Source organism: Piscinibacter sp. HJYY11, assembly GCF_016735515.1.
GTDB lineage: Bacteria > Pseudomonadota > Gammaproteobacteria > Burkholderiales > Burkholderiaceae_C > Rhizobacter.
Genome location: NZ_JAERQZ010000001.1, coordinates 2,325,806 through 2,381,113, shown reverse-complemented (window position 1 = coordinate 2,381,113; position 55,308 = coordinate 2,325,806). Strand labels below are relative to the sequence as shown.

Annotated in this window: 53 protein-coding genes and 2 tRNA genes (2 of these 55 only partly in view); 33 read left to right on the top strand and 22 right to left on the bottom strand. The window is 68.5% G+C overall.

Features of this window, described 5'->3' with window-relative positions; translation table 11 throughout:
• The 3 genes in view from murA to hisD are tightly spaced (at most 5 nt apart) and all read left to right on the top strand, a layout consistent with a single transcriptional unit that may run on beyond the window.
• Window positions 1–1,151: the 3' portion of a UDP-N-acetylglucosamine 1-carboxyvinyltransferase gene (gene murA, locus JI745_RS10880; protein WP_201806124.1), read on the top strand. Its footprint begins 109 nt before the window's first position; the window shows 1,151 of its 1,260 coding nt (coding positions 110–1,260); the start codon falls outside the window, past its left edge; its stop codon occupies window positions 1,149–1,151.
• Window positions 1,148–1,786: an ATP phosphoribosyltransferase gene (hisG, locus tag JI745_RS10875; protein WP_201806123.1), complete on the top strand. Its 639-nt coding sequence runs from the start codon at window positions 1,148–1,150 to the stop codon at window positions 1,784–1,786. The genes murA and hisG overlap by 4 nt, the downstream gene beginning before the upstream one ends.
• Before the next feature lie 5 nt (window positions 1,787–1,791).
• On the top strand, window positions 1,792–3,150 hold the full coding sequence (hisD, locus tag JI745_RS10870; RefSeq protein ID WP_201806122.1) for a histidinol dehydrogenase: 1,359 nt from the start codon (window positions 1,792–1,794) through the stop codon (window positions 3,148–3,150).
• Here the strand turns inward: hisD and JI745_RS10865 are convergent, their stop codons facing one another.
• Both JI745_RS10865 and JI745_RS10860 read right to left on the bottom strand, forming a co-directional pair.
• A complete protein-coding gene (locus JI745_RS10865; protein ID WP_201806121.1) occupies window positions 3,151–3,339 on the bottom strand; it encodes a hypothetical protein in 189 nt (62 codons plus the stop codon). It abuts the gene before it with no gap.
• Window positions 3,336–3,620 carry a hypothetical protein gene (locus tag JI745_RS10860; protein WP_201806120.1) on the bottom strand — a complete coding sequence of 95 codons (285 nt, stop codon included), beginning with the start codon at window positions 3,618–3,620 and terminating at the stop codon, window positions 3,336–3,338. Before JI745_RS10860 ends, JI745_RS10865 begins: the two co-directional genes overlap by 4 nt.
• A gap of 76 nt (window positions 3,621–3,696) precedes the next feature.
• Here JI745_RS10860 and hisC point away from each other — a divergent pair, with 76 nt between their 5' ends.
• The 8 genes from hisC (at window position 3,697) to JI745_RS10820 (ending at window position 9,021) form a co-directional block, all read left to right on the top strand.
• The gene (gene hisC, locus JI745_RS10855; protein WP_201806119.1) at window positions 3,697–4,779 is read left to right on the top strand and encodes a histidinol-phosphate transaminase; all 1,083 of its coding nucleotides are present in this window, start codon (window positions 3,697–3,699) and stop codon (window positions 4,777–4,779) included.
• On the top strand, window positions 4,776–5,369 hold the full coding sequence (gene hisB, locus JI745_RS10850) for an imidazoleglycerol-phosphate dehydratase HisB (protein ID WP_201806117.1): 594 nt from the start codon (window positions 4,776–4,778) through the stop codon (window positions 5,367–5,369). The genes hisC and hisB overlap by 4 nt, the downstream gene beginning before the upstream one ends.
• A 2-nt stretch (window positions 5,370–5,371) precedes the next feature.
• Entirely contained in the window at window positions 5,372–6,019 is a 648-nt protein-coding gene (gene hisH / locus JI745_RS10845) for an imidazole glycerol phosphate synthase subunit HisH (protein WP_201806115.1), read from the top strand.
• Between the two features lie 78 nt (window positions 6,020–6,097).
• Complete coding sequence (gene hisA / locus JI745_RS10840) at window positions 6,098–6,844, top strand: 1-(5-phosphoribosyl)-5-[(5-phosphoribosylamino)methylideneamino]imidazole-4-carboxamide isomerase (protein WP_201806113.1); 747 nt, start codon at window positions 6,098–6,100, stop codon at window positions 6,842–6,844.
• Window positions 6,845–6,856: 12 nt separating this feature from the next.
• Window positions 6,857–7,618, top strand: a complete 762-nt coding sequence (gene hisF, locus JI745_RS10835; RefSeq protein ID WP_201806111.1) for an imidazole glycerol phosphate synthase subunit HisF — start codon at window positions 6,857–6,859, stop codon at window positions 7,616–7,618.
• Window positions 7,615–8,187, top strand: a complete 573-nt coding sequence (gene rsmD, locus JI745_RS10830) for a 16S rRNA (guanine(966)-N(2))-methyltransferase RsmD (protein ID WP_201806109.1) — start codon at window positions 7,615–7,617, stop codon at window positions 8,185–8,187. Before hisF ends, rsmD begins: the two co-directional genes overlap by 4 nt.
• A gap of 43 nt (window positions 8,188–8,230) precedes the next feature.
• Window positions 8,231–8,731, top strand: coding sequence for a pantetheine-phosphate adenylyltransferase (coaD, locus tag JI745_RS10825; RefSeq protein WP_201806104.1), 501 nt, complete (start codon window positions 8,231–8,233; stop codon window positions 8,729–8,731).
• Between the two features lie 32 nt (window positions 8,732–8,763).
• Window positions 8,764–9,021 (top strand): YfhL family 4Fe-4S dicluster ferredoxin, encoded by a 258-nt coding sequence (locus tag JI745_RS10820; protein ID WP_201806102.1) that lies wholly within the window; start codon window positions 8,764–8,766, stop codon window positions 9,019–9,021.
• On the opposite strand, the gene JI745_RS10815 is transcribed toward JI745_RS10820, so the two are convergent.
• The 8 genes from JI745_RS10815 to JI745_RS10780 all read right to left on the bottom strand — a co-directional run bounded on the left by JI745_RS10815 (window position 9,018) and on the right by JI745_RS10780 (window position 15,265).
• Window positions 9,018–9,386: a hypothetical protein gene (locus tag JI745_RS10815; RefSeq protein WP_201806100.1), complete on the bottom strand. Its 369-nt coding sequence runs from the start codon at window positions 9,384–9,386 to the stop codon at window positions 9,018–9,020. The two genes, JI745_RS10820 and JI745_RS10815, sit on opposite strands and share 4 nt — an antisense overlap.
• Window positions 9,383–10,015 (bottom strand): aminoacyl-tRNA hydrolase, encoded by a 633-nt coding sequence (gene pth / locus JI745_RS10810; protein WP_201806098.1) that lies wholly within the window; start codon window positions 10,013–10,015, stop codon window positions 9,383–9,385. Before pth ends, JI745_RS10815 begins: the two co-directional genes overlap by 4 nt.
• A 119-nt stretch (window positions 10,016–10,134) precedes the next feature.
• Window positions 10,135–10,779 carry a 50S ribosomal protein L25/general stress protein Ctc gene (locus tag JI745_RS10805; RefSeq protein ID WP_201806096.1) on the bottom strand — a complete coding sequence of 215 codons (645 nt, stop codon included), beginning with the start codon at window positions 10,777–10,779 and terminating at the stop codon, window positions 10,135–10,137.
• Window positions 10,780–10,881: 102 nt separating this feature from the next.
• Window positions 10,882–11,865 (bottom strand): ribose-phosphate pyrophosphokinase, encoded by a 984-nt coding sequence (locus JI745_RS10800; RefSeq protein ID WP_201806095.1) that lies wholly within the window; start codon window positions 11,863–11,865, stop codon window positions 10,882–10,884.
• A 91-nt stretch (window positions 11,866–11,956) separates the two neighbouring features.
• Window positions 11,957–12,033 (bottom strand) — tRNA-Gln (locus JI745_RS10795).
• 30 nt (window positions 12,034–12,063) lie between these two features.
• Window positions 12,064–12,951 (bottom strand): 4-(cytidine 5'-diphospho)-2-C-methyl-D-erythritol kinase, encoded by an 888-nt coding sequence (gene ispE, locus JI745_RS10790; protein WP_201806093.1) that lies wholly within the window; start codon window positions 12,949–12,951, stop codon window positions 12,064–12,066.
• 2 nt (window positions 12,952–12,953) lie between these two features.
• The gene (locus tag JI745_RS10785) at window positions 12,954–13,478 is read right to left on the bottom strand and encodes an outer membrane lipoprotein LolB (RefSeq protein WP_310738579.1); all 525 of its coding nucleotides are present in this window, start codon (window positions 13,476–13,478) and stop codon (window positions 12,954–12,956) included.
• Entirely contained in the window at window positions 13,475–15,265 is a 1,791-nt protein-coding gene (locus tag JI745_RS10780; RefSeq protein ID WP_201806091.1) for a tetratricopeptide repeat protein, read from the bottom strand. The genes JI745_RS10785 and JI745_RS10780 overlap by 4 nt, the downstream gene beginning before the upstream one ends.
• Before the next feature lie 99 nt (window positions 15,266–15,364).
• Between JI745_RS10780 and mutM the strand changes: the two genes are divergently transcribed.
• The 3 genes from mutM (at window position 15,365) to mutY (ending at window position 19,348) form a co-directional block, all read left to right on the top strand.
• Window positions 15,365–16,180: a bifunctional DNA-formamidopyrimidine glycosylase/DNA-(apurinic or apyrimidinic site) lyase gene (gene mutM / locus JI745_RS10775; protein ID WP_201806089.1), complete on the top strand. Its 816-nt coding sequence runs from the start codon at window positions 15,365–15,367 to the stop codon at window positions 16,178–16,180.
• A gap of 130 nt (window positions 16,181–16,310) precedes the next feature.
• Window positions 16,311–18,287: a dynamin family protein gene (locus JI745_RS10770; protein ID WP_201806088.1), complete on the top strand. Its 1,977-nt coding sequence runs from the start codon at window positions 16,311–16,313 to the stop codon at window positions 18,285–18,287.
• Window positions 18,284–19,348 carry an A/G-specific adenine glycosylase gene (mutY, locus tag JI745_RS10765; protein WP_201806086.1) on the top strand — a complete coding sequence of 355 codons (1,065 nt, stop codon included), beginning with the start codon at window positions 18,284–18,286 and terminating at the stop codon, window positions 19,346–19,348. Before JI745_RS10770 ends, mutY begins: the two co-directional genes overlap by 4 nt.
• Here mutY and JI745_RS10760 read toward each other — a convergent pair.
• Genes JI745_RS10760 through JI745_RS10745 form a run of 4 tightly spaced genes read right to left on the bottom strand, consistent with a single transcriptional unit; the run spans window position 19,341 to window position 23,490 of the window.
• The gene (locus JI745_RS10760) at window positions 19,341–19,964 is read right to left on the bottom strand and encodes an LON peptidase substrate-binding domain-containing protein (RefSeq protein ID WP_201806084.1); all 624 of its coding nucleotides are present in this window, start codon (window positions 19,962–19,964) and stop codon (window positions 19,341–19,343) included. The two genes, mutY and JI745_RS10760, sit on opposite strands and share 8 nt — an antisense overlap.
• A complete protein-coding gene (gene rapZ / locus JI745_RS10755) occupies window positions 19,951–20,910 on the bottom strand; it encodes an RNase adapter RapZ (protein ID WP_236674960.1) in 960 nt (319 codons plus the stop codon). The genes JI745_RS10760 and rapZ overlap by 14 nt, the downstream gene beginning before the upstream one ends.
• The gene (gene recN / locus JI745_RS10750; RefSeq protein ID WP_201806082.1) at window positions 20,907–22,613 is read right to left on the bottom strand and encodes a DNA repair protein RecN; all 1,707 of its coding nucleotides are present in this window, start codon (window positions 22,611–22,613) and stop codon (window positions 20,907–20,909) included. Before recN ends, rapZ begins: the two co-directional genes overlap by 4 nt.
• Window position 22,614: 1 nt before the next feature.
• Window positions 22,615–23,490 carry an NAD kinase gene (locus JI745_RS10745; protein ID WP_201806080.1) on the bottom strand — a complete coding sequence of 292 codons (876 nt, stop codon included), beginning with the start codon at window positions 23,488–23,490 and terminating at the stop codon, window positions 22,615–22,617.
• A gap of 80 nt (window positions 23,491–23,570) precedes the next feature.
• Between JI745_RS10745 and hrcA the strand changes: the two genes are divergently transcribed.
• Complete coding sequence (hrcA, locus tag JI745_RS10740; RefSeq protein WP_201806079.1) at window positions 23,571–24,590, top strand: heat-inducible transcriptional repressor HrcA; 1,020 nt, start codon at window positions 23,571–23,573, stop codon at window positions 24,588–24,590.
• Between the two features lie 11 nt (window positions 24,591–24,601).
• On the opposite strand, the gene JI745_RS10735 is transcribed toward hrcA, so the two are convergent.
• From JI745_RS10735 to JI745_RS10715, 5 genes are all read right to left on the bottom strand, one after another.
• Window positions 24,602–25,462 (bottom strand): sugar phosphate isomerase/epimerase, encoded by an 861-nt coding sequence (locus JI745_RS10735; protein ID WP_201806078.1) that lies wholly within the window; start codon window positions 25,460–25,462, stop codon window positions 24,602–24,604.
• A 2-nt stretch (window positions 25,463–25,464) separates the two neighbouring features.
• Entirely contained in the window at window positions 25,465–26,658 is a 1,194-nt protein-coding gene (locus JI745_RS10730; protein WP_201806076.1) for a dihydrodipicolinate synthase family protein, read from the bottom strand.
• Window positions 26,659–26,671: 13 nt separating this feature from the next.
• Window positions 26,672–27,835: a Gfo/Idh/MocA family protein gene (locus JI745_RS10725; protein ID WP_201806074.1), complete on the bottom strand. Its 1,164-nt coding sequence runs from the start codon at window positions 27,833–27,835 to the stop codon at window positions 26,672–26,674.
• A gap of 31 nt (window positions 27,836–27,866) precedes the next feature.
• On the bottom strand, window positions 27,867–28,847 hold the full coding sequence (locus JI745_RS10720; protein ID WP_201806072.1) for a tripartite tricarboxylate transporter substrate binding protein: 981 nt from the start codon (window positions 28,845–28,847) through the stop codon (window positions 27,867–27,869).
• Between the two features lie 101 nt (window positions 28,848–28,948).
• Window positions 28,949–29,647, bottom strand: a complete 699-nt coding sequence (locus JI745_RS10715; protein WP_201806070.1) for a TetR/AcrR family transcriptional regulator — start codon at window positions 29,645–29,647, stop codon at window positions 28,949–28,951.
• Between the two features lie 107 nt (window positions 29,648–29,754).
• On the opposite strand from JI745_RS10715, the gene JI745_RS10710 reads away from it, so the two are divergent.
• Window positions 29,755–29,831: transfer RNA gene (locus JI745_RS10710), tRNA-Ile, on the top strand.
• A 22-nt stretch (window positions 29,832–29,853) separates the two neighbouring features.
• Here the strand turns inward: JI745_RS10710 and sctR are convergent.
• Both sctR and sctQ read right to left on the bottom strand, forming a co-directional pair.
• Window positions 29,854–30,513, bottom strand: a complete 660-nt coding sequence (sctR, locus tag JI745_RS10705) for a type III secretion system export apparatus subunit SctR (protein WP_201806068.1) — start codon at window positions 30,511–30,513, stop codon at window positions 29,854–29,856.
• Between the two features lie 12 nt (window positions 30,514–30,525).
• A complete protein-coding gene (gene sctQ, locus JI745_RS10700; RefSeq protein ID WP_201806065.1) occupies window positions 30,526–31,641 on the bottom strand; it encodes a type III secretion system cytoplasmic ring protein SctQ in 1,116 nt (371 codons plus the stop codon).
• A gap of 301 nt (window positions 31,642–31,942) precedes the next feature.
• On the opposite strand from sctQ, the gene sctV reads away from it, so the two are divergent.
• From sctV to JI745_RS10630, 14 genes are all read left to right on the top strand, one after another.
• Window positions 31,943–34,015: a type III secretion system export apparatus subunit SctV gene (sctV, locus tag JI745_RS10695; RefSeq protein WP_201806062.1), complete on the top strand. Its 2,073-nt coding sequence runs from the start codon at window positions 31,943–31,945 to the stop codon at window positions 34,013–34,015.
• Between the two features lie 14 nt (window positions 34,016–34,029).
• A complete protein-coding gene (gene sctS, locus JI745_RS10690) occupies window positions 34,030–34,296 on the top strand; it encodes a type III secretion system export apparatus subunit SctS (protein WP_201806057.1) in 267 nt (88 codons plus the stop codon).
• A gap of 8 nt (window positions 34,297–34,304) precedes the next feature.
• Window positions 34,305–36,011, top strand: coding sequence for a type III secretion system outer membrane ring subunit SctC (gene sctC / locus JI745_RS10685; RefSeq protein WP_201806053.1), 1,707 nt, complete (start codon window positions 34,305–34,307; stop codon window positions 36,009–36,011).
• Between the two features lies 1 nt (window position 36,012).
• Window positions 36,013–37,170 carry an FHA domain-containing protein gene (locus tag JI745_RS10680; protein ID WP_201806049.1) on the top strand — a complete coding sequence of 386 codons (1,158 nt, stop codon included), beginning with the start codon at window positions 36,013–36,015 and terminating at the stop codon, window positions 37,168–37,170.
• Between the two features lie 149 nt (window positions 37,171–37,319).
• Window positions 37,320–37,526 (top strand): hypothetical protein, encoded by a 207-nt coding sequence (locus tag JI745_RS10675; RefSeq protein WP_201806047.1) that lies wholly within the window; start codon window positions 37,320–37,322, stop codon window positions 37,524–37,526.
• Between the two features lie 80 nt (window positions 37,527–37,606).
• The gene (locus tag JI745_RS10670) at window positions 37,607–38,017 is read left to right on the top strand and encodes a hypothetical protein (RefSeq protein WP_201806045.1); all 411 of its coding nucleotides are present in this window, start codon (window positions 37,607–37,609) and stop codon (window positions 38,015–38,017) included.
• 7 nt (window positions 38,018–38,024) lie between these two features.
• The gene (gene sctJ, locus JI745_RS10665; RefSeq protein ID WP_201806043.1) at window positions 38,025–38,801 is read left to right on the top strand and encodes a type III secretion system inner membrane ring lipoprotein SctJ; all 777 of its coding nucleotides are present in this window, start codon (window positions 38,025–38,027) and stop codon (window positions 38,799–38,801) included.
• A 27-nt stretch (window positions 38,802–38,828) separates the two neighbouring features.
• A complete protein-coding gene (locus JI745_RS10660) occupies window positions 38,829–39,518 on the top strand; it encodes a type III secretion system protein (RefSeq protein ID WP_201806041.1) in 690 nt (229 codons plus the stop codon).
• Window positions 39,500–40,129 (top strand): type III secretion system stator protein SctL, encoded by a 630-nt coding sequence (sctL, locus tag JI745_RS10655; RefSeq protein WP_201806039.1) that lies wholly within the window; start codon window positions 39,500–39,502, stop codon window positions 40,127–40,129. Before JI745_RS10660 ends, sctL begins: the two co-directional genes overlap by 19 nt.
• On the top strand, window positions 40,129–41,499 hold the full coding sequence (locus JI745_RS10650) for a FliI/YscN family ATPase (RefSeq protein ID WP_310738574.1): 1,371 nt from the start codon (window positions 40,129–40,131) through the stop codon (window positions 41,497–41,499). The genes sctL and JI745_RS10650 overlap by 1 nt, the downstream gene beginning before the upstream one ends.
• Window positions 41,496–41,984 (top strand): serine kinase, encoded by a 489-nt coding sequence (locus JI745_RS10645; protein ID WP_201806036.1) that lies wholly within the window; start codon window positions 41,496–41,498, stop codon window positions 41,982–41,984. The genes JI745_RS10650 and JI745_RS10645 overlap by 4 nt, the downstream gene beginning before the upstream one ends.
• Before the next feature lie 12 nt (window positions 41,985–41,996).
• Window positions 41,997–42,776 carry a type III secretion system export apparatus subunit SctT gene (sctT, locus tag JI745_RS10640; protein WP_201806034.1) on the top strand — a complete coding sequence of 260 codons (780 nt, stop codon included), beginning with the start codon at window positions 41,997–41,999 and terminating at the stop codon, window positions 42,774–42,776.
• Between the two features lie 10 nt (window positions 42,777–42,786).
• Entirely contained in the window at window positions 42,787–43,821 is a 1,035-nt protein-coding gene (locus tag JI745_RS10635) for an EscU/YscU/HrcU family type III secretion system export apparatus switch protein (RefSeq protein WP_201806032.1), read from the top strand.
• A 25-nt stretch (window positions 43,822–43,846) separates the two neighbouring features.
• Window positions 43,847–50,752: a cell envelope integrity protein TolA gene (locus tag JI745_RS10630; RefSeq protein ID WP_201806030.1), complete on the top strand. Its 6,906-nt coding sequence runs from the start codon at window positions 43,847–43,849 to the stop codon at window positions 50,750–50,752.
• A 68-nt stretch (window positions 50,753–50,820) separates the two neighbouring features.
• Here JI745_RS10630 and JI745_RS10625 read toward each other — a convergent pair whose 3' ends face one another.
• On the bottom strand, window positions 50,821–51,924 hold the full coding sequence (locus tag JI745_RS10625; RefSeq protein WP_201806028.1) for a porin: 1,104 nt from the start codon (window positions 51,922–51,924) through the stop codon (window positions 50,821–50,823).
• Window positions 51,925–52,191: 267 nt separating this feature from the next.
• Here JI745_RS10625 and JI745_RS10620 point away from each other — a divergent pair, with 267 nt between their 5' ends.
• The 3 genes from JI745_RS10620 to JI745_RS10610 all read left to right on the top strand — a co-directional run.
• Window positions 52,192–52,881 (top strand): response regulator transcription factor, encoded by a 690-nt coding sequence (locus JI745_RS10620; protein ID WP_201812482.1) that lies wholly within the window; start codon window positions 52,192–52,194, stop codon window positions 52,879–52,881.
• A complete protein-coding gene (locus tag JI745_RS10615) occupies window positions 52,878–54,236 on the top strand; it encodes a HAMP domain-containing sensor histidine kinase (RefSeq protein WP_310738570.1) in 1,359 nt (452 codons plus the stop codon). The genes JI745_RS10620 and JI745_RS10615 overlap by 4 nt, the downstream gene beginning before the upstream one ends.
• 133 nt (window positions 54,237–54,369) lie before the next feature.
• Window positions 54,370–55,308, top strand: the 5' portion of a protein-coding gene (locus tag JI745_RS10610; protein ID WP_201806025.1) for an ABC transporter substrate-binding protein. It continues 99 nt past the right edge of the window; only the first 939 of its 1,038 coding nucleotides appear in the window; its start codon is at window positions 54,370–54,372; its stop codon lies off the right edge, out of view.

Below are 55,308 nucleotides of genomic sequence, written 5' to 3'. Positions count from 1 at the left end.
AGCCGGTGACGCTCACCAACGTGCCGCGCCTGCAGGACGTGAACACCACGCTCAAGCTGCTGCGCATGATGGGCGTGCAGGCCGAGCGCAGCGAGTCGCAGCCCGACACGGTGTCGATCAACGCCTCCAACGTGACCTCGCGCGAAGCGACCTACGACCTGGTGAAGACGATGCGCGCGTCGATCCTCGTGCTGGGCCCGCTGCTGGCGCGCTTCGGTGAGGCCAAGGTGTCGCTGCCCGGCGGCTGCGCGATCGGCTCGCGCCCGGTCGACCAGCACATCAAGGGCATGCAGGCGATGGGTGCCGAGATCACCGTCGAGCACGGCTACATCCACGCCAGGACCAAGCGGCTGAAGGGTGCCCGCATCACGACCGACATGGTCACCGTCACCGGCACCGAGAACCTGATGATGGCCGCCGTGCTGGCCGAGGGCGAGACAGTGCTGGAGAACGCGGCGCAGGAGCCCGAGATTCCGGATCTCGCCGAGATGCTCATCAAGATGGGCGCGAAGATCGAAGGTCACGGCACCAGCAAGATCCGCATCCAGGGCGTGGAGCGCCTGGGGGGCGTGAACCACCGCATCGTGCCCGACCGCATCGAGGCCGGCACCTTCCTCTGCGCCGTGGCTGCGGCCGGTGGCGACGTGACGCTGCGCCGCTCGCGTGCCGACCACCTCGATGCCGTGATCGACAAGCTGCGTGACGCCGGCGCGACCATCGAATCGGGCGCCGACTGGATCCGCGTCAAGAACGACAAGCGCCTGCGCGCGGTAGGCTTCCGCACGAGCGAATACCCGGCCTTCCCGACGGACATGCAGGCGCAGTTCATGGCGCTCGACTGCATCGCCGAGGGCACGGCCCGGATCACCGAGACCATCTTCGAGAACCGCTACATGCACGTGAACGAACTCGTGCGCCTGGGCGCGAAGATCGAGGTCGACGGCCACACGGCCATCGTGCAGGGCGTGCCGCAGCTGTCTGGCGCAACGGTGATGGCCACGGACCTGCGCGCCTCGGCCAGCCTCGTGATCGCCGGCCTCGTGGCCGATGGCGAAACCACCGTCGACCGCATCTACCACCTGGACCGCGGCTACGACCAGATGGAAACCAAGCTGCGCGGCATCGGCGCCGACATCCAGAGAATCAAATGATCACGCTCGCACTGTCCAAGGGACGCATCTTCGAAGAGACCCTGCCGCTGCTGAAGGCCGCGGGCATCGAGGTGCTCGAAGACCCGGAGAAGTCGCGCAAGCTCATCATCGGCACCACCCAGCCCGAGGTGCGCGTGGTGCTGGTGCGTGCCACCGACGTGCCGACCTACGTGCAGTACGGCGGTGCCGACCTCGGCGTGGCCGGCAAGGACGTGCTGCTCGAGCATGGCGGCCAGGGCCTGTACCAGCCGCTCGACCTCAAGATCGCCAAGTGCCGCATGAGCGTCGCCACGCGCGACGACTTCGACTACGAAGCCGCGGTGAAGCAGGGCTCGCGCATCCGCGTCGCGACCAAGTACACCAGCTGCGCGCGCGATTTCTTCGCCGACAAGGGCGTGCACGTCGACGTGATCAAGCTCTACGGCTCGATGGAGCTTGCGCCGCTCACGGGCCTGGCGGATGCCATCGTCGACCTCGTGTCCACCGGCAGCACGCTGAAGGCCAACCACCTTGTCGAGGTCGAGGAGATCATGAAGATCTCGGCCCGCCTGGTGGTCAACCAGGCCGCGCTCAAGACCAAGCGCGAGCCCCTCCGCCAGATCCTCGACGCGATCGCGTCGGCCATTCCCGAGTAACGACCATGAGCGTCAACGTCCGCCAGCTCGCCACGACCGCCGCCGATTTCGAAGCCGAATTCCAGCGCGTGCTGCACTGGTCGGCCGAGACCGACCATGCGATCGAGGAGCGGGTGGCGGCGATCCTGCAAGACGTGCAAAAGCGCGGTGACGCGGCGGTGCTCGAGTACACGCAGCGCTTCGATGGGCTGGCCGCAGACGCGGTGAAGGCGCTCGAGATTCCCCGTGCCGAGCTGGAGGCTGCGCTGGCCGCCATCACGCCGAAACAGCGCGAGGCCCTGCAGGCCGCCGCTGAGCGCGTGCGCGACTACCACCAGCGCCAGCTCGACGCCTGTGGCCGCTCCTGGAGCTACCGCGACGCCGACGGCACGCTGCTCGGCCAGAAGGTCACGCCGCTCGACCGTGTGGGCATCTACGTGCCGGGCGGCAAGGCGGCCTATCCGTCCAGCATCCTGATGAACGCGATCCCCGCCAAGGTGGCCGGGGTCGGCGAAATCATCATGGTGGTGCCGACGCCGGTGAAGGGCAGCATCGCGACCGGCGGCACCGGTGCAGCAGGAGGCAAGGGCGAGCGCAACACCCTGGTGCTGGCCGCAGCCGCCGTGGCGGGTGTCGACCGTGTGTTCACCATCGGCGGTGCGCAGGCCGTGGGCGCGCTGGCCTACGGCACCGCCACCATCCCCGCCGTCGACAAGATCACCGGCCCCGGCAACGCCTATGTCGCGAGTGCCAAGCGCCGTGTGTTCGGCAAGGTGGGCATCGACATGATCGCCGGCCCGAGCGAGATCCTGGTGCTGGCCGACGGAACAACGCCGCCCGACTGGGTGGCGATGGATCTCTTCAGCCAGGCCGAGCACGACGAGCTGGCGCAAAGCATCCTGTTGTGCCCCGACGCCAGCTACATCGCCAAGGTCAAGGCCGAGATCGAACGCCTGCTGCCCGGCATGCCGCGTCGCGACGTGATCCGTGCTTCGCTCGAAGGCCGAGGTGCGCTCATCCACACGCGCTCGATGGAAGAGGCTTGCGCGATCAGCAACCGCATCGCGCCCGAGCACCTGGAGATCAGCTCCAGCGAGCCCGCGCGCTGGGAGCCGCTGCTGAAGCACGCCGGCGCCATCTTCATGGGCGCCTTCACGAGCGAAAGCCTGGGCGACTACTGCGCCGGGCCGAACCACGTGCTGCCGACCTCGGGCACGGCACGTTTCTCCTCGCCGCTGGGTGTCTACGACTTCCAGAAACGCAGCAGCCTCATCGAGGTGAGCGAGGCGGGCGCGCAGAAGCTCGGGGTGATCGCCGCTGAACTGGCCTATGGCGAAGGCCTGCAGGCCCACGCGCAAGCCGCCGAAATGCGGCTCAAGCGCTGACTACTTCTTGGGCAAGGCTTGCTGCATCGTGACCAGCGCGCGCAAGGTTCCCTTCAGCTCGGCGAGTTCACGCTGCTGCTCGAGCAGGATGCGCTGCATGCCTTCGAGCACCTTGTCTTGCTGGGCGACCTTCTCGCGCAGCGCGGACACGCCGGACAAGCGGTCGACGATTTCCGCGACCAGGCTCATGTCGAGGACCCTGCCTTGATCGAGTCGATCTCCGCGAAGAAGGCCTTCGCGCGCCGCTGGCCGGCGTCGAGGGTGGCGAGGGTGGCATCGAGGTCGTCCTTGGCCTTGCGGGTGGCGACGTCGAGCAGCTCCAGCTCGGCCACCGACTCGACGCCCGCGCGGTACAGGTCGATCGAGGCACGGACCTCGGCCGACACGTTGGTGCCGCGCAGCTTGGCCTGCTTTTCGAGGAACTCGCGTTGGGCGGGTTGCAAGTGCACGTGGGTCGGGATGGTGGCCACCAGAGGCTCCGTCAGACGAGACGGGCAATATCTTATGTAATGGGCGCTGAATTCAAGGCGTCCTCCTGACAAGACCATGTCATCCAAGCTCGAATCCGTCATCGCGCGCTTCATCCGGCAGGACGTCCAGTCCATGCACGGCTACGCCATCCAGCCGAGTGCCGGCATGGTCAAGCTCGATGCGATGGAAAACCCGTTCCGCCTGCCGCCGGCCTTGCGGCAGGCGCTGGGCGAGCGGCTGGCCGAGGTGGCGATCAACCGTTATCCCGGGTCGCGTATAGACGACCTGCGCGGCGCATTGGCGAAGCATGTGGGTCTTCCCGAAGGCTTCGGCCTCATCCTCGGCAACGGCTCCGACGAGCTGATCAGCCTCTTGGCGATGGCCTGCGACGTGCCGGGCGCCAGCATCGTCGCACCGCTGCCCGGCTTCGTGATGTACGAGATGTCGGCCAAGCTGCAGGGCCTGCGCTTCGTCGGCGTGCCGCTGCGGGCCGATTTCGAGCTCGACGAGGTTGCGATGCTCGCCGCGATGCAGGAGCACCAGCCGGCGCTCGTCTACATCGCCTACCCCAACAACCCGACCGCCAATCTGTTCGATGACGCCGTCATCGAGCGCATCGTCGAGGCGGCACCGGGCCTGGTGGTGATCGACGAGGCTTACCAGCCTTTCGCCTCGCGCAGCTACATCGACCGCGTGACGAAGCACGAAAACGTGCTCGTGATGCGCACGCTCAGCAAGTTCGGCCTCGCCGGCATCCGTCTGGGCTACATGCTCGGCCCGAAGGCGCTGATCGAGCAGGTCGACAAGGTGCGCCCGCCGTACAACGTGAGCGTGCTCAATGCCGAGGCGGCACTCTTCGCGCTGGAACACGACGACGAGTTCGCCCGTCAGGCAAGCATCTTGCGCAGCGAGCGCTCACGGTTGATCGCCGCGCTGGCGGCGATGCCCGGTGTGACGCCCTACCCGAGCGAAGCCAACATGATCCTCACCCGCGTTTCCGACGCCGCCGCGCTCTTTGCCGCCATGAAGGCACGCAAGGTGCTGGTGAAGAACGTCTCCAGGATGCACCCCCTGCTCGACAGCTGCCTGCGTCTGACGGTCGGCACGCCCGAGGAAAATGACCAGATGATCGACGCGATGAAAGCGAACCTGACATGACCTCCCGCACCGCGGACGTCACCCGCAACACCAACGAGACCAAGATCCGTGTGGCCCTCAACCTGGACGGCACCGGCGTCGCCAAGCTGGTCACCGGCATCGGCTTCTTCGACCACATGCTCGACCAGGTCGCCCGCCATGGGCTGATCGACCTCGACATCGACTGCCAGGGCGACCTGCACATCGACGGCCACCACACGGTGGAAGACGTGGGCATCACGCTCGGCCAGGCGGTGGCCAAGGCAGTGGGCGACAAGAAGGGCCTGCGCCGCTACGGCCACGCCTACGTGCCGCTCGACGAGGCGCTGTCGCGGGTGGTGGTCGACTTCTCGGGCCGCCCGGGGCTGCACATGCGCGTGAACTTCAAGAGCGGCATGATCGGCGCCTTCGACACCCAGCTCGCCTACGAGTTCTTCCAGGGGTTCTCCAACCACGCCGGCGTGACCCTGCACATCGACAACCTCGAGGGCGACAACGCCCACCACCAGTGCGAGACGATCTTCAAGGCATTTGCACGCGCCTTGCGGATGGCCCTGGAAATCGATCCACGCGCGGCTGGCGTTATCCCGTCGACGAAGGGTAGTCTTTGAACATGAAACGCACGGTGGTGGTCGTTGACCACGGCAGCGGCAACCTGCGATCGGTCTCGCAGGCGGTGATCCATGCGGCGCAGGGCTCGGGCGTCGACGTGTTGGTAAGCGCACGCGCCGACGACATCCGCGCGGCGGAGCGTGTGGTCCTCCCAGGCCAGGGCGCCATCCACGACTGCATGCGCGGCCTGAAGGACGCCGGTCTCACCGAGGCAGTGCTCGAAGCGGCGGCCAGCAAGCCGCTGATGGGCGTGTGCGTGGGCATGCAGATGCTGCTCGATCGCAGCGAAGAGGGCCCGTGCGACGGTCTCGGCCTGATCGCTGGCGAAGTGCTCCGCTTCCAGCTGCAAGGCCAGCTGCAGCTCGATGGCAGCCGCTACAAGGTGCCTCAGATGGGCTGGAACGAAGTGATCCAGGCCCAGCCGCACCCGATGTGGGCCGGCGTCCCCGACCGGGCCTACTTCTACTTCCTGCACAGCTACTACGCCCGCCCGTCGGACCCGCGCCACAGCGCCGGCGAGACCGAGTACGGGCTGCGCTTTACCAGCGCCGTGGCACGCGATAACATTTTCGCCACCCAGTTCCACCCTGAGAAAAGCGCTGAGCACGGTCTCGCGCTGTACCGCAACTTCCTTCACTGGAACCCCTGATCCGCTGCTGAAGCGTCATCTGCGATACACCCTCCGGGCACCCCTCCTCCCCTTCCTCCACCACTACTGCCTTCGGCCATGTTGCTGATACCTGCGATTGACCTGAAAGACGGCCAATGTGTGCGCCTGAAACAGGGCGACATGGCTGCATCCACCACCTTCGGTGAAGACCCGGCTGCGATGGCGCGGCGATGGGTCGATGCCGGGGCGCGGCGACTGCACCTTGTCGACCTGAATGGCGCCTTTGCCGGCAAGCCGGTCAATGAGCCGGCGATCAAGGCGATCCTGGCAGAGGTGGGCGATGAGATCCCGGTGCAGCTGGGCGGTGGCATCCGCGACCTCGACACCATCGAGCGCTACCTCGACGATGGCCTGAGCTTCATCATCATCGGCACCGCCGCGGTGAAGAGCCCCGGCTTCCTGAAGGACGCCTGCAGCGCCTTCGGCGGCCACATCATCGTGGGCCTCGACGCGAAGGACGGCAAGGTCGCGACCGACGGCTGGAGCAAGCTCACCGGTCACGAAGTCATCGACCTCGCGAAGAAGTTCGAGGACTACGGCGTCGAAGGCGTGATCTACACCGACATCGGCCGCGACGGCATGCTCTCGGGCATCAACATCGACGCGACCGTGAAGCTCGCGCAGGCGCTGTCGATCCCCGTGATTGCGTCGGGCGGCCTCTCCAACATTGCCGACATCGAGAAGCTCTGTGCCGTCGAAGGCGAGGGCGTCGAAGGTGTCATCTGCGGCCGCGCCATCTACACCGGCGCGCTCGACTTCGCCGCGGCTCAGAAGCGCGCCGACGAACTCAACGGGGCCGACTGAGCCTTCTTCTCCATGCTGGCCAAGCGCATCATTCCCTGCCTCGACGTCACCGGAGGCCGGGTCGTCAAGGGTGTCAACTTCGTCGAGCTGCGCGATGCCGGTGACCCGGTCGAGATCGCCGCCCGCTACAACGAGCAGGGCGCCGACGAACTCACCTTCCTCGACATCACCGCCACCAGCGACGACCGCGACCTGATCCTGCACATGATCGAGGCGGTGGCCTCGCAGGTCTTCATCCCGCTCACGGTGGGTGGCGGCGTGCGCACCGTCGACGACGTGCGGCGCCTGCTCAACGCCGGAGCCGACAAGGTCAGCTTCAACTCGGCGGCCGTGGCCAACCCGCAGGTCATCCGCGATGCCTCCGACAAGTACGGCGCGCAGTGCATCGTCGTCGCGATCGACGCCAAGGGCCGTGACGACGGCTCGGGCTGGGATGTCTACACCCACGGCGGCCGCAAGAACACCGGCCTCGACGCGGTGGAGTGGGCGAAGAAGATGGTGGCGAACGGCGCGGGCGAGATCCTGCTGACCAGCATGGACCGCGACGGCACCAAGATCGGCTTCAACCTGCCGCTGACCCGTGCGGTGAGCGATGCGGTGGAGGTGCCGGTGATTGCTTCGGGTGGCGTCGGCAACCTGGAGCACCTGGTCGAAGGTGTGCAGCAGGGCCATGCCGATGCCGTGCTGGCGGCGAGCATCTTCCACTACGGCCAGCACACGGTCGGCGAAGCCAAGGCGCTGATGGCACGGCGCGGGATCCCGGTTCGCCTGTGAAGCCTGCCAAGGCACCTCACGAGGTGCGGATCATCGGGGGGCAGTGGAAGCGCAGCAAGTTGCCGGTGGCCGATGCGCCCGGGCTGCGGCCCACACCGGATCGCGTCCGCGAAACCCTTTTCAATTGGCTCGGCCAGGACCTCCAAGGCTGGCGCTGCCTCGATGCCTACGCCGGCAGTGGCGCCTTGGGTTTCGAGGCTGCCTCACGCGGGGCCGAGGCTGTCGTGCTGATCGAGCGCGAAGCGCGCCTGGCGCATGGATTGCGCGCCGTGCAGCAGCGCCTCAAGGCCGAAACCGTGCGCATCGAAGTGGCCGACGCCCTGGCCTGGATGGCGCGTTGTTCGCCGGACAGCTTCGAACTCGTCTTCATTGACCCGCCGTTCGACGCCAACGTCTTCGAGCCCGCCCTGAAGGCGGCCGCCCGCCTGGTGGTGCCCGACGGCTTCATCTACCTCGAAGCCGACCGCGCCTTCGACGGACCCCTCCTGGGCCCTGGCCTGCGCTTGCACCGCCATGGCAAGGCCGGCGCCGTGCACTACCACCTGATACAGCGCGGCATGCCCGGCTAAACTGACCGCACCCATCGCGCCACGTGCCACGGAAGGAAGCGCCTTGACCTCCGCCACCCGCCTCACCGCCGTCTACCCCGGGACCTTCGACCCCATGACCCTGGGCCACGAAGACCTGATGCACCGCGCCAGCACGCTCTTCGAGCGCCTGATCCTGGCCGTGGCGGCCGGCCACCACAAGAAGACGATGTTCTCGCTCGAAGAGCGGCTGGAAATCGCCACCGAACTCGCCGTCAAGCACCCGAACGTCGAGGTCATCGCCTTCGACGGCCTCTTGAGCGACTTCGTCACCCACCACGGCGGCAAGGTGGTGGTGCGCGGCCTGCGCGCCGTCAGCGACTTCGAATACGAATTCCAGATGGCCGGCATGAACCGCCACCTGATGCCCAAGGTGGAAACCGTGTTCCTGACGCCCAGCGATCAGTTCCAGTTCGTGTCGGGCACCTTCGTGCGCGAGATTGCCACCTTGAAGGGTGATGTCTCCAAGTTCGTGTCACCCTCGGTGCTCAAGCGGCTGAAGGCGCGTGTCAGCGCCAAGGCCTGAGTTCCGCTCGTTGTCCCCAAGCAGTACCCGCCATGGCGCTCCTCATCACCGACGATTGCATCAACTGCGACGTGTGCGAGCCCGAGTGCCCGAACCAGGCCATCTCGCTCGGCCCGGTGATCTACCAGATCGATCCCAAGCGCTGCACCGAGTGTGTGGGCCACTTCGACGAGCCGCAGTGCGTGCAGGTGTGCCCCGTCGCCTGCATTCCGGTGGACCCGAACCACATCGAGTCCAAGGAATCGCTGTGGGACAAATACCGGCGCCTGCAGGCCGCCAGCACGTCTTAAGCGCGCGCCCCTGGCGCCTTCGGCGAGCGCTTCTTCTTCGGCGCGCCGGTTTTCTTCGCGGGCTCGACCTGGGCCACACGGGCGTAGCCGATGCGGCCATCGATCTTGCCGGCCCCCGCGCGCGGCTGCGACTCGCGCACGAGGCGGTCTTGCTGCAGCGAGTCGCCGAGCGCCCGGTCGCGCTCGGCCACCTCGATCGCTTCCCGGCGCTGCTGTGCGCTGCGCTCGTCCTTCACCTCGACCGCACGGCCCTCGGCACAGGGTGCCTGCGAGTAGCTCCGGCCGTCGGCGCCGCAACGATAGACCGCTTGGGCGTGCGCCGAAACGCAGGTGATTGAGGCGAGCAAGAGCAGAACGGTTTTCATGGCTTCGGGGGCGCTGGCGGCAGTCCTTCGGGGCGCGGCGGCTTGGGCCGGGGCGGCTTGGCGTTGATCTTCATCGTGGCACGCTCCATCTCGCCGGCGAGGATCAGGTCGAGTGCCGGCAGCGTCTTGGCGATGCAGTCCTGGATCGCGTCGCGTGCTTCGGGCTTGGGCTTGCGCAACACATAGTCCACCACCTCGGCCTTCACGCCCGGGTGACCGATGCCCAGGCGCAGTCGCCAGTAGTCGGGGGTGCCGAGCTGTGCATGGATGTCCCGCAACCCGTTGTGACCGGCATGGCCGCCACCACGCTTGAATTTCATCTGGCCGGGCAGCAGGTCGAGCTCGTCGTGTGCCACCAGGATCTCGTCTGGCGCAATCTTGAAGAAGCGCGCCAGCGCCGCCACCGATTTGCCCGACAGGTTCATGTAGGTCTGCGGCTGCAGCAGCCACAGCGGGCCTTGGTCACCCGGCCGGTTCACACGCGCGACGAGGCCGAAGTAGCTGCGCTCGGGCTGCAGAGTGACCTTGAGCTCGCGCGCCACCGCATCGATCCACCAGAACCCGGCGTTGTGGTTGGTGGCTTCGTATTCCGTGCCCGGGTTGCCCAGGCCTACCAGCAGTCGAATCATGATGAGGCGGATTATCCAGAGCGGGCCGCAAGACGCGATCCCGCATGAGGCTGTCGTCCAAAAGGAGGGACGAAAAAAAGCCCCGCTTGGCGGGGCTTTCCAGGCCTTCGTGGGAAGGCTTACTTCTTGTTCTGCTTTTCGCTCTTCTTGGCCTTCGGCGCGGGGGCGGCGGCCACGGTCGGTGCGGCCGGCGCAGCTTCTTCTTCCTCTGCGATGACCGAGGTCGAGACGATCACCGGGTTCGGCTTGCCTTGCGTCACGACGGTGATGCCGGCGGGCAGCTTCAGGTCGCTGACGTGCAGGGACTGGCCCTTGGCCAGTTCGCCCAGGTCGATGGTGATGTACTCAGGCAGGGCCGAAGCCAGGCACTGAACGCGCAGTTCGGTCACGACGTGGTTGACCAGGCACTTGTCGGTCTTCACGGCCGGCGAGTTTTCCTCGTTCACGAAGTGCAGCGGGATCTTCTTGGTGATCTTGGTGGTGCTGTCGACGCGTTGAAAGTCGACGTGCAGCACGATCTGGCGGAAGGGGTGCAGCTGGTAGTCGCGCAGCAGCACCTGCTGGGTCTTGCCGGCCAGTTCCATCTCGAGGATGGTCGAGTGGAAGGCTTCCTTCTTCAGCGCGTGGAAGAGGGCGTTGTGATCGAGTTCGATCATCGTGGGCGTTCCGGCCCCGTAAACAATGCCGGGCACCTTGTCGGCGTTGCGCAGGCGGCGGCTCGCTCCGGTCCCCTGCTTGGTGCGCTCGAAAGCGACGAATTTCATGATGACTCCAATGATGGATGAGTGCCCGCGACCAGGCTCCTCGGGGTAGACGGGCCGAAGCCCGCGGCTAAGAAGGGTTCCGCAAGGAACCCGCTCTCGTTCTTAAAAGTTGTTGTTTTGCTCTGCGAACAGCGAGGTGACCGATTCACCGTCCGAAATGCGGCGGATCGTCTCGGCGAACAGGAACGCGACCGACAGCTGGCGCACCTTGTCGCACTTCTTGCCGTCGTTGCTGAGCGGGATGGTGTTGGTGATCACGACCTCGTCGAGCTGCGAGGACTTGATGCGCTCGATCGCCGGGCCGGAGAACACGGCGTGCGTGCAGTACGCATAGACGTTCTTCGCGCCGCGCTCCTTCAGCACGTCGGCCGCCTTCACGAGCGTGCCGGCGGTGTCGATCATGTCGTCCATGATCACGCAGTTGCGGCCTTCGATCTCGCCGATCACGTGCATCACTTCCGACACGTTGGCCTTCGGGCGGCGCTTGTCGATGATGGCCAGCTCGCAGCCGAGCTGCTTGGCCAGGGCCCGGGCGCGAACCACGCCGCCCACGTCGGGCGACACGACCACGAGGTCGCGGTAGCGCTTGTTCTGCACGTCCGACAGCAGCACCGGCGAGGCGTAGATGTTGTCGACGGGGATGTTGAAGAAGCCCTGGATCTGGTCGGCGTGCAGGTCCATCGTCAACAGGCGCTCGACGCCCACGGCCTCGAGCATGTTGGCCACGACCTTGGCGCTGATGGGCACGCGGGTGGAGCGGGGGCGGCGGTCCTGGCGGGCGTAGCCGAAGTAGGGGATCACCGCCGTCACGCGCCGGGCCGAGGCGCGCTTGAGCGCGTCGACCATGATGCACAGCTCCATCAGGTTTTCATTCGTCGGCGCGCAGGTGGGCTGGACGATGAAGATGTCGCGTGCGCGGACGTTCTGCTGGATCTCGACGTCGACTTCGCCGTCGGAGAAGCGGCCGACGCGGGCCTTGCCGAGTTCGATGCCGAGGTTGCTGGCGATCTCCTGCGCAAGGGCAGGATTCGCATTCCCGGTGAACAGCACGGTATTGAAAAGCACGTTCCCTCCGTCGAGGCTCATTGGGTCGTCGCCATTGTCAACGGCGCCCTTGCACATCAGCCCCGGCGTGCCGCCAGGTCATCACCCGCGGCACCGGGAATCACAAAAGATTTGGCAGGGGAGGAAGGATTCGAACCCTCGGATGTCGGAATCAAAATCCGATGCCTTAACCAACTTGGCGACTCCCCTACACCGGTCGACTGCTTGCGCAGCCCACCTTCAACTTGTCTCAGTTGGTGCCCATCCCTTCAAGGGATGCTGCCCCAGACTGCGGCACATCCGCCCCACCCAGCCCGGCGGAAGATCCGCCGGAAGCGTCGCCTTGGGTGCAACGTCTGTACCTGCCCTTGCAAACACCGCGCTGCCTGAGCCCGTCATGCGGCTGTTGCCGAAGCGGGCCTTGAGCAGGGAAGCAGCTTGCGCCACTTCTGGGCAATGGTGCTCGGCGGGAGGCTGCAGGTCGTTGTGCCCAAAGCCGTCCTGCAAGGCATCTATGCCGGCCCTCACAAGGAAGCCCGCGACTATAGCAGCTTCGGTATCCCGGGCCAACAGGGGGCTCGTGAAAATGGCGCGGGTTTCGATGCTGGCGGCGGGTTTCACGACCGCCAGCCATTGCCGCGGCAGGGCGAGCGGCGTGAGCTGCTCGCCGATGCCTTCGACCCAGGCGTTGTCGCCACCCAGGAAGAAGGGCACGTCGGCGCCCAGTGTCAGGCCGAGCTCGAGCAGGCGCTGCAGCGGCCAGTGCAGGCCCCAGAGGCGGTTGAGGGCGAGCAGGGTGCTTGCGGCGTCGGAGCTGCCGCCGCCCATGCCGGCGCCCCAGGGCACCTGCTTGTCGATGGAGATGTCGGCGCCGAAAGGCGTCCCCGAGGCGGCCTGCAGCGCCCGGGCCGCCTTGAGGCACAGGTCTTCGGCGGGCAGGGCTGCGCCCAGATCATGGCGGGCGAGCCGGCCGTCGCTGCGGCGCTCGAAGTGCAGCGTGTCGGCCCAGTCGATGAGCATGAACACCGACTGCAGCAGGTGATAGCCATCGGGCCGTCGGCCGATGACGTGCAGGAAGAGATTGATCTTGGCCGGCGCTGCGACCTCGTACAGGGCGGTCAGGGGCATGGTCAGGACGGGTCGACGCGGGCGCGCACCAGCACGGCCGGGGGCTGTGCCCGTCGCGCGGCGACCCAGCCTTCGCCGAAGCGTGCAAGGTCGATGTGCCAGCCCAGCTGTTCGAAGCCGCCGTCGATGCTGCGGCTGGCGGCACCCGGCCAGGGCCGGCCGCGCAACCAGTCGAAGAGGGCGGCGACCGGCAAACGCTCGCCCAGCATCTCTTGCGTCAACGTGTCGAGGTCGGGATAGGCCGTCTCGCCTTGCGAGGTGGCCAGCCAGGCACGGTGCCCCGCCCAGCGGGCCTGGGCGAGCACGGTGCCAAGCGGCGTCGAAAGGTTGAGCTGGCCGGCTTCGGGCGTGCCCTTGAGTTCGAAGTTGCCGCTTTCACTGCGGGCCGGGGCGGTGGGCGTGGCGTCCACGCGCACCGACAGCTTGCCCGACAGCGTCGCCGAGCCGGCCGGCGCCTGCTGGCCCACCGAGGCGCAGCCCCCCAGCAGCGTGCCTGCCAGCACGCAGGCCCACGCGCGGTGTCTCACAGGTCCACCCGCAGCCGGGCCAGGGTTTCCTGCAGCACCTCGTTGGCCTGGTCGCGGTTGCGCGACTCGCGCAGCACGCGACGGGCTTCCTCGCGCTGGCCGCTCATCCAGAGCACTTCGCCCAGGTGCGCGCCGATCTCGACGTCGGGCCGCGACTTGTAGGCCTGCTGCAGCAGGCGCAGCGCTTCCTCGCGGTTGCCGAGCCGGTACTCGACCCAGCCCAGGCTGTCGGTGATGAAAGGCTCGCCGGGCGCCAGGTCGAGCGCCTTCTTGATGAGGTCGCGCGCCTCGGGCAGGCGCAGATTGCGCTCGGCCAGCGAATAGCCCAGCGCGTTGTACGCGTGATGGTGGGTCGGCTTGAGCTGGATGACCTTGCGCAGCAGCCGCTCCATCTCGTCGACACGGTTGAGCTTCTCGAGCATCAGCGACTGCTCGTAGAGCAGGTCGGGGTCGTCCGGGAATTTCTGGTTCGCCACGGCGAGCACCTTGTTGGTCTCGTCCCATTGCTTGACTTCGCGCAGCAGCTGCGCCTCGGCGAGCAGCTTGGCGCGGAGGTCCTCGGGGCTCTTCTCGGGCACGTTGCGGATGAGATCGCGCGCTTCCTTCACCTTGCCCTGCTTGGCGAGCAGCGTCGCGCGGTGCGACTGCACCTCGAGCGCCTGCTGCGCGTCGGTCACCTTGGCGAGCCAGGCTTCTGCAGCGGCGTAGTCGCGTTGCTGCTCGGCCGCGCGTGACAGCAACAGGTAGGCCTGCGTCAGGCCGCGGTCGGGCGACGAGACGGCGAGATCGTCCTCGTCGTCCTGCACCACCTGCACCGGAGGCGCGGGCGGTAGCGCCTCGGTCCGTTGCACGAATTGCTGCAGCGCTGCCGTGGCCTCGCGCGGGTGCTTGAGTTCGAGGTGCAGCGCTCCCAGCATGAGCCAGGCGCCGGGCGGCGCGTTGTCGGACTTCGTGACGGCTTCGAGCTGCGGCAAGGCATCGGCATAGCGCTGGCCGCCGTTGAGCACGCGCGCATACATCAAGCGGATGCCGTTGCTCGCCGGCTTGGCCTGCAGGTGCGATTGCACGAGGCTTTCAGCCGACGGCAGCTTGCTCATGAGCTCGAGTGCCAGCAGCGCCGGCAACTCCGAGGCCGGGTCCTGGGCGTGGGCCGTCTTGGCGAGCTCGTGGGCGCGAGCGATGTCCCCGGCGGCGAGTACTGCGCCTCCGAGCGTCACCTGCGACGCAGTGCGGGTTTCGGGGCTGTTGAGCGATGGCTGCAGCAGCTGCTCGAGCCGCTTGGCCACCTGCACCTTGTCGGCCTCTCGGTCGAAGAAGCGTGGCAGCGCGAGGATCAGGCCCGAGCGCTCGTTCGCCGGTGTCAGCCGGAGCGTGGTGCGAAGCGGCTCGAGGGCTTCATTGGGCCGGTTCAGATGAAGGAACAGCTGCAGCTGGTAGCGGGCGGCGTCCAGCGACTCGGGCAGGGCGGTGCGCCAGTACTGGGTCGACTGCAAAGCCAGGTCATAGGCCCGCTGGTGCAGGGCCAGGTCGGTCGCGCGGCGGAAGAGCGTCTCGTTGCGCGAGCGGCGCGCTGCGTCGAGCAGCAACTTCTGCCCTTCCAGCACCTGCCCCGAGCGCAGCTCCAGTTCGCCCCGCAGCAGCTGGTAGAACAGCGTGCCGTCGAGCGCCGAGTTGTTGACCGACTGCTCGGCCGGTGTCGGCGTGTCCTGTGCATGGGCGCCATGCGCCATCAGGAGCGCACACGCCAGGGCCAGGCCGGCGCGCGGAAACGAGGGAGAAAACGGCATGCAGGGCTCCTTGGTCTCGAACGATTCTAGGGTGGCGCGGTGCGGGCAAAGGGGGATTTGTCGCCTCATCCGACCCGTTCCGCTCGCGATAATTCCCGGATGCCAGAGCTTCCCGAGGTCGAGGTCACGCGCCAGAGTTTTGCCCACCGCATTTCGGGCGCCCGCGTCACCGCGGTGCGTCTCGGCAAACCGTTGCGCTGGCCGCTGGGCTGTGAGCCCGACGCCCTGGTCGGCCAGACGGTGGGCGATGCGAGCCGGCGTGGCAAATACCTCTGGCTGCCGCTCAGCGCCGGCGGGCTGCTGATGCACCTGGGCATGTCGGGCTCGCTGGCGTTCCAGGACCAGGCGCCGCCTCATGGCACGCACGATCATTTCGACCTCACGACGACGCGCGGCCTGCTGCGCCTCACCGACCCCCGCCGCTTCGGCGCGGTGGTGTGGTCGCCCGGGCTCGACACCGGCATGGCCCGGCAACTGCTCTCCACCCTCGGCGTCGAGCCTTTCGATGCCGCCTTCAACGGCGCCTACCTGCACGCTGCGTTGAAGCGCCGCCGTGTGGCAGTGAAGCTTGCGCTGCTGGCCGGCGACATCGTCGTCGGCGCCGGCAACATCTACGCCTGCGAAGCGCTCTTCCACGCCGGCATCGACCCGCGCACGCGCAGCGACACCCTCAGCCGCCCGCGCGCCGAGCGGCTCGCCGTCGCCGTGCGCGAGACCCTGGCTCGCGCGCTGGCGCTGGGCGGCTCCACGTTGCGCGACTTCCGCGATGCCCATGGCATGGCCGGGGAGTTTCAATTGCAAGCGCAGGTGTACGGCCGCGAAGGCCTGCCTTGCCTTGTGTGCGGCACGCCGATCCGCCGCCTCGTGCAGGGCCAGCGCTCCACCTTCTTCTGCCCGCATTGCCAGCGCCGGTGACGTCGAGGCAAGCGCCAAAAACCTCACAACTCGTCACCACCCGGGGCAACGAGTTGTTTCCGCTGCGCTGCGTCAAAAGGTCTCTGCGCTACCATGGCCCACGCTCTTTTGCGGGCACGCGACCACCCCCATGGCGACCTCCTTCGCAAGCAGTCTTGACGAACTCTCCCAGTGGCGTGCGGTGCTGGGGGCGAGGCTGGATGAGTACAGCCGTTTCCTCACCGAACAAGACGTTGCCGACCCGTCCGCCCAGGAGTCCCTGGAAGCCCTGCGCCGCCGCCTGTCGGGCGAAAAGCTGGTGGTGGCCTTCGTCGCCGAGTTCTCGCGCGGCAAGTCCGAGCTGATCAACGCGATCTTCTTTTCAGACACCGGCCGCCGCGTGCTGCCGGCCACCCCCGGCCGCACCACGATGTGCCCGGTCGAACTGGGCTTCGAGCTTGGCGAGGAGCCGGCGCTTGCGCTGTTGCCCATCAGCACCCGACTCGAAGGCCTGTCGCTCGGCGAGCTGCGCGGCCAGCCCAAGATGTGGACGCACCTGCCGCTCGACGTGAGCTCGCCCGACAAGCTGTCGGACGCGCTGCAGGAAGTGATGCGCACGCAGTGGGTGAGCGTCGACGACGCCCGGGCGCTCGGCTTCTGGGACGACGAGCACCCCGAAGACAACCCGCCGACCGACGACCAGGGCCGCGCCGAAGTGCCGGCCTGGCGCCACGCGATCATCAACTACCCGCACCCGCTGCTGAAGCAGGGCCTGGTGGTGCTCGACACGCCGGGCCTCAACGCCATCGGCGCGGAGCCCGAACTCACGCTGAGCCTGCTGCCGTCGGCGCATGCGATGGTGTTCATCCTCGGGGCCGACACCGGCGTCACCAAGTCCGACATGGCGATCTGGCGCGACCACCTCGGCTCGCCCTCGACCACGAGCTTCGTGGTGCTCAACAAGATCGACGCGCTGATCGACCCGCTGGCCACGCCCGAGCAGGTGCGCGAGCAGATCGAGTCGCAGCGCCAGGCCACGGCGCGCACGCTCGACATGGGCGCCGACCGTGTCTTCCCGCTGTCCGCCCGCCAGGCGCTCGCCTCGCGCATCGAGAAGAATCCGCAAGGCCTCGCCGAAAGCCGGCTGCCGGCACTCGAAGCCGCCCTTGGCGCGCAGCTCCTGCCGCAGCGCCGCGACATCCTGCAAGACCTGGTGATCGATGCCATCGCGCGCATGGAGTCCCAGGTCAACCGGCAGCTTGCCGACCGTCGCCGCCAGCTCGCCGAGCAGATGCTCGAGCTGCGTGGCCTGCGTGGCAAGAGCAGCGCCAAGACCCGGCTGATGATCGAGCGTGTCGACGCCGAGACGGCCGAGTTCGAGCAGTGCACGTCCAAGCTGCAGGCCATGCGCATGGTCCACAGCCGCATGCTGAAGAACGCGCTCGTCGACCTGACGAGCGACCGCCTGCGCGAAGAGGTCAACGAAATGCAGAAGGCGATGAACGCCTCGCTGCTGAACCTTGGCGCGAAGAAGGCCTTCCTCGCCTTGTGCGGCCGGCTGCGCGAGCTGCTCGAAGCCTCGCAAGTGCGCGCCGGCGAGATCCGGGAAATGCTCAACGCCTCGTTCGGCAAGCTCAACGCCGAGTTCGGCTTCAGCCTCTCGGTCAACAAGGCGCCCGACTTCGAGCGATTCATCAAGGAGCTGTCGCTCATCCAGCGCAGCTACGTGCAATACCTCGGGCTGACCCAGGCGCTGCGGCTGTCGCAGCCCAAGTTCATGGAGCAGTTCCGCCGCATGCTCGTGTCCAAGCTGCGGGTGGTGTTCGAGAACGCCAGCAGCGAGCTGGAGCTGTGGAACAAGATGGCCTCGTCGCAGGTCGACTCGCAACTGCGCGAGCGTCGCCGTGGTTTCCGCCGCCGCCGCGAGGCACTCGAGCGCATCCAGGCCGCATCGGGCGACCTCGAGCAGCGCATCGCCGAGCTCGAGGCGCAAGACGAGCAACTGCACCAGTTGCAGACGCGCTGCCACGAGATGGCCGGCCGCGTGAAGGAGCAGGCCCGCGCCGACGGTGCCCCGGCCGAAGCGCAGAACAGCGAAGCCGGCATGCTCTACGCCGCACAGGCTTGAGCAAGACGCCGAAGCAGGATCGTTTCGCCACTCCCCTGATCGCGTGGCAAGCCACGCACGGCCGGCACGACCTGCCCTGGCAGCGCACCACCGACCCGTACCGTGTGTGGCTGTCCGAGATCATGTTGCAGCAGACGCAGGTGAGCACCGTGCTCGCCTACTACGAGCGTTTCCTGCAGCGCTTTCCCGATGTGAAGGCGCTTGCCGCCGCGTCGCAGGACGACGTGCTTGCACTGTGGAGCGGCCTCGGCTACTACAGCCGCGCGCGCAACCTGCATGCGTGCGCGAAGGCGGTCGTCGCCGAGCACGGTGGTGAGTTTCCGAAGACGGCCGAGGTGCTGCAGACGCTGCCCGGCATCGGCCGCTCCACCGCCGCGGCGATTGCCTCCTTCTGCTTCGGCGAGCGTGTCGCCATCCTCGATGGCAACGTCAAGCGGGTGCTGACGCGCTTCCTCGCCTTCGACAAGGACCTCGCCGTGCCGCGCCACGAGCGCGAGCTTTGGAGTGCCGCGACCGAGTTGCTGCCGCACGCCGACATGCCGGCCTACACGCAGGGAATCATGGACCTGGGCGCGACGGTGTGCCTCGCGCGCTCACCGCAGTGCCTGCTTTGCCCCGTCCAAGCTGAATGCGCTGCTCGCCAGACGGGCACGCAAGACAGGTTCCCGATCAAGACGCGCAAGCTCAAGCGCAGCAAGCGCGAGAACGCGTGGCTGTGGCTCAGCAAGGGCGACGACCTCTGGTTGTGCCAGCGGCCCGAGACCGGCGTGTGGGCCGGCCTGTGGAGCCTGCCGGAGTTCGCATCGCCCGAAGAGTTGGCCGCGCTGGCGGAGACCTGGCCGGGAACGGCGACGGCCTTGCCCAGCTTCACGCATGTGCTCACCCACCTGGACTGGACGCTGCATCCCTTGCACGTGGCCCTGTCACCTCGCGTGACCCAGAAGGCACTCGCGTCGATCACCGCGCTGCTGCCGGCAGGCGGCTGGTACGGCCTCGACGAAGCGCTGGCGATGGGCCTGCCCGCGCCGCTGCGCAAGCTGCTGAAGACCGGCGTTACTTGACGACGCCCTTGGTGCGCAGGAACTCGTTGACGAGCTGAAGGCGCACCAGCGGGTCGGGCAGCTCCATCAGCTTCTGCTTGGCCGCCACCGAGATCGGCAGGATCTCGCACCAGCGGTTGGCGATCCAGCCCGCGCTCTCGAACTTGAAGGGCTTGAGGAACGGCTCGGTGCCTTGCTGCTTGAGCGTGGCGATCGCGTTCGCCAGGCCACGCACGCTTTCCAGATAGGCCCCGACCGGCGCGATGTTCTCGTCGTCGTCGTCGATCGCCTGCGCCTGCGCCAGCCACAGGCCGTCGGGCTGCTGCTCGCGCGACTGCACCTTGAAGCGGTGCAATCCGCGGCAACGCACCTGCAGGATGCCGTGCTGCGTGCTGTCCACATCGAGCAGCTCGGCGGAGGTGCCGATCTCTTCGAGTTCCACCGGCTCGCCGGCCTTGCGCACCTCGCTGCCCTTGCGCAGGGCGACCACGCCGAAGGGCTTGTTTTCGCGCAGGCTGGCGCTCACCAGATCCAGGTACCGGGCCTCGAACACCTTCAGGCTCAACAGCCCACCAGGGAAGAGAACGGCTTGTAGCGGGAAGAGGGGTAAGGGGAAGAGCGCTTCAGTCTCTTGCATCAAGCTCTCGATGGCGAATGAGCGCAATGCCGCGGCTGGCAAAGCGCCTCGCAAGGGTTTCGACCAGGTAGACCGAGCGGTGCTGCCCGCCGGTGCAACCGATGGCGACGGTGAGGTAGCTGCGCTGGTCGTTCTCGAAGGCCGGCAGCCAGCGTGAGATGAAGGCCTCGATCTGCGACAGCATCTCCAGCGCTTCGGGTTGGGCTTCCAGGTAGGCGACGACGTCGCGGTCGCGGCCGGTCTGCGCGCGCAGCTCGCGCACGTAGTAGGGGTTCGGCAGCACGCGCACGTCGAACACGAAATCGGCATCGAGCGGCACGCCGTGCTTGAAGGCGAACGACTCGAAGACGAGCGTGAGCGCACGACCCTGCGCTTTCACCAGGTCGCGGATCCACACGCGCAGCTGCGCGGGTCGAAGCTGGCTGGTGTCGAGCACGGTCGACACTTCGCGCAGGTCGGCGAGCAGCTCGCGCTCCATCTCGATCGCGTCGTAGAGCGCGCGGTGGCTGACGGTGTGCTCGTCGTCACGCCGACGGGCCGGGGCGCTGGGGGTCAGCTCCTGGCTCAAGGGGTGCGGGCGGCGCGTCTCGGAGAAGCGGCGCACCAGCGCGTCGGTGCTCGCGTCGAGGAACAGCGAGCGCACGGTCACGCCTTCCTGGCGCAACTCGTGGATCAGCGGCAGAAGGTGCGGCAAAGAGCCGGCACTGCGCACGTCGACCGCGATGGCCACGCGGCGCTGCTGGCGCTCGTGCTCCAGCCGCAGGAATTCACGCAGCAGCTCGGGCGGCAGGTTGTCGACGCAGAAGAAGCCAGCGTCTTCCAGCGCATGCAGCGCGACCGACTTGCCCGAGCCCGAGATGCCGGTCACGAGCACGATCTCGTGCGGCACGGCCGGCGGGGCCACGGTCGGCGTGACGGTCGGTAGCGGGTCGGGCAGGGTGCTCATGAACGTTTGCGGTGGCTGCCGCGGCCGGCCGATTCGGCGGCCACCGAGAGCAACTCCTGCGCATGGGCAAGCGTGGTGCCCGTCTGGCGCTCGCCGCCCAGCATGCGGGCGATCTCCGCCACGCGGGCCTCGCCGCTGACGGGCTGCACGTCACTGCGGGTGCTGCCGTCGCGCAGGGCCTTGCTGACAACGAAGTGGTGATCCGCACACGCCGCCACTTGCGGCAGGTGGGTCACGGCCATCACCTGGCGGTCGCGGCCGAGCTGCTTCATCAGGCGTCCGACCGTGTCGGCCACCGCACCGCCCACGCCTGCGTCGACCTCGTCGAAGATCAGCGTGCCGGCCGCTTCTCTTGTGTCATTTGCCCCCTGGGCCAGTTGGCTGGTGGTGACGGCGATGGCGAGTGCGATGCGCGAGAGTTCGCCACCGGAGGCCACCTTGCCGAGCGGGCGCGGTGTGCTGCCGGCATGCCCTGCCACCAGGAACTCGGCCGACTCCACGCCGAAGGCCTGGCGTTCGTCCTGTGCGTTCAGCTGCACCTCGAAGCGGCCACCGGCCATGCCGAGCTGCTGCATGGCCTGCGTGATGGCGCTGGCGAGCTTGGGCGCGGCGGTCTTGCGCTGGACCGTCACCCGCTTGGCCTCTGCGTCGTAGGCGGTGGAGGCCTCCTTCAAGGCACGCTCCAGGTCTTCCAGATCGGCCGCGGCATCGAGCGCACGCAGCTCGCCCTTCCATTGATCGAGCAGCGCCGGCAGCTCCGCCGGCGGGCGGCGGTAGCGCTTGGCAAGGCTCATCCAGGCCGAGAGGCGCTCATCCAGTTCGCGCAAGCGCTCGGGGTCCATCTCGGCGTGGCCGAGGTAGCTGGTGAGCGTGTGCGCGGCATCCTGCAATTGCGTCTGTGCGCTTTGCAGCACCTCGGCCACGTCGGCCAGGCGGCGGTCGTAGTCGGCCACGTCCTGCAGCGCGTCGACGGCGCGGCCCGTCAGGCCATCGGCGTTGACCTCGGCCTCGCTCACCGCGTCGAGCGCGGCCTGCGCGGCGTCCATCAGCGATTGAGCATTCGACAGGCGCTTGTGGTCGGCTTCCAGCTCGTCCCACTCGTCGGCGCCGGGCGCGAGCTTGTCGACCTCGCCGACCTGCCAGGCGAGGCGCTCGCGCTCGCGCTCCAGGTCGGCTTGCTGGGTGCGTGCCTTGGCGAGCGTATCGCCGGCCGCTTTCCACCGTTGGTAGGTGGCGACGAGCGCCGACGTGTCGACCCCGGCATAGGCATCGAGCAGGCCACGCACCGAGGCGGCGCGCGTGAGGCTCTGCCACGCGTGCTGGCCGTGGATGTCGACCAGGTGGTCGGCCGCCTCACGCAGCTGCGCCACCGTGGCCGGGCTGCCGTTGACCCATGCGCGGCTCTTCCCTTGCGCATCGATGACGCGGCGCAGCAGCAAGGTGTCGGCCACTTCGAAGCCGGCTTCGTCGAGCCAGCCCGCGAGGCTGGCGGGCGAGTCGAACTCGGCGCTGATCTCGGCCCGGGCCGCGCCCTCGCGCACCACGCCAGCATCACCTCGGCTGCCGAGCGCCAGCTGCAGCGCGTCGATCAGGATCGACTTGCCGGCCCCAGTCTCGCCGGTCAGCACCGAAAAACCACCCGCCAGTTCCACCTCCAGCGAGGTGACGATCACGAAATCTCGCAGCGACAGTCGGCGCAGCATTTCAATTCACCCCGGCGTTCCAGTGCAGTTTGCGACGCAGGGTCGCGTAGTAACTCCAGCCCCGCGGATGCAGGAAGCGCACCTGGTGCTTCGATCGCCGCACCACGATGCGGTCACCCGGCATCAGGCTCGCGAGGCTTTGCATGTCGAAGTTGACACTGGCATCACGCCCGTTCACCACTTCGATCAGGATGTCTTGCGTGTCGGGCAACACGATGGGCCGGTTCGACAGGTCGTGCGGCGCGATCGGCACCAGGAGCCAGCCGCCGATGCCCGGGTGCAGGATGGGCCCGCCCGCCGACAGCGCATACGCCGTCGAGCCGGTGGGTGAGGCGACGATCACGCCGTCGGCCCGCAGGTTGGCCACGAACTCCGTGCCCACGTCGACCTTCACTTCCAGCATGCCGGCGGTGGCACTGCGGCTCACCACCACGTCGTTCATCGCGAAGCCGTCGAAGATGCGCTGCTCGTCGCGCACCACGCTGCCTTCGAGCATGGTGCGGCGCTCTTCTTCATAGTCGCCGGCGATGATGGGGGCGAGCGCTTCGGCGTAGTGGCCGACCGGGATGTCGGTGATGAAGCCGAGCCGCCCCTGGTTGATGCCCACCATCGGCAGGTCGAACCTGGCGAGCTGGCGGGCGATGCCCAGCATGGTGCCGTCGCCGCCGACCACGATGGCCATGTCGCACTGCTTGCCGAGTTCGGCCGGGTTGAGCGCGTTGAAATCGGTGATGCCGGTGTTGAGCGCGGTCTCGCGCTCCAGCGACACCTCGAGCCCCTGGCGGGCCAGGAAATGCGCGATCTCTTCGAGCACCCCACGGATGCCACGGGCCTGGTACTTGCCCACGAGAGCAGCATGTCGAAAGCGGGACGGCATGCGAAGGATTACACCACGGCCGTCGGCAAATGAGATGTCAGCGTGGGTGTCAGCGGGCCCGCGACCTACAATGAAAAACCATGTTGGACGAGCGAGCCAGAACCCTCCTGAAAGCGCTGGTCGAGCGCTACATCGCCGACGGGCAGCCCGTCGGCTCGCGCACGCTTTCCAAGGCCTCGGGGCTCGACCTGTCGCCGGCCACCATCCGCAACGTGATGGCCGACTTGGAAGAGCTGGGCCTGATCGCCAGTCCGCACACCAGCGCCGGCCGCATCCCCACCGCCCGCGGCTACCGGCTGTTCGTCGACACCATGCTGACGGCGCAGCCCATCGACCTGAGCGCCGCCAGCGCCCCGCTCGAAACCCAGCTCCAGCCCGACCAGCCGCAGCGCGTGATCGCCAATGCGGCGCAGATGCTCAGCAGCCTCTCGAGCTTCGTCGGCGTGATCACCGCGCCACGCAAGGCCAGCGTGTTCCACCACATCGAGTTCCTGCGTCTCTCCGAACGCCGGGTGCTGGTGATCCTGGTGGCACCCGATGGCGACGTGCAGAACCGCGTCATCATGACCGCGCACGACTACACGCAGAGCGAGCTGATCGAGGCCAGCAACTACCTCACGCAGCAATACGCCGGTCTCACCATCGAAGAGGTGCGCGAGCGCCTGAAGCGCGAGGTCGACGTGTTGCGCGGCGAGATCGCCACCTTGATGCAGGCGGCGGTGCAGGCCGGCAGCGAGGCGATGGCCGACCAGCAGGAGCAGGTCGTCATCAGCGGCGAGCGCAACCTGCTCACCGTGCAGGACTTCTCCAGCGACATGGGATCCTTGCGCAAGCTCTTCGACCTCTTCGAGCAGAAGACGCAGCTCATGCGCCTCCTGGACGTGAGCAGCCGCGCCGAAGGCGTGCGCATCTACATCGGCGGCGAGAGCATGGTGGTGCCCTTCGAGGAGCTCTCGGTCGTGTCGGCGCCCTATGAGGTGAACGGCCAGGTCGTCGGCACGCTCGGTGTCATCGGCCCCACGCGCATGGCCTACGACCGCATGATCCAGATCGTCGACATCACGTCGCGGCTGGTGAGCAACGCCTTGAGCGTGAAGTAGGCGTCAAGTAGTCAGACGACGCTGCGGTGCCGCTCGATGCAGGTGGCGAGCACCTCGTCGCCCGCGCGTTGCCACCAGTTGTTCGCCGAGAAGATCTCCACTTCGCTGTAGCCGGCGAAGCCCTGCGCTTCCATCCAGCCACGGATCTTCGGGATCTCGATCACGCCGTCGCCCATCATCCCGCGGTCGTTCAGCGGGTCGGTGGTCGGCACCAGCCAGTCGCACACGTGGAAGGCGTGCAGGCGTCTTTTCCCGGCGCGCTCGATCTGCTGTTGCAGCTTCGGGTCCCACCACACGTGATAGACGTCGACGGCCACGCCGATCGCGCCGCTCTGTGACGGGTCCAGCGCGTCGCACACGTCGAGCGCCTGCTCCAGCGTGTTGATGCAGGCCCGCTCGGCCGCATAGGTCGGGTGCAGCGGCTCGATGGCGAGCGGCATCTGGCGCTGACGCGCCGCCTCCAGCAGCGTGGCGATGCCGTCGCGCACCACCTCGCGGGCGCCGGCGAGGTCCTTGTGCTGCGGCTTGCCATAGAGCGCCCCCGGCAGGCCGCCGACCACCAGCACCAGGCACGTGGCGTTCAGCTCGCAGGCTTCGTCGAGCGCGCGCAGGTTCTCGTCGGTCGCGTTCGGTTCGGTGAACATGCCGCCGCGGCAATAGCCTGACAGCTCGAGCCCGTGCGCGCGGATCGTGCGCGCTGTGTTGGCGAGCCCGGCCGCGGCCACCTGGTCTCGCCAGGGCGACACCGCACGGATGCCGTGCCGCGCACACGCATCGAGGATCTCGACCAGCCCCCAGTCCTTGCCGTGCTGCTTGCGCACGGTGGCGGTGTTGATCGAGAGCCAGCGGTGGTCTTGGCTGAAGTCGCGCATGGTCAGGCGTCCACGCCGTGCAGCGTCAGCAGCGCGCGCATGCGGTGCGTCGCGAGCTCCGGGTGCTCGATCAGCCCCGCCGCGTCGGCCAGGCGGAAGAGCTCCGCAAAGTGCGCCAACGAGCGTGTGCTCTGCTGCCCGCCCACCATCACGAAATGCGGCTGGTGCCCGTTGAGCCAGGCCATGAACACCACGCCGGTCTTGTAGAAGCGCGTGGGCGCCTTGAAGATGTGGCGCGAGAGCGGCACGGTCGGCGCCAGCAGTGCGTGGAAGCGCGCGTCGTCGCCTGCGGCGAGTGCCGCCAGCGCCGCGCTTGCCGCCGGCGCGATGGCGTCGAAGATGCCGAGCAATGCATCGCTCTGCCGGTGCGTGTCGACCTCGCCCACGCCGTCGCCCGCGATCAGCTCGGCGTAGTTGAAATCGTCCCCCGTGTACATGCGCACGCCTGCGGGCAGGCGGCGGCGCATCGCGATCTCCTTGTCCTTGTCGAGCAGCGAGATTTTGATGCCATCGACTTTGCCCGCATGCGCCGCGATGATGCCGAGCGCCGTGTCCATCGCCGCGTCCACGTTCGCGCTGCCCCAATAGCCAGACAGCGCCGGGTCGAACATGTCGCCCAGCCAGTGCAGGATCACCGGCTGCCGGGCCTGGCTCAGCACCCGGGCGTACACCCGCTCATAGTCGGCCGGGCTCTTGGCCACACGCGCCAGCGCCCGGCTCGCCATCACGATCAGCCGGCCGCCGAGTTGTTCGATCGCGGCCATCTGCTCTTCGTACGCGCGGATGACATCGTCGACGGTCTTCGCGGCGTCGGGCGACAGGTGGTCGGTGCCGCAGCCACTCGCCACCAGCGCACCGGGCACGTCGCGCGCCGCCTCGAGGCTGCGGCGAATCAGCTCCAGCGAAGTCGGCCAGTCGAGCCCCATGCCGCGTTGCGCGGTGTCCATCGCCTCGGCCACGCCCAAGCCCATGCCCCACAGGCGCTGGCGGTAGGCGATGGTCGTGTCCCAGTCGATCGCGCAGTCGAGCCACGGGTCGACGCTCGCGCGCGCATCGGCCACCACGTGCGCCGCCGAGAAGGCGATGCGGTTGAACTTCGTGCCGGGCTTCGCCGGCGTGATGCCCGCGGTGCCGCGCAGTTCGTAAGGCTTGAGCGTGCCGTCGCTCGCCGGCAGGTTGAGGCGCAACAAGGTCATGGCCGTGCCTTCCTCAGAACTTCAACGCCGGCACGTCGACCCAGCGCCGTTCCTTCCAGCTCTGCAGCGCGGCATCGACCAGCTGCACGCCCTTGGCACCCTCGGGCAGCGTCCACACATAGGGCGCGTCTTCGGCCACGTGGCGGATGAACGCTTCCCACTGGATCTTGAAGCCGTTGTCGTAGACCTGCGTGTCAGGCACTTCCTGCCACTGGTCGAAGAAGTTCATGGTCTGCTTCACGTCGGGGTTCCACACCGGGCGCGGCGTGGTCACGCGGCTCTGCGCGCGGCAGGTCTGCAGGCCGGCGACCGCCGAGCCATGCGTGCCGTCGACGTGGAAGGTCACGAGGTCGTCGCGCCGCACGCGCGTGGCCCAGCTCATCGTGAGCTGCGCCACCACCGGCTCGCCGTTGTGGCCCTTGAGCTGCGCGGTCGCATACGCTGCGTCGTCGGCGGTGGCCTGATAGGGTTGGCCCGCTTCGTCCCAGCGCTTGTCGATGTGCGTGGCGCCGAGGCAGGTGATGGACTGCACCTCGCCGAACAGGTTGTCGAGCACGTAGCGCCAGTGGCACATCATGTCGAGGATCATCCCGCCGCCTTCTTCCTTGCGGTAGTTCCAGCTCGGGCGCTGGATGGGCTGCAGGTCGCCTTCGAACACCCAGTAGCCGAAGTCGATGCGTGCGCTCAACATGCGGCCGAAGAAGCCCGAGCGGCGCAGCATGTCGAGCTTGCGCAGGCCGGGGAGGAAGAGCTTGTCCTGCACCGCGCCGTGCTTCAGGCCACTCGCCTGCGCCACCTTCGCGATTTCGACCGCTTCGTTGAGGTTGGTTGCGATCGGCTTCTCGCAGTACACATGCTTGCCGGCGCGGATGGCGTCGGCCAGCAGCTTCGGCCGCATCTGCGTGGTGCCGGCGTCGAAGAAGACGGTGTCGTCCTTGTTCGCAAGTGCGGCGGCCAGGTCGGTGCCCCAGCGCGCGATGCCGTGCGCCTTGGCGAGCGCTTCGATCTTCTCGGCATTGCGGCCGATGAGGATGGGATCGGGCATAACCTTGTCGCCGTTGGCGAGCGTCACGCCGCCCTGCTGGCGGATGGCGACGATGGAGCGGATGAGGTGCTGGTTCATGCCCATGCGCCCGGTGACGCCGTGCATGATCAGGCCGAGTCGTTGGGTGGCCATTGCGGACTTCCTTGAAGAGGAGGAGGGTTGCTTACTTCGGCGCGTCGGCCGGGCTCAGGCCCGCGGCCTTCACCAGCGCGGCGTTGGTGCCGATCTCGGTCTTGATGTAGCTGTCGAACTCGGCGGGCTTGAGCGTCCACGCGTCGAGGCCGAGCTGCACGAAGCGCTCTTTCACCTCGGGTGCGGCGAGCGCCTTCACCACCTCGGCCTGCAGCCGGTCGACGATCTCGCGCGGCGTCTTGGCCGGCGCCATCATTCCGATCCAGAAGTTGAACTCCGAGTTGGGCACGCCGGCCTCGGCGGTGGTCGGCACGTCGGGCAGCGCACTCGCGCGGCGCGGCGAGCCCACCGCCAGCGCGACGAGCTGCCCCGCCTTGATCTGCCCGATCACCGGCGCGATGGGCGAGAAGTAGTAGTCCACCCGCCCGGCGATCACCTCGTTCACCGCTTCGGCCGAGCCCTTGAACGGGATGTTGGTCGCCTTGATGCCGGCCGCCACGCGGAACTTCTCGGCGTTCAGGTGCGTGGCGCTGCCCTGGCCCGCCGAGGCGTAGTTGAGCCCTTCCGGCGAGGCCTTGGCCGCTGCCAGCAGGTCCTTCAGCGACTTCAGGTTCTTGGTGGGCGACACCACCAGCGCATTGGGCACGGCCGCGATCGGCGTGACGCCGGCGAAGTCGGCCACGGTGTCGAAGGGCAGCTTGGCAAACGTCGACGGGCTCACCGTGTGCGACGACGAGTGGATCATGATCGTGTAGCCATCGGCTGCCGCCATCGTGAGCTGCTGCTGGCCAATGGTGCCGCTGGCGCCGGCCTTGTTGTCGATCACCAGCTGCTGGCCGAGGCTTGCGCCCACCTTGTCGCTGATGGCGCGGGCCACGATGTCGGTGGTGCTGCCGGCCGCGAAGGGCACGATCACGCGGATCGGCTTGTTGGGCCAGGCCTGGGCGTGTGCGGCCAGCGGAGTGGCCAACGTGGCGGCCAATGCGAGGGAAGAGACGAAGGACAGGTTCATGGCAGGTCTCCAGTCGAATCGTTTTGTTCACCATTTGGTGAATTGGAAGCCGATTCTGAGCCTGCACGCGATCACGCGTCAACTGGTTCCCACAGAGTTTTTCAGTCCCTCAGGACATACCCCAGGATCACGTCGCAGATGTGCGAGAGCCGCTCGTTGAGGGCCTTGGGCGCCATCAGGTCGCGCCCGAAGATCGCCGACAGCGTGTGCTGGTTCGAGAGGTAGAAGTAGGCGATGCCGGCGATGGAGATGTAAAGCTGCAGCGGGTCGACACCGCCACGGAAGACGCCGCTCGCGCGCCCCCGCTCGAGGATGCGCCCCAGCGCCTCGATCAGCGGCGTGTTGAGCGCGCGGGCCCGCTCCGAGCCTTCGATGTGGCGGGCGCGGTGCAGGTTCTCGCTGTTGAGCAGCGTGAGGAACTCCGGGTGCTCGAGGTAGTAGCGCCAGGTGAATTCGGTGAGCTGGCGCACCGCCTTCTCGGGCGGCATGTCGTCGAGGTGCAGCTGCCGCTCGGCCTCGCGGATGTTGCGGTAGGCCTCTTCCAGCACCGCGCTGAAGAGGCCGTCCTTGTCGGCGAAGTAGTAGTAGATGAGCTTCTTGTTGAGCTTCGCCCGCTCGGCGATGCGGTCCACCCGCGCACCGCCCAGGCCATGCTCGGCAAACTCGTCGCGCGCCGCGAGCAGGATGATCTCGCGCGAGCGCTCGGCATCGCGCGTGCGCGGCGCGGGCTCGGGGGCGACGCTGCGCTTGGTGGCGCGCGCAGAGGTGCGGATCGAAGGGCGTGCGGGCTTGGTGCTCATGTGGGCGGGAGGATAAGGGCTCCCGCACAAGTCACCAATCGGTGATCAACGCCATGCGTCCCGGTTGGGTGCGATGCGCCTGCCTACAATCGCGGCTCTTTCGAGAGGGGCCGTTAGCTCAGTTGGTTAGAGCAGAGGACTCATAATCCTTTGGTCGCTGGTTCGAGCCCAGCACGGCCTACCACCTCACGACGCGAGCCACCGCCTCAGCGGTACGACAGCACCAGCCCGTGCACGAGGCGCGTCCAGCCGTCCAGCATCACGAAGAGCAGCAGCTTGAACGGCAGCGAGATGGTCGTGGGCGCGATCATCGACATGCCGAGCGCGAGCAGCACGGTGGCCACGATGAGATCGACCACCACGAAGACCAGGTAGATGATGAAGCCGATCTGGAAGGCCCGGGTCAGCTCGCTCAGCGTGAAGCTCGGCACCAGCACCATGAAGTCGTCCGACTGCAGCTTTTCGGCACGCGCCTGCGGCCAGATGGCCGAGGCCGATTTCAGGAAGAACTGGCGCTCGCGTTCGTGGGTGTGCTTCTTGAGGAATTCCTTCAACGGCGCCTTGGCTGCATCGACCACCGCCATGATGTCGTTGAGGCCCTCGCCCTTGGTGCCGAAGCTGCGGTTGCGCAGTGCGTCCGACACGTCCATGCCCACCGGCGCCATGATGTAGACCGACAGGATGATCGCGATGCCGTTCAGCACCATGTTGGGCGGCGTCTGCTGCAGGCCGAGCGCGGTGCGCAGCAGGCCCAGCACGATCACGAGCTTGGTGTAGCTCGTGACCATCAGCGCCACGAAGGGCGCGATGCCGAAGGCGACGATGAGCGCGACGAGGGTGAGCGGCTCGGGCAGTCCGGATTCCATGCGCGTGGCGCCTCAGATCTCGTTGGGCGCGAACTCCGACACCCTGACGCCGAGCCGGTCGCCGACCGCGACCAGGTGACCTTTGCCCAGCACGTTGCCGTGCGCGACGATGCGCACCGTGCAGCGGTTGAGCGGCTGGCCAAGGTCGAACACATGGCCGGGACGGATGTTCTTCAGTTCGCCGAGCGAGAGCGACAGGTCGCCCACCTCGAAGCGCAGCGCCACCTCCAGCGCGTCGAGCCGGTCGATCGGCAGCTGGGCGCTCGGCTCGGCGGCGTCGGCCGCCGCAGCGGGGGCGGCAAGGGGCATGTCTCGGTTCATGGCTGGTTCTTTCGATTGCTGGACGGTGATGCGCGAGCCTTCGGCATGCGCCACGAGTTGTCGCCCCGCGCGGCCCCCCAGCTCGGCGGTCAGCACGATGGCTGCGCCCGACGAGGCCCACTGCTCGATGCTGACGATGTCGCCGGGCCGGATGCTGGCCACCTCGCGCAGGCGGATGGGCGTGGTGCCGATGCGAAAGGCGAGCGGGAAGCGCAGGCGTTCGAATAAGGCCTCCACCACCGGGCTCGCAGGTGATCGGGCGCCGACCTGCGGCGGCACCAGCGCCTCCAGTGCGGCGGGCGACTCCAATTGGATGAAGCCGCACAGCCGCGCGGCGCCGTCTTCCGATGAGGCCGTGAAGATCGCGGCGCGCTGCGGATCGTCGAGCGGCCCGCGCGGCTCGCGCGCGTCGCCATCGGGCGGCTGCCATTCGAAGTGCAGGCGCAGCGTCTTCTCGAGCGCATCGACCAGCGGGTGCAGCGCGTCGGCGAGCAGGATGTAGCGCAGGTCGCGCGGCAGCAGGTGGCTGCGCGGCTCGCCGAGCAGGGCCTCGACGCTCGGCGCATCGAGCCCAAGGTGGCCGACGTGCGGGCCGAGCTTGAAGCGGTAGCGTTCGTAGAGCGCGGCCTCGGCTGCGCCGTCGAGCCGCCAGGCGAGCCGGTAATTCTTGCCGCCTGCCGTCACCGCATGCTGCGCTGCGCTCGCATAGAGACGGTTGAGCGCACGCACGGTCGCCTCGTCGGCACGCGGCAGAAGCGTCGTCGCGCCGAGCTCCGTCACCGCGTCGTGAACCAGCGTGGCCACCATCTCTGCACTCACTCCATCAACGTGACATCCGCGTGTCAGGGCCATCCCTTCGCAAGTGGTGTCGAGGGGGTCGGGGCGACGCAGCGTACCCAAACGACCCGCGTCGAGAAAGTACGCAAATTCGTAGTCAGCAGCGCGTCATCAGGGAACTCGCGGCTACGAGAACTCGTGGTTGCTGCGGTCCTGATGCGCGACTTAGAGTCCGGCCGACCGTGCGTTCGACCGTGCGATTTCTCACGGACTTTTCTCACGGTCCGTGCGCACCGCAACACGCCTTCAACCCCTCACCCGCACCCCCTCCATGGCCAGCACCAGCACCAGCTTCCAGCCCACCGGCAGTGGCTTGCGTGACCTGATGCGAAGCGCGGGCCGGCACCACGACCTGGTGCTGGCCGGCATGCTCGTGGCCATCGTGGCGCTGTTCGTGCTGCCGCTGCCCACGCCGCTGCTCGACTTCCTGATCGCCTGCAACCTCGCGGTGAGCCTCGTGCTCCTGATCGTGGCGATGTACGTGCCGTCGGCGCTGTCGCTGTCGACCTTCCCGTCGCTGCTGCTCTTCACCACGCTCTTTCGCCTGGCGCTCAACATCGCGTCGACCAAGCTGATCCTGCTGCAGGCCAACGCCGGCCACATCATCGACACCTTCGGCAAGCTCATCGTCGGCAACAACGTGGTCGTCGGCGGCGTGGTGTTCCTCATCATCGCCATCGTCCAGTTCATCGTGATCGCCAAGGGCTCGGAGCGTGTGGCCGAGGTGGCGGCGCGCTTCGCGCTCGACGCGATGCCCGGCAAGCAGATGAGCATCGATGCCGACGTGCGCGCCGGTGCGCTCTCCACCGCACAGGCGCAGAAGCGCCGGCAGCAGCTGGAACAGGAGTGCCAGCTGCACGGCGCGATGGACGGCGCGATGAAGTTCGTGAAGGGCGACGCCATCGCCGGCATCGTCATCGCGCTCGTCAACATCCTGGCCGGTATCGCCATCGGCACGCTGATGCACGACATGAGCGTGGGCGCCGCGCTGCAGCGCTACGCCATCCTCACGGTGGGCGACGGCATGGTGTCGCAGATCCCGTCGCTGCTGGTGTCGATCGCGGCCGGCGTGGTGATCACGCGCGTGAGCACCGGTGGCAAGCACGACACGCAACTCGCCCGCCAGATCGGCGAGCAGCTCATGGCGCACCCGCGCGCCCTGATGATCGCGGGCCTGGCGGTCGGCAGCTTCCTGCTCGTGCCGGGCTTCCCGAAGTGGGTGTTCGGCCTGCTCGCGCTGGCCCTGCTCGGCGCGGCCTTCGCCGCACGCTGGGCGGGCGCGCGGCGCAGCACGCCGGCCTGGATCTCGCACCGCGACCCGGCCGTGGCGGAGGAAACCGACGGTGACCACGCCGTGGCCGCGCCGCTGGCGGTGCGCCTGTCCAGCAGCCTGCATGTCGCGCTCGACCGCGTCGCGCTCGACCAGCAGCTCACCGCCGTGAAGGCGTCGGTCGAGTCCGACCTGGGCCCGGTGTTCCCGCGCCTGCAGGTGGCGCATGCCGATGCCGTGCGTGAACACGGCTACCAGGTGCTGGTGCACGACGTGGTGGTGTCCGAGGGCGTGCTGCGCCCGGGCTGGTGGCTGATCGACCCGGCGCAGGCCGTGTCGCCGCCCGCCGGTGCCGAGGTGGCCGAACCCTTCGGTCCCTTCCCGCGCGTGGTGTGGACCGCGAGCCCCGAGCCCGGCACAAAGGCCTGGCGCGCCGAGGAAGTGGTGGGCCTGCACGTCGACCACACCGTGCGCCGCCATGTGCGCCAGCTGATCGGCCTGCAGGAAGTGCAGCGCCTGCTGCACTGGGTGCAGCGCGATGCGCCGGAGCTTGCCGCCGAGGTGTCGCGCGTGGTGCCGGCCCAGCGCATCGCCGAAGTGCTGCGCCGCCTGCTGCAGGAAGGCATCCCCATCCGCAACCTGCACGCCATCTTCGAGAGCCTGGCGATGTGGGGGCCGAAGGAAGCCGACGCGATCGCGCTGACCGAGCTCGTGCGCATCGACCTCGGCCACTACATCACCAGCCGCTACGTCGGCGCGAGCCGCCAGCTCGAGACCATCATGTTCGAGTCGGCCCTGCTCGAGCGGGTGCAGAACGCGATCGAGAAATCGCCGCGCGGCAACCTGCTGCTGCTGAGCCCCGCCGCCGCGCAGGACGTGCGCGAGCAGGTGCGCCGCATCCTCGGGGCGAGCGCCGGGCGCGTGGTGGCCATCGCGTCGTCCGACGTGCGGCGCTACGTCAAGACGCTGATCGAGCCGGTGGCGCCCGCGCTGCCGGTGCTGTCGTACCAGGAGCTCGACGAAGACGTCCACCTGCAACCCGTGGGCTGGGTCACCAACCCGCAGGCGCTTTGAACCTCACCATCCGAATGACTCCCCAGAACATCCTCGACTTCACCCGCGAAGGCCTGCTCATCGTGCTGTGGGTCTCGCTGCCGGTGGTGCTGGTGTCGACCGTCACCTCGCTGCTCGTGGCCGTGCTGCAGGCGGTCACCCAGGTGCAGGACCAGAACATCGGCCAGTCGATCCGCCTGATCGCGGTGATGGTGGCCATCGTCGCCACCGCCGGCTGGCTGGGGCGCGACGTGATGCGCTTCGCCGAGCGGGCGTTCCAGAGCCTGGGGTTGCTGTCGTGAGCGCCGGCATGCTTCAGTGGACCTTCCAGCGCTACGCCTTCGCGATGCTGGGCCTCGCCTTGCTGCTGCTCGCGCAGCACAGCGGCGCGGCCGAGCTGCCGTGGCGCGGCAAGCCCTTCCAGATCGTCGCCAACGAGAAGCCCTTGCCCGACTTCCTGCGCGAGCTGGCCGCATCGCAAGGCACCACGGCGGTGATCGACGGCAAGGTGTCGGGCGTCATCAGCGGCAAGTTCGCCGGCGTGTCGGCGCTGACCATCCTCAACAACCTGTGCACGACCAACGGGCTGACCTGGTACTACGACGGCGCCTTCCTCTACGTCGACCTGGCCGCCGACGCGCGCAGCGAGGTGCTGCCGATCGCGAGCGCCAACGCAGCGCGCATCTCCGAGACGCTCGCGCGCCTGCGCATCGCCGACAGCCGCTACCCGCTCACCATCAGCCGCGACGACGGCACGGTGCACGTGTCGGGCCCCAAGCGCTACGTCGAGATGGTGCGCCAGGCGGTGCGCCTGGTCGACCAGCGCACCGCGCTCGCCGACGGCGCCGAGATCCGGCTCTTCCCGCTCAAGTACGCCTGGGCGGCCGACTTCAAGATCAACCGCAACGGCCGCGAGACGGTGATCCCCGGCGTGGCCAACGTGCTGCGCAGCCTCTACGGGCGCCACACCGGCGCGGCCGGCAGCTCGGGCGGCCGCTCGTCCGGCTCGGCCGTTGGCATGGGCCCCAACCGGCAGATCAAGATGCGCAGCGGCGACGTGGTCAACGCGCCCAAGCTCGAGCTGCCCGGCGTATCGCCCGCCGGTGGCGACGAGACCCTCGGCGGCGTGTCGTCGATGAACGCGAGCGGCGAGCTGCCGCAGTTCCAGGCCGACACGCGCATGAATGCCGTGCTGGTGCGCGACACGCCCGACCGCATGGCCCAGTACGCGCGCCTCATCGAGTCGATGGACGTGCGCCCGCGCCTCTTGGAGATCGAGGTCACGATCATGGACATCAGCACCGACCGGCTGCAGAGCCTGGGCGTGGACTGGCGCGCCAACGGTCGCCATGCCGACCTGCAGACCGGCCGCGGCAACGCGCCGCCGCTCACCTGGGGCAATGCCACCACCGAAGCGGGCACGACCGGCACCTCCACGCCGCTCGGCCTCGTCTTCACCGCCGCCATCGGCAACGACATCCGCAACTACCTGCTGGCCCGCGTGAGCGCGCTCGCCACCAAGGGCGACGCCAACTTCGTCGCCCGGCCCAAGGTGATGACGCTCGACAACACCGAGGCGGTGCTCGAGAACCTGAGCGAGTTCTACGTGCGGGTCGACGGCTTCCAGGACGCCGGCCTCTTCAGCGTGACGGCGGGCACCGCGGTGCGCGTCACGCCGCTCATCGTTGACGACAAGGGCGCGCGCGGCGTGCTCATGTCGATCGACATCGTCGACGGCGACCTGAGCGCGGCTTCGGTCGACCGCATTCCCATCGTGCGCCGGCGCACCGTCAACACGCAGGCGCTGGTCGACGAGGGCACGAGCCTGCTGATCGCCGGCTACTCGTCCGAAGAAAAGAGCAACGTCACCTCGGGCGTGCCGCTGCTGTCGGACATCCCGCTGGTGGGCAAGCTCTTCCAGTACAGCGACAAGAAGCAGGTGAACATGGAGCGCTTCTACCTGCTCACGCCGCGTCTCGTCACACCCACTGCCGCTGCGGCGGCCACCGGAGGCTGACATGAGCGCCTTGCCCGTCACCGACGCGCTGCAACCCCGCGCCCCCACGGCGCACTGGTGCCTGCGCTTCCTCAGTGGTGCCGTGAAGGGCCGCACCATCGTGCTCAAGCCCGGTGCCAACGTGCTCGGCTCGGGCGGCGAATGCGAGGTGATGCTGCCCGGTGGCGACGTGCTGCCGCGTCACCTCGTCTTCACCGTGGGCGAGCTGGTGGTGACGATGCAGAAGGTCGGCACCGCCGGCGCGCGGCTCAACGGCGAAGAGATGACGCAGCCGCGCAAGAGCGTGGTCGCGGGCGACATCGTGAGCGTGGGCGCGATCGACTTCCAGCTCGACCGCAGCTACCCCGCGAGCGAGCACGACGACCGCATGTTCGCGCCGCTGCACGCCGTGCCGGCCGGCCCCGGTGCCGGCGCGCCGGCCGCGCCGAGCCGCACGCCGTCGCTGCGCGTGTGGGTGGGCGGCGTGGTGGCCGCGCTCGCGCTCGTGAGCCTGGCAGCCGTCGGGCTGGGCGGCAATGCGCTCGGCTCGCGCGCGGGGGCCGGCAGCGTCAACCTCGCCGAGGTGGAGCAGGCGCTCGTGCCCTTCCCCGAGGCGCAGGTCGTCGGGGCGCCGGGCGGCCACGTCACCGTGCGCGGCTATGTCGAATCGCGCCAGCGGCGCGAGGCGCTGCAGCAGGCGCTGCAACGCTTCGGCGCCAAGGTGACGGTGAACGTGCACGCCGCCGAAGACATGGTCGAGCAGGCCCGCCGCTACGTGGGCGACCCGGGTGTCGCCGTCACCTACGCCGGCCAGGGCCGCCTGGTGCTCAGCGGCACGGTGGAAGACAGCGCCGTGCGCCAGAAGATCCGCCGCCTCGGCGAGGACCTGCATCCCCACGTGCTCGTCTCCGACAAGGTGCAGTACCGCGAGAAGCCCGTCACCGAGGCGAGCAACGCGAAGCAGCAATGGGACGGCTGGCAGAGCGTGCTGCCCGCGCGCATGGTCAGCATCACCGAAGACGAGAACGGCCTGCGCCACATCCAGCTCGCCAACGGCAGCCGCTACTACGAAGGCGCCGTGCTGCGCTCCGGCCAGGAACTCAAGCGCATCGGTGCCGACGGCCTGGTGCTCGGTGCCAACCCCGATGGGCCCAACGGCGCCGCGAAGGCCACCCGATGAACACGACCCGACACCCTGCGAACCCCCGGTTCGCATCCCCGATTTCCACGCGGCGGCGCGCGAGCCGCGGGGAATGCCCCCGCCCACCCGGACGGGACCTTCACCGCCCGTGCTGACGCACGGCATCACACATCCCACAGGAGAGAGAAATGCCTTCACCCATCGAAGAGTCCAAGCAGCAGATGCTCGAAGCCATGCGCCTGAACGCCGACCTGATGGCGACCAGCACCACGGTGTCGGTCGGCATCCAGGCCGCCTCGTCCACCGCGCACACGATGAACGGCGCGGCCGCGGCCGGCGGCGAAGTCGCCAAGACGACCGGCAACGACATCCGCCAGTCGGCCAAGTCGTCGTGAGTCCGTCCGCGCGCGGTGGCCGGGCACCGGCCGCCCGCGCGGGCCTCTCGATGCCCATGCCTTTCAGCAGGAGGTGAACCATGACAGACCCCGTTGCATCGGGCGCCGCCGCCGCGGCCACCCCCGAGATCGCCGGTCCGGCGCAGCAGCAGGCCACTGCCGCCTCGCGCTTCGCGCCCGGCGACACGCAGATGTTCGCCAAGCTCATGCAGGGTGCGCCGGCGCACACGATGACGGCGATGGACACCGGCTCGATCTCCGACGCGGCCAAGGCCATGGCCGCGCAGCTCAGCGGCAACGTGCGCTCGTTCGAGGACATGCGCCGCAGCATGCTCGAGTCGGTCGACTTCCGCGACCCGATCAAGACCATGTTCGTGATGACCGACCACTCGCTGGAGGCCCACATGATGTTCACCAAGATGCACATCTCCACGGGCCTGGCGAGCGCGGCCACGAGCCTCTTCGGCACCTTGCTCAAGAACCAGCAGTGAGGCGGCCGTGACGCACCCCGCATCGTTCTTCCATCGTGTGCTGGCGGCGCTCGTGCTGCTGCTGTGCCTCGCAGGCTGCAAGGTCGGCCTCTACTCCAACCTCAACGAGCAGGAGGCCAACGAGATCGTCGCGGCCCTGGCCGCCGATGGCGTGGACGCCGCCAAGGAGCGCCAGGAGGGCAACAACTGGCAGGTGCTGGTCGACGAAGGCCGGCTCGGCCGCGCGCTCGACATCCTGCGTGCGCAGGGCCTGCCGCACGACCGCTACGCCAGCATGGGCGATGTGTTCCAGAAGCAGGGCCTGGTCTCCACGCCCGCCGAGGAGCGCATGCGCTACATCTATGCGGTGTCGCAGGAGCTGTCGCAGACGCTGCGCAAGGTCGACGGTGTCGTCACCGCGCGCGTGCACGTCGTGATCCCGGCCAACGACCCGCTGAGCGACAAGATCCGGCCCTCGTCGGCCGCCGTCTTCATCAAGCACCGCCCCGACGTCGACCTGCGCCTGCTCGCACCCGCCGTGAAGGAGATGGTGGCGCACAGCATCGAGGGGCTGACGCACGAGCAGGTGTCGCTCTCGCTCTTCGAGGCGCGCCGCACGGCCGACGCAGGGCCCGGCGCCGTGCCCGGCGAGCGGCAGGTGCTGGGCCTGCCCACGCAGACGGCCGTGGTGCTGCTCGTCTTGCTGCTGGCCGCCGCCGTGTGCGTGATGGTGCTGCCCACGCTGCTGCGCCGCCAGGGCCTCGACTGGCGCACCTGGGTGCGCCGCCAGGTGCTCAGGCGCTGACGTTTCAGGCAAGCGATGTCTGCTGCCATGGCCTCCCCCACCGTCGCCCAGCCCGGGCCGATGGACCTGGTGCGCCTGGTCACGCGCTTCAACCTGCACCCCGAGAGCGGCCTGCACCCGAGCTGGCTGCCGGCCTCGTGGCCGGCGCGGCACCGGGTGCCGTCGCGCTACGGCCCGGCCGGCAGGGCTGTACTTGCTGAGCTGCTGCAGCGCCGCCAGGCCAGCGCCGCCAACCACCCGTCGGGCCTCGACTTCCAGTTCGACTCGCGCCTCAAGCGCCTGGTGCTGATGGACGCCGCCTCGCTGCGGCGGCTCGCGGCCTACATGGGCTTCAGCGTGCACCTGCCGCTCTTCAAGCAGCGCGGTGGCGCCGGCGCGCAGCTGCGCCGCCAGGCCCGGCGCTACGACGAGGATGCCGTCGACTTCATGCTCGACCGCGTGCCGCCCTTGAGCGAGCTGCAGATGGACCACCAGCCGCTGTTGCAGCGCCCGCTGTGCGCCGGCCGCGTGGCCGTGCAGCGTGGCCATCGGCTGCTGCTCGCGGCTGCGGCACCGGAAGGCGAGGCCGTGCTGCGCCGCCTGCAGCACAAGCTGCCGCGCCGAGTCTCCGAACTCGGCGTGCCCGTGCTGCAGCCCCGACAGCTGCAGCAACTCCATGAACTGATGCTGCTGTGCATCGTCCCCGAAAGGCTGCCGCAATGGGACTGGCTTTTCTGATCACGAGCGAGAACCTGCAGCTCCTGAGCGAGCGCAAGGTGCTCAAGGAGGCCGAATATTCGGCCCTGCTCGATGCGTCGGCCGTGGTCGACGCGGCCCGTCGCGAAGCGCGGCGCATCGTCCAGCAAGCGCAACAGCAGGCCGAAGCCGCACGCCGCGAGGGATACGAGGAAGGCCTGCGCTCGGCCAAGGCCGAGTACGCGCAACGCCTGGTGGCCGACACCCTGGCCTCTCAGCGCCAGCTGCATGCGCTGCGCTCGTCGATGGCGCACATCGTCGTCAAGGCGGTGGGCCAGTTCATCGGCGAGGCCGATCCGGCCGCGCTGCTCGAGGCCGCCCTGAAGCGGGTCGACACGCTCGTGCGCCACGAACCCTTCATCACCGTGCGCGTGGCACCGGCACAGGAAGCCGCGCTGGGCCAGGCCCTTGCGCGCCTGCGCAACGAGGTGCAATGGAGCATGCCGGTGACGGTGACGCCCGATGCCACGCTCGGCGAAGGGACCTGCGTGCTCCAGACGGCGTCGGGCACGCTCGAAGTCGGCGTCGCCGCGCAGATGGAAGCGTTCCGCCGCGCGCTCGAGCGCAACATGCCGGGCGTGGGAGCTGGATGATGGACAGCCCGGCCACCCGCTCCAGCGCAGTCAGCTTCGCCGACGCGGCCATGGGCATCGTCGCCGACCTCGAGCAGACCATCGGCCGCATCACGCCGGTGGGCATGCGAGGCCGCGTGAGCAAGGCGGTGGGCATGCTCATCCACGCGACCGGCATCCAGGCGCACCTGGGTGAACTCTGCGAGCTGATCACGCCGGGCGAGCCACCGCTCCTGGCCGAGGTGGTGGGCTTTCACCAGACGACGGCCGTGCTCACGCCGCTCGGCCCCACCACCGGCCTGTCCACGCTCACCGAGGTGCTGCCCACCGGCCGTGGCCACGTGTGCCCGGTCGGCGACAACCTGCTCGGCCGCGTGCTGGACGCACTCGGTGGCCCGATCGACGGACGCGGCCCGCTGCACGCCTGGATGCAGATGCCGGTGCACCGCGACCCGGTGAGCCCGCTCGCACGCCGCATGATCGACGCGGCGCTGGCCACCGGCATCCGCGCCGTCGACGGCCTGCTGACGATCGGCGAAGGCCAGCGCCTCGGCGTGTTCTCGCCGCCGGGCGTGGGCAAGAGCACGCTCTTGGGCATGCTCGCGCGCGGCTCCACCGCCGACGTGAACGTGATCGCGCTCATCGGCGAGCGCGGCCGCGAGGTGAAGGAGTTCCTCGAGCACAACCTCGGGCCCGAGGGTCTCGCCAAAACGGTGATGGTGGTCTCGACCTCCGACCGCCCGCCGATGGAGCGCATCAAGTCGGCCTACGTGGCGACCACCATCGCCGAGCACTTCCGCGACCAGGGCAAGAAGGTGCTGCTGCTGGTGGACTCGCTCACGCGCTTTGCGCGTGCGCAGCGCGAGATCGGTCTCGCGAGCGGCGAGCCGCCCACCCGGCGCAGCTACCCGCCGTCGATCTTCTCCATGCTGCCGCAGCTGCTGGAGCGGGCGGGGCAGGGCAGCACCGGCTCCATCACCGCGGTGTACTCGGTGCTGACCGAAGGCGACGAGGACGACGACCCCATCGCCGAAGAGGTGCGCTCCATCCTCGACGGCCACGTGGTGCTCTCGCGCAAGCTCGCCGCAGCCAACCAGTACCCCGCCATCGACGTGCTGGCGAGCCTGAGCCGCGTGATGCCGCTCGTGACGACACGCGAGCACCGCGCCGCCGCATCGCACCTGCGCAGCCTGATGGCCAAGTACCGCGAGATGGAGCTCCTGGTGCAGATCGGCGAGTACCAGCCCGGCAGCGACGCGCTGGCCGACGAAGCGATGCGCACGCGTGCCGCCACGCTCGACTTCCTCTCGCAGGCGCCTGACACGCGCCACGACTATGAGCAGACGGTCGCCACGTTGCGCGGCTTCGCACCGCAGGGGCGCACCGCATGAGCATCGATTGGACGCTGCTGGTCGAGGTGCGCGAGCGCCGTCGCACGAGTGCGCTGGAGGCCGTGGCACGCGAGCGCCGCGCTGCCGCCGAGAGCCTGGCCGCGTGGCAGCAGGCGCAGGCGCAGCAGCAGCAGCAGGTGAACGCCAAGCTGCAGCACTGGCAGGCGACGGCCGGCGCGCTCTCGGGAGGTGAATGCCAGGTGGCACACCTGCGCCAGGCCGGCGCCTGGAGCGGCGCGCTGGACGCGCAGATCGCGCAGGCCGGCGAAGCGGCCGCGCAGGCCGGGCAGGTCCACGCGCAGCGCCAGCAGGTGCTCGACGCGAGCCGGCTCAAGCTGCGCGCGGCCAGCGGCGAGCTGGAAGCAGCGCAGCAGATGCAGCAGCGCACCCGCACCGCGGCGCGCCGCCAGCGCGAGCAGCGCCTCGATGCCGCCACCGAAGAAGCCGCCGCGCAGGCGTGGTTGTCGCGCCGCGCCCGGGCCTGACGCGGGGTCACGATGGGAACGCTCGAAGTCGCCAGCCTGGAGAAGTTCTTCACCGCGGTCGCGCTGACCATGCCGCGGCTCTTCGCGATCTTCGCCGTCGTGCCTTTCCTCTCGGGCGGCATGATCACCGGCGTCGTGCGCAACGGCCTGCTGCTCATGCTCGCGATCTTCATGTCGCCGGTGGCGGGCGACCTGCCGCAGGCGGCCATCGGCACCTGGATCCTCATCGCCGCCAAGGAGGCGCTGATCGGGCTGATGCTGGGCCTGGGCTTCGGCATCTTCATCTGGGCCATCCACAGCGTGGGTGACCTGATCGACTTCCAGACTGGCTCGAGCAACGCCTCGTTCTTCGACCCGGTCGCCGGCCACGAGAACGGGCCCACCGCCGAGTTCCTCGGCTGGACGGTGATCACGCTCTTCATCTCGGCCGGCGGGCTGCTCGCGATGCTGGGCGTGGTGGTCGACTCCTACCGGCTGTGGCCGGTGGGCTCGTTCTTCCCCAACCTCGGCGCGGTGCTCGAGCAGTTCGCCATCCGCCAGGGCGACACGCTCTTCCTGTGGATCGTGAAGCTCGCCTCGCCGGTGATCGTGGTGCTGCTGCTGGTGGAACTGGGCATGGGGCTCGTCGGTCGCATCGCGCCGCAGCTCAACGTGTTCGTGTTCTCGCAGCCGCTGAAGAGCCTGATCGCGCACCTGATGACGCTGCTCTTCCTCTTCTTCGTGTACGAGTCGCTGCAGGAATTCCTGCGGCCGGAGAACGGCGTGCTCGACTTCCTGCGCACGACGCTCTAGATGAAGCACCATGGCCGAGAAGGACCAGAAGCCCACCCCGAAACGACTGCGCGACGCGCGCCAGCGCGGCGAGGTCGTCTTCAGTGTCGACGTCTCGTCGACGGTGGTCTTCGCGGTGGTGCTGGTGTCGGTGTGGCTGGGCGGCGCCACGCTCTTCAGCCTGCTGCGCGAGCTGTGGCTGCATGCCACCAGCGGCACGCTGCTCGCGCGGCCCGACGACCGCTTCGGCGAGCTGCTGGTGCACACCGGCGAGACGCTGCTGTGGGGTACGGTGCCGGTGATGGCGATCGCCGCGGTGGCGGGCATCGCCGGCTCGCTCTTCCAGGTGGGCGGGCTCATGGCGTGGCAGCGCCTGAAGCCCGACGTGAACCGCCTCAACCCGGCCGAGGGCTTCCAGCGCATCTTCTCCACGCGCAACCTCGTGAACCTCTTGAAGATGGTGGTCAAGACGGTGCTGATCGCCGCGCTCATGTTCGTGGTGATCCGGGCCTACCTCGACACCGCGCTCAAGCTCGGCTACGCGCGGCCGTCGGCCATCATGGTGGCGGCCTCGCACATGGTGCTCGTCACCTTCGCCTGGGCGGTGGTGATCTACGCGGTGATGGCGCTCGTCGACTACGCGCACGAGCACTACGAGTTCATGAAGCAGCAGCGCATGTCCATCGAGGAGGTGCGCCGCGAGTACAAGGAAAACGAAGGCGACCCCACGCACGCCGCGCGGCGCCGCTCGGCCTATTTCGAGGCGGTGTACTTCTCGCTGGCCGACCGCGTGCGCGCGGCCTCGGCGGTCATCCACTCCGCCCGCGTGGCGGTCGCGCTGCAATACCTCGGCGAGCACGACCTGCCGCGCGTGATCGCCAGCGGCGAAGGCGAGATTGCGGCGCAGATCCGGCGCTTCGCGAGCGAAGGGCTGATCCCGATGGAATTCGAGCCGGCGCTCGCCGAACGGATCTTCGACGAAGTGCCCCAGGACCAGGCCATTCCGCGCGCGCTCTACGCGCCGGTGGCCACGCTGCTGCGCTGGGCGCAGGGCAGCGAACCATGAACACGACGACAGAAAGGATGCAGCCATGCTGATTGCCGATGGTGGCGGCGGAGCCCGCCCGACCGTGGTGCCGACCACGAACACGAACACCACGCAGCAGCCGCCCTCGACGAACCCCGGCGGCGGCACGCAGTCCGACGCCGCGGCCCGCGCACGCGAGCTGCAGCGCCAGATCGAGGCCCTGCTCGAACGCATCCGCGAGATGCAGCGCCAGGCCGCCGAAGCGCGCCGCCGTGCGATCGAAGCGCAGCAGAAGGCCGAGATCGCACGCAAGGCCGCCGAGGCCGCACGCGCGCAGGCCGACAAGACCAAGCTCGGCACCGATGAGCAGGCGGCCAGGAAGGCCGAGCAGGACTACAAGCTCGCCGACGCGCACCTGAAGAAGGCCGCCGCCGACGTGCAGGTCAAGGACAAGGAGATCGCGCTCGCCGAGGCCCAGGTGGCGCAGAAGAAGGAGCAGAAGAAGAGTCCCGAAGGGAAGGCGTCCGCCGAGGCCGATCAAAAAGTGGCGAACGCCCAGGCGGACCTCGACGCCGCCAAGCGCACGAGCAGCCTCTCGAACGACTACCTCGACTTCCAGGAGAAGGAGACCAAGGCACTGGACGCCGAGGCCAAGGTGCTGAAGCTCACGCCGGTCGCCGGCCGGCCCTCGTCGACCGTCTCCCAGGCCGAGTGGGATGCGCTCACCGCCGCGAAGAACGAGGCCACCACGTTGCGCAACGAAGCCAACGCGGCGAAGTCGAAGTTCATGAGCGCCGTCGGGGCCGAGGCGCCGATCGAGTTCTACGGCCCGCCGCAGACGACGCAGACGGGCCAGCCCGCCACGCAAGTGCCCGCCGGCACGACGCTCGCGAACGACCCGCTGCACTCGCCGCTGCTGCAGTTCCTGCAGGTGACACCGCCGCTCGGCTCGAGCCCTGGCAGCACCTTGGTCTACCCGACGCTCGGCCCGCAGATCACGCCCGATGTGACCCGGACCCTGGGCGGCATCGCCGACGGCAAGACCGTGGAGCAGATCGCCAAGGACCGTGGCATGACCGTCGATCAGGTGGTGGCCGAGGCCAAGGCGGCCGGCGTCACCCTCGAGTCCGGCAAGCCGCAGGGCGACACCCAGGCCACCACCGTCAAGCGCGGCGACGCGACACTGGTCTACACGCGCAACACCAAAGACAACTCGCTGACGGTGAAGGCCACCTTCGCCGACCCGAAGTCGCCCGGCGGCACCAGGACCGTCGAGGCCACGCGCGACAAGGACGGCCGCTTCATCCAGAAGGTGACCGACCCGAAGACCGGCGACACGACGACGCACATCATCGACCCCAACGCAGGCACCCGCACCGACATCGTCGAGAAGAAGGACGGCACCAAGGTCGAGACCACCACCGACCTCACCGGCGCCACCGTCTACCGCGCCGTCAACCCCGGCGAGGACTACCTCGACGTGGCCAAGGCCGCCGGCCTCACCCCCGAGCAACTGCTGGCGCTCAACCCCGACGTCGACTACGGCAAGCCCCTCAAGGAAGGCCAGCAGATGGTCGTCTCGGGCGTGCGCACCACGACGGTCACCACCAACAAGGACGGCACCAAACTCGAGAAGACCGTCGAGAGCGACGGCTCGATGCATGTGGTCGCCACCACCAAGGATGGCCGCCGCATCACGCTGATGGGCGACCCGGAGGTGGACAACAGCCCCGGCGAGAAGATCCGCAAGGGTCTGTTCGAAGAGAACAAGACCGTCGCCCAGATGGCGAAGGAAATGGGCCTGACCGAGGACCAGGTGCTGGCGGCGCTGCCCGCCGGCACGGTGCACGTGACCGAGCCGACCTCGGACAACGGCGACGTCGAGACGCGCACGATCTTCGATCCCAAGACCAACAAGGTGATCGTCGAGACGCACGACTGGCAGCACGACAGCACGTCGCGCCAGGTGATCGACGACAAGACGGTCTTCCAGGTCCGCCAGTACGACGCCGACAGCGGCCAGTGGGTGGTGACGAGCGTGACGGGCGGCGTGGGCTACCTGCAGAAACTGGCCGACGACCAGCGCAAGCTGGTGTCCGGCCTCGACCAGCAGATCAAGGACCTCGACGCCACCATCCGCCTGTACAAGCGCATGGGCGAGCCCACCACCGAGCTGGACGCGCAGCGCCGCCAGCTCGTGGCCCGACGCGACACCGCCAGGGGCGAAGCCGACATCGCGCAGGCGCGGGCGACCTCGGGGCAGCTCAAGCACCAGCAGGTGCAGCTCGACAAGATCGCGGCCAACGCCTACCAGCGGCAGTTCGTGGCGCGCCCCGGCAGCCAGGAGCAGAAGGATGCCACGCAGACCCTGAACGACATCCTCGCGCTCACCGACAAGGTGGACCGCCTGGTCAAGTCGGCCGACGTCGACGTGACCTTCCTGATCGCCGACCTCGACCGGCGGCAGAAACACACGGCCAAGACCGAGGCCGATGCCAACCTGCAGAAGGCCTTCCAGGAGTGGAAGGACGAGGTGTGGATGTGGCAGGGCGTGGACGACAAGACCCGCCAGCGACTGGAGGCCGATGGGCTGAGGCCGAACCACCGTGTCTTCAACAGCACCGAGCAGGAAAACGAGGTCGCCTGGGAAGCCTTCAAGTACCGGCAGGAACACTGGGACGAGTACGGCTACGACGGCAAGACGCCACAGGAGCAGGCCGCGCGCAACGCCTGGCTGCAGCGCAACCAGGCGGGTGCGGCCGAGCTCGAGGCCAACGACCGCTACTACACCGTCTCGATCGACAAGGGCAAGGCCGATGCCCACGTGATCCAGGGCGACCTGGACCGGCTGCAGGCGAAGAAGGATGCCTGGGTCGCGGCGAACCCGAAGGACTTCTCGGAGACCTTCCCTGGCGTGGACGGCGAGCACGGCGGGCAGGCCGAGCTCGACCTGCTCAACGACCAGCTCACGCAGCTCAAGGTGGGCCAGCTGGAGGATGCGAAGGGCCAGAAGTACAACAACTACCTCAAGGGCCTGTCGGTCGACGACCGCGAAGACCCGAAGAAGCTGGAAGAGCTGAACCAGGAATACGGCGAGAAATACGCCAAGGACCTCGAAGGCATCGATCAGCAGATCAACGACCTGAAGATGGCCGGCCTGCGCCACCGTGCGCAGGTCTCCGAGACCTACATTGCCCAGTGGGCGAAGGACAACCCTGAGCTGCAGAAGCAGCTCACGACCCTGGAGACGACCCGCACGACCAACGTGCGCATGGCCGACCACCTGATGGAGCAGCGCGAGGCCCTGCTCAACGGCTCGCACGAAGGCCGGCAGCTCAAGAGCGCGCTGGCCATGAAGTACGACACCCAGTACCGGCTCACGCAGATCGGTGACGCCGACGTGGCCCGGGTGCAGCAGGATCTGGACGGCATCGACAAGACCGTCGAAGGTCAGACCTGGCTGCGCGACGTGTTCTCCGACAAGGCAGAAGACTCGCAGAGCTGGACCCAGGAACAGCGCGACAAGGCCCAGCAGCTGCGCGACGACCTCGCGGCCGGCAGGATCACGCTGACGCAATACACGAAGGACCAGGACGAGCTGATGGACAGCTACGGCTTCAAGTCCATCGACATCGGCCAGGACCTGCAGGACAGCAACGAGACCTGGGCGGTCGTCGACGACGTGGTGCGCATGACCGTCACCGCGGCGGCCGGCATCGCGGCCACCATCGCCACCGGCGGCAACATCGCCGCTGGCATCGCGGTGGGCGTGGCCGTGAACCAGCTCTGGGACACGAGCAACGATGCCTATGCGGCGGCGAACGGGCGCGACATCTACGCCGATGGTCACTCGTCGCTCTTCACGCTCGGCGTGCGGGGCACACGCACCGCGCTCGGCCACGACAACCTGACCTACGAGCAGACGATGTTCACGCTCAAGGACGACGCGGTGGACGTGGCGAGCGCGGCCGTCACCGGCACGGGCGCCGGCGTGGGCCTCAAGACGGCTGCGTCCCTCACCGCCAAGACGGCGGCGAAGAAGGGGCTCGCCGACGGCACGCTCACGATGGGCAGCAGAGCCTGGGTCGGCTCGCGGGCTGGCATGGCTGCGCAGGGCGTCGACGGTGCCGGCCGCGTGGCCGTGGAGACGCTGCACGTGGGCCTGGACGGCAAGCTCGGCACCGAGGAAGGACGACACCGCATCGGCGTCACCGTCACCAACTCGCTGGCGGGCCTGATCACCGCGCCGTTCACAGGCGCCGTGTCGGCGGCGATCCCTCTCAACCCGAACAAGGTGTTCAGCCCGCAGCTCCTCGCGCAGTTCGGCAACGATGCAGCCGGCAGCCTCGCCGCGGGCGAGCTCAGCGCCCAGATGAACTACGGCCGGCACATGAATGGCGGTGAGCTGTTCGCGGCCTCGTTGCAAGCGCTGCCGGGCACTGCGCTCAACGTCGCGATGCACCCGGCGCTCCACACCAAGGCCGACCCGCAGGCCGCCAACACCAACACCGGTGCCAAACCCGTGGTGGCGGACCCGCTGCTCGACGGCAACCGCATCGTGCCGCGCACCGTGGGCCGCCGCAGCTGGGAAGACGTGGCGGCCAACGTGCAGCCGCTGATCGATCGGCACCAGGCGGCGGGCCAGCCCGGCGCCACGGTCAAGCCCTTCAGTCCCTCCGCCGGCGAGACGGCGGTCTTCAACTTCCTGCGTTCGGACCCGGCGGCGGGGTCGGGCACGGTGTTCGTGGTCAGCCGCCTGGGGCCGACCGACACGATCTTCGGGCACAGCGGCGGCGTGCGGGCTCGCAACAGCGACACCTACGACAACTTCGCCGACGCGAGCGCGGCCGCCGCGCGCCAGGGCGGGGCGTGGGTCAACCGCGTGCAGCCGCACACCGACCGCGTGCCGCTGCACCTGCGGGTGCGCGTGCGCTCGGACGAGATCGTGGGCGCCATCCACGTGAACCGGAATGGCGATGCGATGCCGTACGCCATCCCCAACACGAAGATCGGCGACCTGCGCCAGCTCAAGACGGGCGAACCCACGGTCACGGATGGCCTCAAGGGGCGCCTCTCCTCGACGCCGTCCAACGCCCGCATCAACCCGCTGCAGATGATGAGCATCGGCGCCGGCATGCGGCTCACGAGCGAGGTCGTGCGGGCCTCCACCGGCATGGTGATCGACGGCGGCTGGCTCAGCGGGCGGGTGGCGAGCATCGCGCCGGGGCCGCTGTCGAGCTTCGGGCGCTGGGCCTACCTGTCGTCGTCGCAGCGAGGCAAGGAAGCGCTGGCAGCTGCCACCCTGGGCAAGACCGACAAGGCCGACAAGCTCATCAACAAGGTCATCAACGGTATGGGTTTCCGTGGCGACAAGGTGATGAGCGACGCCGATGCCAACCAGCTCAAGCTCAACATCAAGGCGGTCGGCACGGCCGGCAAGGACGTGCAGCAGGCGCTGAAGGACATGGGCGCCGACGCGCCCTCGGACAAGCACTTCCGCCTGCACACGCTCGACGACCCGGCCAACGCGGTGACCACCCTGTACGGCGACTACCTGACGGTGCCGGGCATGCGCAAGTTCCTGCTCGGCTTGCGCACCGAAGCCGGCGGTGAGTTCCAGGGGAAGACCCGCACCGAGACCCGCGACACGCTGCTGAAGCGGCTCGATGCGATGAGTGCCGACGAGTTGCAGCTCGCGCGCGACACGTCTGCCCGGCCGGAAGCCCGCCTGCTGCGGGAGTTCCCAGGCGTCTACGACCGGTTCAGCCGCACCGCCGACGGACGCGCTGACCTGCGGACGGCCCACGACAAGCTCTTCAAGACCTTGATGGGGATGGTCGAAGAGAACGGCAAGCTGAGCATGACCAAGGCCGAGGGCCTGGGTGGCAGCACCAACGCGCCGTCGACCCAGCTCGGCAAGTTCAGCCGCCGCGCGGTGATCCTCACCAACCTGAACCTGGCCATCGGCGCAGGCTTCAAGGCGCGGGCGGCGGGCGACGGTTTCGTCACCAACTTCGCCAACGCGGCCGACGGCTTCACGCTCGGCACGGCCGGCATGAACATCATCTACAACATCAAGGTCGAGAAGCTCGACGCGGCCAAGACGCAGGTGAAGGCAGACGCCCAGGCCGCCAAGCTCAGCGAGGCCGAGTACCGCAAGCAGAACCCCGCCGCCGACAAGCTGGTGACCGACGCGGAGACCGCGAAGAACAACTGGAACAAGTACCGCGATTTCGCCGGCATCACGAGCGGCCTGCGGGCCTATGGCCAGGGCGCGCTGCTGACGCAGCTCGACTTCAGCGCGTTGCCACACGGCGGCCTGATCCAGGGCACGCTGGTCGGAGCCTCAGTGGCGCAGGGCACGCTCACCATCGGCTGGGTCGGTCTGCAGCAGATCAAGCCGCTGCGCAACGGCATGCTGCCCAACCTGACCAAAATCGCCAAGTGGACGACCGCGGGGGCCATCGTGCTGGTGCCCATCGCGTCACAGGTGATCACGAAGGTCTTCCAGCCTGCGGGCGAGAAGCGGGAAAGCTACGCCGAAGAGTTGTGGAGGAAGCTCTTCCCCGACAACACGCCGGTGGACAAGCACGGCGGCCTGCCGTGGACCATTCCCGACACGCACGCCGGCGACCCGCGCGAGGACAACGGCTTCAAGCGCGTGTCGGCCGAGTCGCTGCCCGAGCTGCAGCCGGTGCTCGTGGCGGTGGATGGCCGGCGCGCCGAGACCCGCACCTTGTGGGGCATCGCGGGCGATCACGCCGGAACGCTGCAAGCGTCGTCGCCCTCGCTGCAGCAACGCCTGGAGGCGGGCCGCGAGTCGAACCCGGCACTGGCACAGCTCTTCAACCTCAACCCGCGCTTCGACCCGGCCTTGAACGACGGCGAGGTCACGAATGCGCCCGGGGACCCTGACACCCTGCTCAACGGCTGGCAGGTGCAGGTCGGCGAGCGCTGGGTCACGACCTGAAAGACACACGGGCCGCCTCGCGGCGGCCCGTGCTTCGGAGCGCCTGACCTTGGCGAGGCGCGAGACGATCAGAAGTCGTAGAGGATGCCCACCACGATGCCCGACGGATCGGCGCCACGGTCGGCGGCCGTCACATTGAGCGGGTTCACGCCGAAGCGGTAGTTGGCGTTGGCCTGGTTGTCGATGCGCGTCCAGTAGGTGTAGAGCTGCGCGCCCTTGAAGATGGTGTGCTCGTAGCCCAGCATGTAGTAGCGCGCGCCCGAGTCGGCACCGCGGAAGAGCTGGTTGCCGTCGGCGCCGGCGATGGTCGTGCCTTCGGGGGCCGAGCCGTTGACCGCACCGGCCTTGCTGAAGCGCACACTGATCGCGCCCTTCGGCCCCACCGGCACGGCGGCGCTCACCGCCGCGTACTTGCGCTTGAGCGTGCCGGCGGCGAGCTTGTAGGTGAGCTCGTTGTAGCCGGCGCCCACGTTGAGGAAGCCGAAGTCGTAGTTGGCGCCGATGCGCCAGGCGTGGTCCTTGAAGCCCGGCTCGTTGAAGTTGCGGTGCTGCTCCACGGCCAGCGAGGCCTTGAGCTTGTCGAGCCGGTAGTTGAGCGAGAGGCTCAGCAGCTTCTTCTGCTCGGCCGAACCCTTGTCCTCGTTGTCCAGGCCGTATTGCAGCGAGGCCCCGAAGCCGGCGAAGTCGGGTGTGTCGTAGCGCAACGAGTTGCTCTGCCGGCGGCCGAAGCCGTTGGACGAGCCGCCGAGCATCGCGATGCCGCCGTCGTCCTGGATGCCGGTGCCCTTGAAGCGGTCGGTGAGGCCGCCCAGGTCCTTCATCGGCGTATCCATCTTGCCGATGCGGATTTTCCCGAAAGTGCCTTCGAGACCTGCGAAGGTGTCGCGTCCCGCGAGCGTGTCGCCGCCAGCGTCCCAGCTCACGCCGGACTCGACCTGCGCGAAGACGGTGAGGCCTTCGAACTGGGTCGACGCGCGCACCCCCAGGCGCGACGAGTTGCTCGACACGCGCTGGTTGCCCGAGAAGGCCTCGGCCGCAGGCGTGCCGCGCAGTTCGGTCTTTTCGAAGTCGAGGTTGGCGCGGCCGTAGATCGTGTACTGCTGCGCCTGCGCGCTGCTGGCGGCGGCGAGCGCAGCGATGGCGAGCGTGAGAGAGGTGAAGGTGGATCGCATGAAGTCTCCGTTGGTGAGCCCGCCACCCAGGGCGGGACAGGTCCCGATGCGGACCACGCACCTGTGCGTGGCGCCGGCGTCGCGCTCTCGTTGGCGCTCGGCAAATTCTTCGAGCGGCTACACCGCGTCACAAACGGATCTACCCGTTGAAGCAACGCCAGCAAACTGCAAGCTAGCTTTCAAAGTGAAAGCCTTTCGGCGAGCTTTCATTCCGGCGTGGTGCAAGCCCGGGTTTGCAAGGCGGGTCAGGCTGGCAACATGCACCTCATGAAGTTGCTGCTGGTCGAAGACGATTTCGATCTCTCCGGGGTGCTGGGCCACAGCCTCGCCTCGCGGGGATTCGAGGTGCTGCGCTGCGCCGACGGTGCCGAGGCACTGGCGGCCGCGCGCAAGAAGTCGTTCGACGTGGTGGTGCTCGACCTCACGCTGCCCACGCTCGACGGGCTCGAAGTGCTGCAACGCCTGCGCAGCGACGGCAACCCCGTGCCGGTGCTCGTGTTGACGGCGCGTGGCGCGGTCGGCGAGCGCATCGCCGGGCTCAACGCCGGGGCCGACGACTACCTCGCCAAGCCCTTCGACCTGGAAGAGCTGGTGGCACGCCTGGGCGCCCTCACGCGCCGCCTCGGCCGCGACGGCGACCTGCGCTGCGGGCGCCTGCGCTACGAGTCGGCCGCGGGGGCCTTCTACCGCGACGAGTTGCCGCTGGAGCTGTCGCCCCGCGAGGGCGAATTGCTGAAGAGCTTGATGTCGCGCGTGGAGCACGCGGTGCCGAAGGAAGTGCTGCGCGACGCCGTCTTCGGCAGCGACGACGGCACGCATGTCGATGCGATCGAGGTGATCGTGCATCGGCTGCGCAAGAAGCTCGTCGGCGCGAACGTCGAGATCCTGACGCTGCGCGGCGTGGGGTATCTCTTGTGCGACGACGCCAGCCTGGCGGCGCAGCAGGCAACACGGTGAGACCATGGAACGACTGGCTCTTCCGTGCAGCCTCGCTGCGTCGCTTCCTGCTGGTGTGGATGCTGGGCGGGCTGTGGCTCGCGGTCGCGGTGGTCACCGCGTGGCAGGTCATCGCCACCTGGGGGCAGGTGGCGCAGGCGCAGGACGCGCGGCTGATGGCGGCCGTCTCGCACGTCGTGCAGGACCTGGCGCAGGGCGTGGCCGAGCCGGTGAAGACGGTGCCGGCGATGCGTTTCCGGGTGAGCGCCATGAACGGTGACTGGCTGGCCGGCGACCGTGGCCTCGCGGCCTACCCGTGGCGCAGCATGCTGCCCGCCTCGGGCCTGCCCGAGCTCTACATCACCCACCTCGCGCAGGCCCCGGTGCGCGCTGCGGCGGCGCTGCGCCACGTGCCGGGTGCGAGCGACCCGGCCGGTGCGGTGCTCGTGCAGGTGGCCGAGCCGCTGGAGGGCCGCTTCGCCGTGTGGCGCGAGCTGCCCATGGGGCTGCTCGGCTGGGTCTACGGCCTGGCGGCGGCGATGTCGATCGTGATCTGGAGCGGCGTGAGCATCGCGCTGCGCTGGCTCGACCGGGCGCGCGTGGCCTTCGGCGCCGCGCGCATCACGCATGGCGACGACGCACCCTATGACGGCCCCTCCGAGCTCAGGCCCGCGGTCGACCGCATGCGCGAGCTTCATCGCCGTCAGCGTGAATGGGTCGACCAGCAGCGGCGTTTCCTCGCCGACGCGTCGCATCAGCTGCGCACGCCGATGTCGGTGCTGCGTGCGCAGCTCCAGTCGGCGCTGGCGGGTGACGTGGCGCCGGCCGACGTGCTGCCGCAGATGCTGCACACGGTCGACCGCGCGACCGGCATGGCCAACCAGTTGCTGAGCCTGAGCAAGCTCGAGCAGATCAAGCGCGCCGGCGAGCTGCAGCCCGTCGACCTGCGCGCGGTGGCGCGCGATGCGGTGATGGAGCTGTCGCCCCTGATCGCCGCCAAGCGCCTGGACTTCGCGCTCGAAGGCGACGCGCTCTTCGCCCGCGCCGATGCGCTGATGCTCGGCGAGCTGCTGCGCAACCTGCTCGCCAACGCCATCCACCACACGCCACAGGCCGGCCGCCTGGGCATCCTGCTGCGAGCCTATGCCGGCACCACCGAACTCGTGGTGTGGGACAGCGGCCCGGGCCTCGACGACGAGGTGCGGCCGCGCCTCTTCCAGGCCTTCTCGGCGGCCAAGGGCGGCGTGGGCCTGGGGCTGTCGATCTGCCGGCAGATCGCCGACGCCATGGGCGCGAGCATGGGCCTCTACAACCGCATCGACGACGGCCGCGTGATCGGCGTCGACGCGGTGGTGACCTGGGGACAGGGACCATGACGCCGACCGATTCCGCCTGAGCCCTGCGGCTCGGCCTTCACCACGTGGACCTTCTCCGCGGCGCACCGATGCAGCCGCGCGGGACGGTCATCGCCAGACAACGCCATCACGGCATGACAGGAGACACGATTCCATGACCACGAGACGCACCTACACCCTCTCGACGCTCGCGCTGATGCTCATCGCTGCCGCGCCCACCGCGCAGGCCCAGGGCAGCGGCCAGCTCAACATCGTCTGCTCGGTGCAGGACGAGTGGTGCTCGATGATGAGCAGCGCCTTCGCCAAGAGCAGCGGCCTCAAGGTCAATGTGCTCAAGCGCGGCAGCGGCGAAGCGCTGGCCCAGCTCATCGCCGAGCGGGCCAACCCGAAGATCGACGTCTGGTTCGGCGGCACCGGCGACCCGCACCTGCAGGCCGCCGAGCAGGACCTCACGCTCGAGTACAAGTCGCCGTCGCTGCCGCAACTGCACGCGTGGGCGCAGGACCAGGCGCAGCAATCGGGCTGGCGCACGGTGGGCGTGTATTCGGGGCCGCTCGGCTTCGGCTACAACACCGAGCTGCTGGCCAAGAAGAAGCTGCCGGTGCCCAAGTGCTGGAAGGACCTCCTCGCGCCTGCGCTGCGCGGCGAGGTGCAGGTCGCCAACCCGGCGAGCTCGGGCACGGCCTACACCATGATCGCCACCATCGTGCAGCTCATGGGCGAGGACAAGGCCTACGAGTACCTGAAGGGCCTGCACAAGAACGTGAGCCAGTACACCCGCTCGGGCACCGGCCCCATCAAGGCGGCGGCGCGCGGCGAGACCACGGTGTCGATCAGCTTCGTGCACGACGCACCCGGCGAGCAGATGCAGGGCTTCCCGATCGCGACCGAGACGCCGTGCGAAGGCACCGGCGCCGAGATCGGCTCGATGTCGATCGTCAAGGGTGCGCGCAACCTCGACAACGCGAAGAAGTTCTACGAGTGGGCCCTGACGCCGGCCGCCCAGCAGCTCGGTGTGGCGGCCAAGCAGTTCCAGCTGCCGTCGAACAAGACCACGCCGCTCGACGCGCGCATTCCCGACTTCCGCAAGATC

What these genes read in the sequence shown, in the direction of transcription:
- hisG (WP_201806123.1), top strand. Translation starts at nt 1,148, where the DNA reads ATGATCACGCTCGCACTGTCCAAGGGACGCATCTTCGAAGAGACCCTG.
- hisD (WP_201806122.1), top strand. Translation starts at nt 1,792, where the DNA reads ATGAGCGTCAACGTCCGCCAGCTCGCCACGACCGCCGCCGATTTCGAA.
- JI745_RS10865 (WP_201806121.1), bottom strand. Translation starts at nt 3,339, where the DNA reads ATGAGCCTGGTCGCGGAAATCGTCGACCGCTTGTCCGGCGTGTCCGCG.
- hisC (WP_201806119.1), top strand. Translation starts at nt 3,697, where the DNA reads ATGTCATCCAAGCTCGAATCCGTCATCGCGCGCTTCATCCGGCAGGAC.
- hisB (WP_201806117.1), top strand. Translation starts at nt 4,776, where the DNA reads ATGACCTCCCGCACCGCGGACGTCACCCGCAACACCAACGAGACCAAG.
- hisH (WP_201806115.1), top strand. Translation starts at nt 5,372, where the DNA reads ATGAAACGCACGGTGGTGGTCGTTGACCACGGCAGCGGCAACCTGCGA.
- hisA (WP_201806113.1), top strand. Translation starts at nt 6,098, where the DNA reads ATGTTGCTGATACCTGCGATTGACCTGAAAGACGGCCAATGTGTGCGC.
- hisF (WP_201806111.1), top strand. Translation starts at nt 6,857, where the DNA reads ATGCTGGCCAAGCGCATCATTCCCTGCCTCGACGTCACCGGAGGCCGG.
- JI745_RS10820 (WP_201806102.1), top strand. Translation starts at nt 8,764, where the DNA reads ATGGCGCTCCTCATCACCGACGATTGCATCAACTGCGACGTGTGCGAG.
- JI745_RS10815 (WP_201806100.1), bottom strand. Translation starts at nt 9,386, where the DNA reads ATGAAAACCGTTCTGCTCTTGCTCGCCTCAATCACCTGCGTTTCGGCG.
- pth (WP_201806098.1), bottom strand. Translation starts at nt 10,015, where the DNA reads ATGATTCGACTGCTGGTAGGCCTGGGCAACCCGGGCACGGAATACGAA.
- JI745_RS10805 (WP_201806096.1), bottom strand. Translation starts at nt 10,779, where the DNA reads ATGAAATTCGTCGCTTTCGAGCGCACCAAGCAGGGGACCGGAGCGAGC.
- JI745_RS10800 (WP_201806095.1), bottom strand. Translation starts at nt 11,865, where the DNA reads ATGAGCCTCGACGGAGGGAACGTGCTTTTCAATACCGTGCTGTTCACC.
- ispE (WP_201806093.1), bottom strand. Translation starts at nt 12,951, where the DNA reads ATGCCCCTGACCGCCCTGTACGAGGTCGCAGCGCCGGCCAAGATCAAT.
- JI745_RS10780 (WP_201806091.1), bottom strand. Translation starts at nt 15,265, where the DNA reads ATGCCGTTTTCTCCCTCGTTTCCGCGCGCCGGCCTGGCCCTGGCGTGT.
- mutM (WP_201806089.1), top strand. Translation starts at nt 15,365, where the DNA reads ATGCCAGAGCTTCCCGAGGTCGAGGTCACGCGCCAGAGTTTTGCCCAC.
- JI745_RS10770 (WP_201806088.1), top strand. Translation starts at nt 16,311, where the DNA reads ATGGCGACCTCCTTCGCAAGCAGTCTTGACGAACTCTCCCAGTGGCGT.
- JI745_RS10760 (WP_201806084.1), bottom strand. Translation starts at nt 19,964, where the DNA reads ATGCAAGAGACTGAAGCGCTCTTCCCCTTACCCCTCTTCCCGCTACAA.
- rapZ (WP_236674960.1), bottom strand. Translation starts at nt 20,910, where the DNA reads ATGAGCACCCTGCCCGACCCGCTACCGACCGTCACGCCGACCGTGGCC.
- recN (WP_201806082.1), bottom strand. Translation starts at nt 22,613, where the DNA reads ATGCTGCGCCGACTGTCGCTGCGAGATTTCGTGATCGTCACCTCGCTG.
- JI745_RS10745 (WP_201806080.1), bottom strand. Translation starts at nt 23,490, where the DNA reads ATGCCGTCCCGCTTTCGACATGCTGCTCTCGTGGGCAAGTACCAGGCC.
- hrcA (WP_201806079.1), top strand. Translation starts at nt 23,571, where the DNA reads ATGTTGGACGAGCGAGCCAGAACCCTCCTGAAAGCGCTGGTCGAGCGC.
- JI745_RS10735 (WP_201806078.1), bottom strand. Translation starts at nt 25,462, where the DNA reads ATGCGCGACTTCAGCCAAGACCACCGCTGGCTCTCGATCAACACCGCC.
- JI745_RS10730 (WP_201806076.1), bottom strand. Translation starts at nt 26,658, where the DNA reads ATGACCTTGTTGCGCCTCAACCTGCCGGCGAGCGACGGCACGCTCAAG.
- JI745_RS10725 (WP_201806074.1), bottom strand. Translation starts at nt 27,835, where the DNA reads ATGGCCACCCAACGACTCGGCCTGATCATGCACGGCGTCACCGGGCGC.
- JI745_RS10720 (WP_201806072.1), bottom strand. Translation starts at nt 28,847, where the DNA reads ATGAACCTGTCCTTCGTCTCTTCCCTCGCATTGGCCGCCACGTTGGCC.
- JI745_RS10715 (WP_201806070.1), bottom strand. Translation starts at nt 29,647, where the DNA reads ATGAGCACCAAGCCCGCACGCCCTTCGATCCGCACCTCTGCGCGCGCC.
- sctR (WP_201806068.1), bottom strand. Translation starts at nt 30,513, where the DNA reads ATGGAATCCGGACTGCCCGAGCCGCTCACCCTCGTCGCGCTCATCGTC.
- sctQ (WP_201806065.1), bottom strand. Translation starts at nt 31,641, where the DNA reads ATGGTGGCCACGCTGGTTCACGACGCGGTGACGGAGCTCGGCGCGACG.
- sctV (WP_201806062.1), top strand. Translation starts at nt 31,943, where the DNA reads ATGGCCAGCACCAGCACCAGCTTCCAGCCCACCGGCAGTGGCTTGCGT.
- sctS (WP_201806057.1), top strand. Translation starts at nt 34,030, where the DNA reads ATGACTCCCCAGAACATCCTCGACTTCACCCGCGAAGGCCTGCTCATC.
- sctC (WP_201806053.1), top strand. Translation starts at nt 34,305, where the DNA reads ATGCTTCAGTGGACCTTCCAGCGCTACGCCTTCGCGATGCTGGGCCTC.
- JI745_RS10680 (WP_201806049.1), top strand. Translation starts at nt 36,013, where the DNA reads ATGAGCGCCTTGCCCGTCACCGACGCGCTGCAACCCCGCGCCCCCACG.
- JI745_RS10675 (WP_201806047.1), top strand. Translation starts at nt 37,320, where the DNA reads ATGCCTTCACCCATCGAAGAGTCCAAGCAGCAGATGCTCGAAGCCATG.
- JI745_RS10670 (WP_201806045.1), top strand. Translation starts at nt 37,607, where the DNA reads ATGACAGACCCCGTTGCATCGGGCGCCGCCGCCGCGGCCACCCCCGAG.
- JI745_RS10660 (WP_201806041.1), top strand. Translation starts at nt 38,829, where the DNA reads ATGGCCTCCCCCACCGTCGCCCAGCCCGGGCCGATGGACCTGGTGCGC.
- sctL (WP_201806039.1), top strand. Translation starts at nt 39,500, where the DNA reads ATGGGACTGGCTTTTCTGATCACGAGCGAGAACCTGCAGCTCCTGAGC.
- JI745_RS10650 (WP_310738574.1), top strand. Translation starts at nt 40,129, where the DNA reads ATGGACAGCCCGGCCACCCGCTCCAGCGCAGTCAGCTTCGCCGACGCG.
- JI745_RS10645 (WP_201806036.1), top strand. Translation starts at nt 41,496, where the DNA reads ATGAGCATCGATTGGACGCTGCTGGTCGAGGTGCGCGAGCGCCGTCGC.
- sctT (WP_201806034.1), top strand. Translation starts at nt 41,997, where the DNA reads ATGGGAACGCTCGAAGTCGCCAGCCTGGAGAAGTTCTTCACCGCGGTC.
- JI745_RS10635 (WP_201806032.1), top strand. Translation starts at nt 42,787, where the DNA reads ATGGCCGAGAAGGACCAGAAGCCCACCCCGAAACGACTGCGCGACGCG.
- JI745_RS10630 (WP_201806030.1), top strand. Translation starts at nt 43,847, where the DNA reads ATGCTGATTGCCGATGGTGGCGGCGGAGCCCGCCCGACCGTGGTGCCG.
- JI745_RS10625 (WP_201806028.1), bottom strand. Translation starts at nt 51,924, where the DNA reads ATGCGATCCACCTTCACCTCTCTCACGCTCGCCATCGCTGCGCTCGCC.
- JI745_RS10620 (WP_201812482.1), top strand. Translation starts at nt 52,192, where the DNA reads ATGAAGTTGCTGCTGGTCGAAGACGATTTCGATCTCTCCGGGGTGCTG.